Below are 56211 nucleotides of genomic sequence, written 5' to 3'. Positions count from 1 at the left end.
CTGATCCAGAAGAAGCAGCAGAAGCACGAACCCACAGCGGCACACCGTGCGCGTGGGTAGTCAGTCGGTCACCCTCGGGTGGCCGCACCTGACCACGTCATTCCACTCTCAAGGAGCAACGCGATGAAAACTCTTCACACTGCACTCATTGGCGGCATCATGGCTCTCGCACTGGCAGGTTGCAACACCACCGACACCATGGGCACCAGCAGCAGCGGCTCATCCTCGATGGGCACCACGGCTGCCGGCTCGACCGGCAACGCCACGGTCGATGCACAAATGGGCATCACCCCAACCGATGGCACCAATAACGGTGCGCCAATGGCCACTGGCACTGCCAACACGCCAACCAACACTGGTCACACGACGACCAGCTCGGACACCAGGAAGTAATTTCATTCACGCATGGCCGGGTCGCCGATCGTGTATCGGGCTGGCGCGGTAGAATCGCTCCATGCCCACACTTTTCCCGATGTCCTCTCCATGAAGCGCTGGCTCGCTCGCCTGTTTGGTGCCGCGCCCGCAGGGCCTGTGGCCCATCCTCCCGCCCCGTCTACCTTGCCGCCGCCCGATGCGGCAATCACGCCAATCGCCGACGATTCGACTGCACTCGATCTGGACCTCGCCTTTTTTCACTGGTTGGCCGGTCCACACGTGACGGGCGCAGCGGGCGACGAAGCCCTGGTGCTCGACGAACTGGCGCGGCTCGTACGCGATCCGCACACCGCAAGCACCCTCGTCCCGCGCGTCCCGGCCGTGATCCCGCAAGTGCTGCGCAGCCTGCGGAGTGATTCCGCCTCGTCGGCTGACCTTGCACGCCAGGTGGCGCAGGATACCGTCCTGGTTGCGGAAGTTATCCGCGAGGTCAACAGCCCTTATTACCAGCCCGGCACGCCGGTGCGTAATCTGGAGGGTGCGTTGCTGCTGCTTGGCCAGAACGGCTTGCGCATGCTGCTGGCGCGCGTGGCGTTTCGCCGGATTATCAGCCTGCAGACCAGCCGCCTGGCACGCCTCGTCGCACCGCAATTGTGGAACCAGTCCGAGAAATGCGCGCAGGCGGCGAGCCTGCTGGCACCTGGCCATGGCGCCGATCCGTTCGAAGCTTACCTGGCAGGGCTGATGCACAATGTCGGCCTGGTCGTCGCCCTGCGCGTGATCGATGGCCTGCTGCCGGCCGGGGGCCTGCCCGACAGCGATGCTTTCGGCCTGCGCCTGGTGCACGCCGCGCGCCTGATCTCGGCCGGGATTGCCGGCCAGTGGGAACTGCCACCGGCCATCGGCCACGCCATCGCGCATTTGGGCGACGCCGCGACCGTGTCCACCAGTCTGCCCGCCGCGCTGGGCGAGGCCGACCGCCTGGCCAAGCTGCACATGCTGGCCGGGGGCGGCCAGCCGGCATTCGTGGCCGCCGTGGCTGCCTTGCCTGAGGACCTGCGGCAGGTCTACGATACCTTCAACGACACCGACAACGCCGACCAGCAGGACGCCTGAATGCCCTTTCCCATCGAAGAAAAACTCGTGATCGGCGTTGCCTCCAGCGCGCTGTTCGACCTGTCCGACTCGCACCAGGTCTATCTGGACGAAGGGCCGGAAGCCTACCGCAACCACCAGGCGTGCCAGCGCGACGTGATCCTGGCGCGCGGGGTCGCATTCCCGTTCATCCGGCGCTTCCTGAGCATCAACCGGTGCTTCCCGCACCAGGCGCCCGTTGAAGTGGTGCTGTTCTCGCGCAATTCGCCAGAAACGGGTCTGCGCGTGATGCGCTCGATCGCCCACTATGGGCTGGACATCTCGCGCGCCGTGTTCATGAGCGGCAAATCGCCCTACCCGTATCTGCCGGCATTCAACACGGCCCTGTTCCTGTCCGCGAACGAAGAGGACGTCAAGAGCGCCATTGCCGTCGATTACCCCGCTGGTCTGGTGCTGCCATCGGCGATCGCCGACGAGGAAGACGACATCGAGCTGCGGGTGGCGTTCGACTTCGACGGCGTCATCGCCGACGATGAGTCCGAAACAGTCTACAAGCGCAACAACGACCTGGGCGAATTCCACGCCCACGAAACCCTGCACATGGCGCGCCCGCACCAGCCTGGCCCACTGGCCGGCATGTTTCGCAAGCTGGCCATGCTGCAGCAGCTCGAGCACGATGCCCAGCAGGCCGACCCGGACTACCGCCGCATCGTGCGTATCGCCATCATCACGGCGCGCAGTGCCCCGGCGCACGAGCGCGTCGTCACGACGCTGGGCAGCTGGGGCGTCTCGGCCGACGAGACGTTTTTCCTGGGCGGGATGGACAAGGCGCGCGTGCTGTCGGTGTTCAAGCCGCACATCTTTTTTGATGACCAGCTCACGCATCTCAAATCCGGCCCGGGCGGCACGATCCCGATGGTGCACGTGCCGTTTGGCGTCGCGAACCGGCGTGTTGTTGAGGGCTCCTAGAGCCGCGGCAGCGCCATCAGGCGGTCGAGTTCAGGCTGCATCGCCTTCGCCCAGATCGCGTAGCCTGCTTCGTTCGGATGCAGCAAGTCGGGCATGATGGTTTTGCTCAAGGTGCCGTCCGGCGTGAGGAAGGCGCGGTTCACGTCCAGGAACACGATGCGGTTGCCATCGGCCAGCGATGGCAATCGCGCATTGATCGACTCGTTGATGCGCCGGAGCGGGCTCTCGGGCGTCGCGTCGCGCGGGAAGATCGCCACCAGCAGGATGCGCGTGCGCGGCAGCCGTTGGCGAAGCTCGTCGAGATTGCGGCGGATGCCCGCCACGGTACTGGCCGGGAAATCGCCGCGCAGTCCCGTGTTGTTGGTGCCGATCATCAGCACCGCCACCTTCGGATCGAGCCCGTCGACGGCGCCATTCTGCAATCGCCACAAGACGTTTTCGGTGCGATCGCCCCCAAAACCGAGGTCCAGCGCATCGTAGCGCGCATAGTGCGTCTGCCAGATCGGCGCCCCTTCCTTCTCCCAGCCCTGTGTGATCGAGTCGCCGATGAAGACCAGTTGCGGGCTGCGCGCTGCGCGCACCATCTGCTGCGCCTCGTCCAGTTTCTGGCGATGGCGGGGCAGCCACCAGTCGATCGACCAGGCTTCGTCGAGTTTGGCGGGCGTGACGGCGACCGTGCGCCAGTCCGCACACGCCGTGTTCGGCGTGCCGCCCGGTGCGATGGCCACATTGGCGATGCTGACCTGGCCGCTACCGGTGCCTTCCAGCGCAAACGGCCGGGCCACCTGCGAGAAATCGTCGCCATCGCGCGCGAAGCACGACAGTGCGAGTACGACACGCTGCCAGCCCTTGCCCTGGACGGCGCGCCCCGGCAGCACGTACGGCACCTGGCGCTCGCACGACGGCCCGCACCCGACCTTGACCATGAGGCCACCGGCGTCGAGCGCATCGACCTTCAGGTCGAATGCCAGCGTGCCGCGCGCGATAAATGGCCGCAGGTCCTGTGGGGCCGTCTGCAAGGCCACGCCGCTTTTCCAGATCTTGCGCCATTGCAGCGTGAGCGCCGCACCGCCGTCGGTCCGCTTGCTGCGCGCGAGTTCGATGGCGCTGTCGGGGAAGGTCGTGCGCAACGCGGCGTCGGCGGTGACCATCTCGCCTTCCAGCGGGTGCGTGGTATCGGGTGCCAGCGCCACGATCTCGACACCGGGTCGCGGCGCATCGCCCAGCAGGACCACCGACGCTGGCGGCGCCGCGCTGACTGCTGCACTCAACAGGTATGAAACAATCAGGGGCAAGGCAGCAAAGGTTGGGCGCATCGTGTCTCCATCATTTTTATGTTAGCGCAATCATGCCCGTGATCCGGCGTCAGGACAAGCTGTCGATCTCCACTCGGCCCGGCGGGTAAGCACGCGTTCGACTATAATTGGCCACCACTTTCCAGCGCATTTTTCACGGATATCTCAAGCACGCGGCATGCCTTTCGACCTCGAGAAACACCTCCCCAAAGCAGGCCATCGTTTCGTCCTGCCGCTCCTTCACGGTTCGTCCGACGCCTACGCGCTGGCGGTTGCCGCCCTTGCTCTCAAGGCCCAGGGCCAGATGCTCACCGTCGTCGTGGCCAATGCCAGCGACGGCCAGCGGCTGCTCGATGAAATCCCGTGGTTCGCCGATGGCAAGCTGGCCTGCCACCTGCTGCCGGACTGGGAAACGCTGCCGTACGATGCGTTCTCGCCGCACCAGGACCTGGTGTCCGAACGCCTGGCCACGCTGCACGAAATCCGCAATGGCCAGTGCGACGTGCTGATGGTGCCGGCGACCACGGCGCTGGTGCGCCTGGCGCCGCCGTCGTTCCTGGCGGCCTACACCTTCTTCTTCCGCCAGGGCGAGCGCCTCGACGAAGCACGTCTGAAGGCGCAGCTGACGCTGGCCGGTTATACGCACGTGTCGCAGGTGATGTCGCCGGGCGAGTACTCAGTGCGCGGCGGCCTGATCGACCTGTTCCCGATGGGCTCCGCCCTGCCCTACCGGCTTGACCTGTTTGGCGACGAGATCGAATCGATCCGCACGTTCGATGCCGATACCCAGCGCTCGCTGTACCCGGTACGCGAAGTGCGCCTGCTGCCAGGCCGCGAATTCCCGATGGACGAAGCGGCAAGAACCGGCTTTCGCGGCCGCTGGCGCGAGCGCTTCGAGGGCGACCCGTCACGCTCGCCGATTTATCGCGACATCGGCAACGGCATCGCCGCGGCCGGTATCGAGTACTACCTGCCGCTGTTCTTCGACACCACGTCGACGCTGCTGGATTACCTGCCCGACGGCGCGTCGCTGGCACTGGTCGGCGATATCGAGGGCGCCATCAACCGCTTCTGGATGGACACCGAGTCGCGCTACCGCTTCCTGAAAAGCGACCGTGAGCGTCCGATCCTGGAGCCGACCGAACTGTTCCTGAGCGCCGAGCAGTTCTTCACCTGTATCAAGCCGCATGGCCGCTGGAATATCGCGCGCGACCCGCTGGCACCGGCCTCCGAACTGTCGGCGCCGATTCCCGACGTCGCCGTCAATCGCCGCCTGGACGATCCGCTGGCCAGCCTGCGCACGTACCTGGAGCGCAGCGACACGCGCGTGATGATCTGCGCCGATTCGGCCGGCCGGCGCGAAACGCTGCAGCAGTACTTCAGCGAATACCGGCTCGATCTGGTGCCGGTCGAAGGCTTCGAGGGCTTCCGCGCCAGCGATGCCCGCCTGGCGCTGGGCGTGGCGCCACTGCAGGCCGGCTTCGAGCTGCTCGATGCGGGCGCCGGCCACCTTGTCTTCATCACCGAGACCGAGCTGTATGCCGGTTCGGGCCGGCGCGCCGGCAAGAAGAAGCAGGAAGCGACGAGCCAGGTCGAATCGATGGTGCGCGACCTGTCCGAGCTCAAGATCGGCGACCCGGTCGTGCACATCAACCACGGCATCGGGCGCTACATGGGCCTGACCAGTATGGACCTGGGCGAAGGCGAGACCGAATTCCTGCACCTGGAATACGCGAAGGACACGAAGCTGTACGTGCCGGTCTCGCAGCTGCACGTGATCGCGCGCTACTCGGGCACGGCGGCCGAAGACGCGCCGCTGCATTCGCTCGGCTCGGGCCAGTGGGAAAAAGCCAAGCGCAAGGCCGCCGAGCAGGTGCGCGACACCGCCGCCGAACTCCTGAACCTGTACGCGCGCCGCGCGCTGCGCCAGGGCCACGCATTCGAGTATTCGAATGTCGACTACGAAAACTTCTCGCAAAGCTTCGGCTTCGAAGAGACGCCCGACCAGGCCGAGGCGATCCACAACGTCATCAAGGACATGACGTCGGGCCGCCCGATGGACCGCCTGGTGTGCGGCGACGTCGGCTTCGGCAAGACCGAGGTTGCATTGCGCGCGGCCTTCATCGCCGTCATGGGTGGCAAGCAGGTCGCGATCCTGGCGCCGACGACGCTGCTGGCCGAGCAGCACGCACAGACCTTCGCCGACCGCTTTGCCGACTGGCCTGTGAAGATCGCCGAGCTGTCGCGCTTCCGGACCGGCAAAGAGATCAACAACGCGATCAAGGGCATGGCCGACGGCACGCTCGACATCGTCATCGGCACCCACAAGCTGCTCTCGCCCGACGTGAAGTTCACACGTCTGGGCCTGGTGATCATCGACGAAGAACACCGCTTTGGCGTGCGCCAGAAGGAAGCGCTGAAATCGCTGCGCGCCGAAGTCGACGTGCTGACGCTGACCGCCACGCCGATCCCACGCACGCTGGGCATGGCGCTGGAAGGCCTGCGCGACTTTTCGATCATCGCCACCGCGCCGCAAAAGCGCCTGGCGATCAAAACCTTCGTACGGAGCGAAGACGGCTCGATCATCCGCGAGGCCTGCCTGCGTGAACTCAAGCGCGGCGGCCAGATCTACTTCCTGCACAACGAAGTGGACACCATCGAGAACCGTCGTGCGATGCTGCAGGAACTGCTGCCCGAGGCCCGCATCGGCGTGGCCCACGGCCAGATGCACGAGCGCAACCTGGAAAAAGTCATGCGCGACTTCGTGGCGCAGCGCTTCAACATCCTGCTGTGCACGACCATCATCGAGACCGGCATCGACGTGCCGACCGCGAACACGATCATCATGCACCGCGCCGACAAGTTCGGCCTGGCGCAGCTGCACCAGCTGCGCGGGCGCGTGGGCCGCTCGCACCACCAGGCATATGCGTACCTGCTGGTGAGCGATGTGCAGAACCTGACCAAGCAATCGCAGCGCCGCCTGGACGCCATCCAGCAGATGGAAGAACTGGGCAGCGGCTTTTACCTGGCGATGCACGACCTGGAAATCCGGGGCGCGGGCGAAGTCCTGGGCGAGAACCAGTCCGGCGAGATGCTGGAGATCGGCTTCCAGCTGTATTCGGACATGCTCAACGAGGCGGTGCGCTCGCTCAAGGCCGGCAAGGAACCCGACCTGGCCGCGCCGCTGTCGTCCACCACCGAGATCAATCTGCACGTGCCCGCCCTGCTCCCGGCCGATTACTGCGGCGACGTGCACGAGCGCTTGTCGATCTACAAGCGCCTGGCCAACTGCGAAAGCGCGGACCGTATCGACAGCATGCAGGAGGAGCTGATCGACCGCTTCGGCAAGCTGCCCGAGCCCGTGAAGGCGCTGGTCGAGACGCACCGGTTGCGCATCGCCGCCAAGGCCGTGGGCATCGTCAAGATCGACGCCCACGGCGAAGCGGCCAGTCTGCAGTTCATGGAAAAGCCGCCGATCGATCCGATCAGGATCATCACGCTGATCCAGAAGAACCGCCACGTCAAGCTGGCCGGCCAGGACAAGCTGCGCATCACGGCCAGCATGCCTGACCTATCGGCGCGCGTGAACCAGATCAAACAGACCATCAAACAACTACTCGCATGAACACGACGATGAATCTGGTGCTGCAAGGCCCGCAGGCCGATCCCGCCACGCTGGCGCGCCTGGCGCAACTGGCCAGTCCGCAGCGCACCACGGACCTGGGCGCACATGCGTTGCGCTGTGACGGCGTGGCGTTCAGCGCTGACCTGAAAGCCCGTGTCGACGCTGCTGCGTTCGAGGCGGGCGTGGACGCCACCTTCATCGCCGCTGGCCGCTCGCTGGCCGACGTGCGTCTGGTGGCGATGGACATGGATTCGACGCTGATCACGATCGAGTGCATCGACGAAATCGCCGACATGCAGGGCCTCAAGCCGCAAGTGTCCGAGATCACCGAGGCGGCGATGCGCGGCGAGCTCGATTTCTCGGAAAGCCTCAGGCGCCGCGTGGCCCTGCTGGCGGGGCTGGACGCGGGCGCGCTGCAGCGGGTGTATGACGAGCGCCTGCGCATCTCGCCGGGTGGCGAGGCGATGCTCAGGGCCGTGCAGGCGGCCGGCATCAAGACGCTGCTGGTGTCGGGTGGGTTCACGTTCTTCACCGAGCGTCTCGGCGCGCGCCTGGGGCTGGACTACACACACGCGAATGTGCTCGAGATTGCGGATGGCAAGCTGACCGGCCGCGTCGTCGGCGGGATCGTCGATGCGGAAGAAAAGAAACGTACCGTCGAGCGCGTGTGTGCTGAACTGGGTATCTCGCCGTCGCAGGCGGTCGTGATGGGAGACGGCGCCAACGACCTCAGCATGATGGGCATTGCCGGGCTGTCAGTGGCGTTTCGCGCCAAGCCGGTCGTGCGCACGCAGGCCGATGTGGCGTTGAATTTTTCCGGGCTGGACGGGTTGCTGACGATCCTGGCTTGATGCGCAGCTAGGCACGTGTAGCGGTCGTTTGCGCGCTGTAACAGGGTGTAAAGCCGTGCGCCGCCTCGGCCGCAAGCTCGTATGATGGTTAAATCAGGAGTAACGCCATGAAAAATCTTGCCATCATTATCGTGTCTCTGGGCGCGCTGGCCGGTTGCGCCGCGCCAGGCCCCTACTACAGCAATCAAGGCTACGCCCAACCGGGAGATCCGAGCCAGTGGCGTGTCGTGTCCGTGACACCCGTGCCAATCGGTACCGGTGCGCGCGTGGCATCGTCGGGAGGCAGCACCGTCACCTCGACGCCCGTGCCTGCGACGAGCTATTCGACGCCTTACTACACGCCGCAGCAACCGGTGTATGTCCAACAGCAACCAGTGTATATCCAGCAACAGCCGGTGTACGTGCCACAGCCGGTGTATGTCGAGCAGCCAAACTACTGGTATCCGCCGATCTCGATCGGACTGGGTTTCGACTTCGGCCGCAGCAGCTGGCGCGGCCATCGTGGTCGTGGCTGGGGCGGCCATATAGGATCGCATTTCCCATACCGCAGGTAATCCCCAACAAAGCCGGCCGATGCCGGTTTTTTTCATGCAGAAAAGCGGGGGTCAGGTCTGACATTCGGACACGATCTCGACAATGAGGTAAGCGGAACCAGCTGGCAACGGGCTATGCTGATACTTGTCATGACGCCGGTCGATTAGCCTAAGGCTGAGGTCGTGTCCGAATGTCAGACCTGACCCCGGCTGTGGCACGGCGCTGCGCTTAGGACAGATCGTGCAACTCTTTCTGCAGTGCGGGTTGTACCGAGAACTTTCTGAACAGTACCTCCAAGCCACCACGTTGCGGAGTGCAGCACATGGGGCCGACGACGTAACGATCCGCGACGGGAAACGGTGCCAGGCGTAGCATTGGCCACACGATCCCATCGACCGAATACTGTGCCCTGACAGTGCCGGCACTAACCGTCACACGGATCCAGAAGCCATCGCTGATGGACGGTGCAGGCATCACCGCCCAGTCTGACTTTTCATCGGTCAGCACGGTGCTGAGCATCAGCTGATCATCCGAGTACTCCACACCGATCTTGATCCAGCGGGTGTCGTCGATTCTCACCATCAAACCGGCCTGGTCGTACAAGGACTGGAAGTCCGCGCGCACATGTAGTTGGGCGGTAAATGCATGATCGACGGGCCTGCCAAAGAAGTGGCCGTTATCATGAATGAAATCGTATTGGGTGATGCGCCAGAAGTCCGTGTTCTCGCCGGTGATGACCTTTAACGTGTCCTGGTCGATCCGGCATTCGGGTGGCGTGTGAAGCCAGGTGCATTCGTCGAACATGTCATCTCTCTTTCGTACTGTCTCGCCGCGATCAGCGATTAACTGCCAAACAGGTCGTGCGAATCGAGAATTGCCCAGGCAATCTCGGGCCGCGTGGTCAGGCACCTCCGCACCGCTGCCGGCACGGATTGCCGCACCTTCTTGCACAGACCGGGCCGGTCTTCGAGCACGATCACGATGCCGCGCACGCTGCGCACTTCGTTTGGCCCCGGTGCGATGTGCAGCGTTGCGCCGATGTTCTTGTGGATCAGCCCCTGCACATGCTGCAGATCAGCCAGACTGTCGACGCGTTCGATCCGCTCGATCAGCTTGAGTTCTTGCTGGCGCGTGATCGTCAACGGGCGCTGATCGAGATGCGGATCGGCCAGCACGCGCGCCCGGTCGCAGACGCAGGCGCCTGGCGGGCACTCGACCCGCATAGGCACGGCAGCAGGCTGCGGGCCTGCAATCGTGCCTGGCTCTGACTGGACGGCGGTGGATGAGTTCACTCGGATAGCGCGGTGACGTTTGGATTCGCTGATTCTACCCTGCCCCGGTCACCCGATGGACCCACTTCGTGCCCCATCAGTTCGAGCGCATTGGGCACGGCCGCGCCCTCGGCTGTATTGTCGAAGATACACCACACCGTGCGTCCCGCCTCGACATCGCGATCGAGGCGGTGACGCCAGCGGACGATCTCGTCGCCCGGATAGGCCGAATAATAGATGCGCGGCGCGCCGTGCAGGCGCACGTAGACGTGGGCGTCGCTTGTCGGCTCGTGCTCCCCTGGCTGGCCGGCGGCAGGATCTGCGATGACGCGCACTACCCCGCACTCGCGCAGCGTCGCCGTGGCAGCCTCCGAAAACCAGCTCGCGTGCCGCGCTTCGAACGCAATGCTGCACCCGAAACGCTCACGCACTTGCCCGAAGAACGCATGTGCCAGCACGTCATCGAAACCGAAGCGTGGCGGCAGCTGGACCAGCAGGCAGCCCAGCTTGTCGCCCAGCATGCCGACTTCGCCCTGGAACTGGTCGAGCAATGCATCGACATCCCGCAGACGGGCGTCATGCGTGATCGCGCGCGGCACCTTGACCGCGAAGCGAAAGTGTTCGGGCACGCTGGCGGCCCAGCGCGCATACGTCTCGGGTTTGTGCGGCCGGTAGAACGACGAATTGATTTCCACCGCCGGAAACACGGCGGCATAGCGCTCAAGGTGGCTGCCCTCTGCCGGAAACGCGGCGAAGTCCTTGCTCCCAAGGCTCCAGCCAGCGCAGCCGACCAGCAGGTTGCCGGGCGTATTCTGCTCAGGCATACGATCGTCTCATTTATATTATTGCAATCATTCTAGCGAGCGAAGGCGGCAAGCGGCGCATGGCAGCGCTGGCAACGTCCGGGCGACGTCAAGGCCGGGCCCCGCTTACAATAACGGCATCATATCGACCGGAGGACGCCAGCATGACCGAACCAACCCACATCGTTTGCCCGCACTGCGACGCCGTCAACCGCATGCCGCAGTCGCGCCTGCAGGACGCGCCAACCTGCGGCAAATGCGCGCAGCCCCTCTTCACGGGACGTCCGCTGGACGTCGACAGCGCGCGCTTCGAGCGTCATATCGGCCGTAACGATATTCCCGTGCTGGTGGACTTCTGGGCCGAATGGTGCGGCCCGTGCAAGATGATGGCGCCGGCGTATGCCCAGGCGGCCGGGCAACTCGAGCCGGCCGTGCGCCTGCTGAAAGTGGACACCGAGCGTGCACAGGATCTGTCGGCGCGCTTCGCGATCCGCAGCATCCCTACACTGGCGCTGTTCAAAGGTGGCCGCGAGATCGCGCGCCAGTCCGGCGCGATGGATGCGGTGCGCCTGACTGCGTGGGTGCGCCAGCACACTGGGTAAGGCGGCGCCAGCGACCGCAGGTGGTGCTGCTACAATGGCAACAAAGGGGGATGTCCCCACACGAGGAGACGGTATGTCGCAAGAACTGATTCTGGAACGAGGCGTTGAAGACAACAAGCACTGGGCGCGCATCCTGTATGTGATCCACGCGCTGACGTTCTTCTTTTCGCTAGGCATGCTGTCGATCGTGCCGGTGATCGTCAACTACGTGAAGCGCCCGGATACAGCCGGTACGATGGTCTATACCCACCACACGTGGATGATCCGCTCGTTCTGGTGGTACGTGGTCTGGATGGCGGTTGGCGCAGTGCTGTTCGCCACCATCATCGGCATTCCTGCCGCGTGGGTGGTGTGGCCCGTGGCGTGGATCTGGAAAGCGTATCGGCTGATCCGCGGCTTCATCGATTTGAACAACAACCGCGCAATGCCGGTGTAAAGAAATGGGGCCAGCGGCCCCATTTTTCATGTCATAACGCGTCAAAAGCCTGGGCCAGATCGGCGATCAGGTCGGCCGGGTCTTCCAGGCCCACATTGAAGCGCACCAGTACCCCGCCATCCCACTGATCCCGCAAGCTGCTGATCCGGTATGGCATCACGAGGCTGTTGGGTCCGCCCCAGCTGTAGCCGATGCCGAACAGCGTCAGCGCATCGACCATGCGATCGACCTGCGCTTCGTCGAAGCGTGCGTCGAAGACCACCGAGAACAAGCCGCCCGCCCCCGTGAAATCGCGCTGCCAGAACGCGTGGCCCGGGCAATCCTCGAACGCCGGATGCAGCACCTTCGCGATCTCGGGCCGCCCCTTGAACCAGGCGGCCAGTTCGCGTGCGCTGGCGTCGTGCCGCTCGAAGCGCATCTTCATCGTCGGCAAGCCGCGCTGCACGAGATACGCATCGTCGGGGCTCACGCCCAGGCCCAGGCGCATGTGCGCCAGCGCCAGCCGGTCGTTGAGCGCCCGGTCGCGCGTGATCACGGCGCCCATCAACAGGTCGGCGCCGCCCGACTGGTACTTGGTCAGCGCATGCATGACGATGTCGGCGCCAAGATGGAACCCGCGCAGCGCCAGGCCTGCCGACCACGTGTTATCAAGCGCCACCAGCACGCCCCGCGCGTGCGCCGCATGGCACAGCGCCGGCAGATCCGGCACTTCCATCGACACCGAGCCCGGCGCCTCGGCCCACAACAGTTTGGTGTTTGGCTGGATCAGCGCGGCGATGCCGGCGCCGATCATCGGATCGTAGTAGCGCGCGGTGACGCCGAAATCGGCGCTGAGCCAGCGGCCCAGCTCACGGTTCGGGTTGTAGACATTCTCGGGCAGCAGCACATCGTCGCCGCTTTTGAGCAGTGCAAAGTCGACCATCGCGATGGCGGCCAGGCCCGACGGCGTGAGCAGGCAGTGATTGCCGCCCTCGATCTCGGCCAGCTTGCCTTCCAGCGTGAACGTGGTCGGCGTGCCGTGCAAGCCGTAGGTATAGGCGCTCTTGTCTTTCCACTGACTCGCGCGCATCGCCGCCGTGTTCGCAAACAGCACGGTCGACGCGCGGTGCGTGGCCGGCGGGAAAGCATCGAACCCCGCCGGTGCGACATAGTCGCTATGCACCAGCGTGGTCTGGATCGACTTGGCGCTCATGAGCTCAGCCGCTTAGACTGGATTGGCCCACAAATCGTGCGCATCGGCCTTCGTGATGACGACATCGGCGAACTGGCCAACGACCAGTTTGCTCTTGCCCGGCACGAGTGGCCGCTTGATGTGCACGACGCCGTCGATTTCCGGCGCATCGGCGCTCGAACGGCCGATCGCTTCGCGGGCGCCGACTTCGTCGATCAGCACGCGCAGCGTCTTGCCGACCTTGGCCTGCAGGCGCTTGGCCGAGATCTCTTCTTGCAGCAGCATGACGCGCGCGCGGCGCTCTTCACGCACTTCTTCCGGCACTGGATTGTCGAGCAGGTTCGCGGTCGCGCCTTCGACCGGCGAATAGGCAAAGCAACCCAGACGGTCGATCTGCGCTTCTTTCAGGAAGTCGAGCAGATACTCGAATTCGGGCTCGGTCTCGCCCGGGAAGCCGGCGATGAAGGTCGAGCGGATCGTCAGGTCCGGATTCATCGAACGCCATTTCAGGATGCGCTCGAGGTTGCGCTCGCCGCTGGCCGGCCGTTTCATGCGTTTGAGGACGTCCGGGTGCGCGTGCTGCATCGGGATGTCGAGGTACGGCAGCACGTGGCCATCGCCCATGAACGGGATCGCGTGGTCGACGTGCGGGTACGGGTAGACGTAGTGCAGGCGCACCCACGCGTCGTACTGGCGCGCGAGCTGGCCCAGCGCTTCGACCAGCTGCGTCATGTGCGTCTTGATCGGGCGGCCATTCCAGAAGCCGGTGCGGAACTTGACGTCCACGCCGTAGGCACTGGTGTCCTGCGAGATCACGAGCAGTTCCTTGACGCCCGACTTGAACAGGTTCTCGGCTTCGACCAGCACTTCGTCGATGCGGCGCGACACCAGATCGCCGCGCATCGACGGGATGATGCAGAAGCTGCAGCGGTGGTTGCAGCCTTCGGAAATCTTCAGGTAGGCATAGTGCTTCGGCGTGAGCTTCACGCCGTGGTCCGGCACCAGGTCGATGAACGGATCGTGCGGTTTCGGCAGGTGCAGGTGGACCGAGTCCATCACCTCGGCCAGTGCATGCGGGCCGGTCACGGCCAGCACCTTCGGGTGCACCTTGGTGATGATGTCGTCGCCGGCAGCATCCTTCTTGGCGCCCAGGCAGCCGGTGACGATCACCTTGCCGTTTTCGGCCAGCGCTTCGCCGATGGCATCGAGTGACTCCTGCACGGCAGCGTCGATGAAGCCACAGGTATTGACGATCACGAGATCCGCACCGTCGTACGAGTTGGCGGTCTGGTAGCCTTCGGCGCGCAACTGGGTCAGGATCTGCTCGGAATCGACCAGCGCTTTCGGGCAGCCAAGCGAGACAAAGCCGACCTTCGGCGCGATCACGCCGGGCATGGGCGCCGGAATGATGACGCCAGGCGCCTTGGCTGCGGCAGCCAGGCTGCTAGAGTTGGCGGAAGGACTACGACGAAGTTCAGTCATGGGCAGCGGAAAAGTGTTTGGGCAATCCGCGATTGTACCTGAACCGGGCCTCGAAGGTGAGACCCTGCTGCCCCAATACCAGGTGGTTTATTTCTTGTCGGTCGGCGGGGGCGTCATGCCAGGGAATGGAAACACACCGAACATCGCCTTGCTCTGGCTCTGCATCTGTTCCTGCATCTGGATGAACAGGTTCTTGCTCTGGTCGATGTAGTTGTTCATCATGCCCTGCATCATCGGACCCTGGACGTTCATGAACTGGGTCCACATCTCGGGACTGAACGGCTTGCCCTCAATGGCGCCGGCGGCATTGCTGGTGAATTTGTGCTGGATGTCGGTGAACGCCTGGACGTTCTTTTCCAGGTACGAACCCATCATGCCCTGCATCGCGTGGCCGTAGTAGCGGATGATTTGCGAAAGTACCGAGCTCGAGAACATCGGCACGCCGTTCGCTTCTTCTTCGAGAATGATCTGGAGCAGGATCGCGCGGGTCAGATCTTCGCTGCTCTTGGCATCGACCACCGTGAAATCGTCAGCGTCGAGCACCAATTGCTTGACGTCCGACAGCGTGATGTAGGAACTGGTCTGCGTGTCGTACAGACGACGGTTCGGGTATTTCTTGATCAGGCGTTCTGCACTCTTCTTCACACTGCTCATCTCTGGTTCCATGGTTTGCGGCGCCGCTTCGTAAGCCGCGCACTTATGATTATTCTGGCCAGCGTGGCCGGCCCGTCTCCACCCGACCCACGGCCGGATCGACAGTGGGGGATAACAGACACCTTACCATGCAATTGTGGCGGTTGCAGCAATTACCAGATGCATCACAAGTATGGCTTTTATGTCAATACGCGCCACTGACGGTCAGTCACCCCTGACCTGCACATAGCGCCCCGGCGCAGGCTCGGACGGTGGATAGTCGCTGCTGCCAGCGACGCCTGGGGCCGGCACTTGCGCGCCGCCGTTCTCCGCCAGAAATTTTGCCCACTCCGGCCACCAACTGCCTTTGTGCTCTGCAGCACTCTCGAACCACGCGCCATCCGTCTTTGGTCGCGACTTGCCGCCCTTGTCGTTGGCCCAGTAACTGCGCTTGTTTTTCGAGGCCGGGTTGATGACACCGGCGATATGGCCCGACGCCCCCAGCACGAAGCGATTCGCCTTCGGGTTGCCGGGATTAAGCAGCTGCATCGAGGCAAATGCCGCCGTCCACGGCACGATATGGTCTTCCTTCGAGCCGTAGACGAACACCGGCGCATCGATGGCGCCCAGATTGACCGGCACACCACACACCGTCAGCGCGCCCGGCTGCTTGAGCTTGTTCTCCAGGTACATATTGCGCAAGTACCAGCAGAACATCGGCCCCGGCAGATTGGTGCTGTCGGCGTTCCAGTACAACAGATCGAATGCCGGCGGCTCCTTGCCCTTCAGATAGTTTTGCTGAACATAGTTCCAGACCAGGTCGTTCGGGCGCAGCGACGAGAACGTCGTCGCCAGGTCGCGGCCAGGCATCAGGCCGCCGGCAGCGAGCTTCTGCTCGCGCAGCGCCACCTGGGTTTCGTCGATGAACACCTCGAGCACGCCAGCGTCCGAAAAATCCAGCAGCGTGGTCAGCAGCGACAGGCTGGCGGCCGGCTGGCGGCCGCGTGCGGCCAGCACGGCCAGCGCCGTGGCGGCGATGGTGCCGCCGACACAGAAGCCGAACACGTGCGCTTTTTCTTGCCCGGTGATCTCGGCGACAACGTCAAGCGCGCGGATCGCGCCGTCTTCGACGTAATCGTCCCAGCGCAGGTGCGACTGGCTGCGGTCTGGATTACGCCAGGACACCATGAACACGGTATGGCCCTGCTCCACCACGTAGCGCACCAGTGAATTTTCGGGCTGCAGGTCGAGGATGTAGAACTTGTTGATGCACGGCGGGATCATGACCAGCGGCACGCTGTGCACGTTCGCCGTGGTCGGCGTGTACTGGATCAGCTGGAACAAGTCGTTTTCAAACACGACCTGGCCAGCCGTGTTGCCGACATTGCGACCCACTTCGAAGGCTGTTTCGTCCGATTGCGAAATACGGCCCTTCTGCATGTCGGTCAGCATATTGGTCAGGCCCTTGGTCAGGCTTTCGCCCTGGGTCTCGATCATCTGCTGCTGCGCTTCCGGATTCGTGGCCAGGAAGTTGGCCGGCGACATCGCGTCGATCATTTGCTGGACCGAGAAGCGCAGCTTCTGGCGCTCGCGCGGGCCAACTTCGACCGCATCGGCCATGGCCATCATGCATTCGGAATTCAGCAGGTACGAAGCGGCCGAGAACGCCGACAGCGGATTATTGCGCCATTCGGCTGCAGCGAAGCGCCGGTCGCTCAGTTCGGGCGTCTTGCCCAACATGACGTCTTGCCACAGCTGCGTTGCTTTCTTGAGATAATCGTCTCGGATCGCTTCCATGCGGGCCGTGTCGATGCCGGCGCCGGCATCTTTCAGGAAGCCGGCCAGCGGACTGGCGCCGCCCGGCGCGGGCATCGTTGGCATGGCCGGCATGGCTGGCATGGTGGACATCATCGTCATCCAGGGCTGCCAGGCGGCAGGATCGGACCATTGGGACAACCAGGCAGCGGCAAGCGCTTGTGGATCAGGCATGTTCATGTGGGCATCCGTTGTTAGAATTGCGTCTCTTCAACCAAGTACGACAACCGGGAACTACAGCATGTGGATCGTTGCCATTGCCTGGATCTATGTCGTGGTGCTCATGGCAGCAACTGAGCCGACCGTCGTGGGCGGCATCATGACCTTCGTGTTTTATTGCGCACTGCCATTATCCATACTTTTTTACATCACTGGCGCGAGACGCCGCCGCGTATGCAGGCAAACGCCGCAGTCACGGCGTAACGTCGGTACGCGGCGTGAATCGCCTTCGGACGACATGGATGACGGCGGCGGTGACGGCGACTGAGCCGTACCGCATCGCGCGCCGGATCTATTTGAGCCAGATGAGGCTAGCCTGGCGGCCGGTCACGCCATCGCGGCGATAGGAATAAAAGCGCTCCGGCGCACTGGCCGTACACAGCCCGCCACCATGCACGCGTTCGACACCGTCACGCGCCAGCGTCAAGCGGGCCAACGTGAACATGTCAGCAAGGTATTTACCGGGACGACCCGGGTAGGCCGTGAAGCAAGCCCGCGTTGCTTCGCCCGGCAGCGCCGCGGCAAATGCCGCCACTACGTCGTCGCCAACCTCGAACGCGGCGGGACCGATTGCCGGCCCCATCCACGCCGTGATGTAGCCCGCACCGGCCGCACGCATCGCGCGCACGGTGGCGCCCAGCACGCCACCAGCCAGCCCGCGCCAGCCGGCGTGCGCCGCGCCCGCCACCTTGCCGTCCAGATCGGCAAACAACACCGGCAGACAATCGGCAGTCAGGATTGCGCAGACGACGCCAGGCATCGTTGCGATGCTGGCGTCGCCCGTGCGCACGGGCTGGCCTGGACCCACGGTGCCGGCGTCAACGACGTCGGCGCCATGCACCTGGGCGATCCAGGCCGGGCGGCCCGGCAGCCAGTCTTGCAGCAAGGCGCGGTTGGCGGCGACCGCCTCGGGCGCATCGTTCACATGCAAGCCGAGATTTAAGCCCCCACCGCCCTTGCCGTCATCGTACGGACCGACGGAGACGCCGCCATCGCGGCTGGTCGCCAGCGCGCCGACGGTTGCCGGCAAGTCAGGCCAATCGGGCCAGACCAGCGCTGACCGGTCCAGCGTGCTCATGCGCGGTAGGTGACGACGCCGTTGTCGTCGTCGGCGGCATCCTCGATCGCCGTGCCGAACTCACCCAGTTCCGGCTCTTCGATGCCCGCACGCGCGATCAGCTCGGCGAAATCGTCGGCCAGCGGCACGGTCCATTCGCATTGCTCACCGGTGGCCGGATGCACGAGACCCAGGCGGCGCGCCTGCAGCGCCTGGCGCGGGAACACGGGCGTCAGGTGCCGCTTGCCATACACCGCGTCGCCGACGAGCGAAAAGCCCAGCGACTGCATGTGCACGCGAATCTGGTGGGTGCGACCTGTTTCCAGGCGGCAGCGCACCAGCGTGACGGGACGCCGATCGAGCTCGCCCGAAATGACGCGCTCGTAATGGGTGATCGCCGGCTTGGCGAACGGGCTGCTCGAGACCGCCATCTTGACGCGGTCCTTGGCATCGCGCCCCATCGGGCTGTCGATCGTGCCCGACAGGCGCGGCGTGCCCCACACCAGCGCGAAGTATTCGCGCTTGACGGTGCGTGCCTGCAGCTGGCGCACGAGGTCGGTTTGCGCGGCGAGCGTTTTACCGACGACCATCAGGCCACTGGTATCCTTGTCGAGACGGTGGACGATGCCGGCGCGCGGCACGCCGACCAGTTGCGGGCAGTGGTGCAGCAAGCCGTTGAGCAGCGTGCCGGTCCAGTTGCCCGAACCCGGGTGCACGACGAGGCCCGCCGGCTTGTTGACGACCATGATGTCGTCGTCTTCGTACACGATGGTGAGATCCATCGCTTCCGGCGCGAACGCCGTGTCTTCAGGCGCAGCTTGTGGCACGACGACAATGGCTTCATCGCCATAGGCCGTGTCCTTGCCCCGGGCCGGTTTACCGTCAACCGTGATGTGGCCGCTTTCAAACCATTGCTGCAGGCGGCTGCGCGAGAACTGGGGCACGAGGCCGGCCACTACCTTGTCGAGGCGCTGGCCGCAGTGTTCCTCTTGCAGCGCCAGGGTAATGGGCGACAGATCGGTGCCTGGCAACGGGACGAACCCGATCTCCAGTTCATCGTCAAAATCAGGGTCAATCGGTAAATCCGCCGGATTCGGCGCAGGAGTTAATATCACGTGAGTCCCATCGGCTATAATCAGCCGTTCGTTGAATCTAGGTAAAACATTTCTTGCAAAAAGCTATGCAAAAAAAATTGTCTGTGTTGGTCGCTACTTGCGCCCTCGTCGGTCTGTCGGCATGCAGTATGCTGCCTAAGGCCAAGGACGAGTCCAAAAACTGGTCGGCGGAGAAATTATACGCTGAGGCGCGCGAAGAGATGGCAGGTGGGCACTACGAAGCCGCAATCCCGTTGTTCCAGCGGCTCGAAACCAACTTCCCATTCGGCGTGTACGCAACACAAGCGCAAATGGAAGTGGCGTACGCCCACTACAAGTCGGCTGACCAGGCGCAAGCGCTGGCGGCGGTCGAGCGCTTCATCAAGCTGCACCCGAACCACCCCCAGGTCGACTACATGTACTACCTGCGTGGCCTGATCAATTTCAACGATCAGCTCGGGTTCTTCAGCTTCGTGTACTCGCAGGACCCGACCGAGCGCGATCCGCGTGCAACGCGTGAAGCGTTCGCGGCGTTCAAGGCGCTGGTCGACAAGTACCCGAACAGCAAGTACGCGGCCGACGCAACCGAGCGCATGAGCTACTTGATCAATGCGATGGCCCAGTACGAAGTGCACGTGGCGAATTATTACTACCGCCGCGGCTCGTATCTGGCGGCGCTCAATCGTGCCCAGGATGCGGTGACCAATTACACCGACGCTCCGGCGCGTGAAGAAGCGCTGTTCATCATGATCCGCTCGTACGACAAGCTCGGCATGCCGCTGCTGCGCGACGATACGCAGCGTGTGTTCGCGCTGAACTATCCGGACAGCTACTTCCTGAACCCGAACGCACGCGGCGATGCGCCGTGGTGGAAGTTCTGGTCCAAAGGTGGTGCCAAGGCGGCGCCGAAGGATGCGGTGCAGTAAGCGCCGGGTCCGTCAAGGAACAAAGGCGCCACGCGGCGCCTTTGTCGTGTCTGCTCTACACTGCGATGCGGCGCCGGAACACCCACGCGCGCTCGCTTGACGCCGCCGGCTCGAAGGCATAGCCGTCGACATCGAAGTCCTTGAGCCCCTCCGGATCGGTGATGCCGTTCTCGGTGGCATAGCGCGCCATCATCCCGCGCACGCGCTTGGCGTAGAACGAGATGATCTTGTAGTTGCCATTTTTCCAGTCCTGGAACACGGGCTCGATGACGGGCGCGGCCAGCAGCCTGGGCTTGACCGACTTGAAGTACTCGGTCGAGGCCAGATTCACCAGCGCCGTCGAGCCGTTTTCGGCCAGTTGCTGATTCAGGGCGGTGGTGATCGTCTCGCCCCAGAACGCATACAGGTCCTTGCCGCGCGGGGTGGCCAGCCGGGTACCCATTTCCAGGCGATACGGATGCATCTGGTCCAATGGCCGCAGCACGCCGTACAGGCCCGACAGGATGCGCACGTGGCGCTGGGCAAATGTCAGCGCCTCGGTGTTCAGCGTGCGCGCATCGAAGCCCGTGTACACGTCGCCATTGAACGACATGATCGCGGGCCGCGCTTGTCCATGATCGGCATCCCAGTGGGCGTAGCGCCCGACGTTGAGCATCGACAGCGCGTCGGACAGGTCCATCAGTTCGCTGATCGAGGCAGGCGAATGGCCGCGCAGGACCTCGATCAGTTCGCCCGCGTGGGCAATGAAGTCGGGGGTGGACTGGTGCGGCGTGGTCAGGGGCGATTCGAGATCGAGGGACTTGGCGGGAGACAGGACAATCAGCATGGCCGTACGAAACTTTTCCATAAATAAACAACCGACATGATAACCGCTCCAGCCCCAACCATCGTCATCGACACCAATGTGCTGCTCGACCTGTTCGTGTTCCACGATCCGCGCTGGGCCGACCTGCTTGCCGCCATCGAATCGAAGGAGATCGACGCCATCACACGCGCCGACTGCCGCGCCGAATACCTGGCCGTGCTGCACTACCAGCACCTGCCGCTGAACGACGACAGCCGCCTGGCCGCCGCCGCCCGCTTCGACGCGCTGCTGCGCCTCGTTGACGTCGATTCGAAAGCGATCCGCCTGCCCGTGTGCACCGACCGCGACGACCAGAAATTCATGGAGCTCGCGCGCGACGCCGGCGCGTCGATCCTGATCAGCAAGGACAAGGCGCTGCTCAAGCTGGGACGCAAGACGGCGCAGGCGGGCCTGTTTCGCATCATGCTCCCCGAGGTGTGGGTCACCACGTGGCGCCAGGCCAGGGCAGAAGGCACGCTAGAATAAGGCTTTATCCCATTTGCTTTCGATCAGGATGCATTCATGAGCCTTCCACCGCTGGTCTCCCGCCTGCCGCACGTCGGCACCACCGTGTTCACCCGCATGTCGCAGCTGGCCATCGACCATGGCGCCGTCAACCTGGGCCAGGGCTTCCCCGATTTTGCGTGCGACCCGGCCCTGGTCGACCTGGTGACCGACGCGATGCGGGCCGGGCATAACCAGTACCCGCCAATGACCGGCCTGCCGGCACTGCGCCAGGCGATTTCGGCCAAAATCGAAACCACCTACGGCCAGCGCTACGACGCCAACAGCGAGATCACCGTCACCGCCGGCGCCAGCCAGGCCATCCAGTCGGCGATCCTGGCCGTCGTGCACCCGGGCGACGAGGTGATCGTCATCGAGCCGGCCTACGATTGCTATGCGCCGGCCATTGCGCTGGCGGGCGGCGTCGTGGTGCCGGTGACGATGCGGCTGGACACCGATGGCTACCGCGTTGAATGGAACGACGTGCGGGCAGCGGTCACGCCGCGCACACGCATGGTCGTCATCAACACGCCGCACAACCCGACCGGCACGATCCTGCGCCAGGCCGATCTCGACGCGCTGGTGGCGATCGTGCAGGACACGCAGATCCTGGTGCTGTCGGACGAAGTGTATGAACACATGGTGTTCGACGGCGAGCCGCATGCGTCGGTGGCGCGCCATCCGGCGCTGGCCGAACGCGCATTCGTCGTCTCGAGTTTCGGCAAGACCTTCCATGTGACCGGCTGGAAGATCGGCTACGTGGCCGCACCGGCTGCGTTGATGGTCGAGTTTCGCAAGGTCCACCAGTACAACGTCTTTTGCGTCAACGCGCCGATGCAGCACGCGATTGCCGCCTACCTGCAGGACCCGGCGCCGTGGCGCGACCTGCCGGCGTTCTACCAGGCCAAGCGCGACCTGTTCCGCGCCGGGTTGGCGGCGTCGCGCTTCACGCTGCTGCCATCGGACGGCACCTACTTCCAGTGCGTGCGCTACGACGCGATCTCGGATTTGAGCGAAGCGGACTTCGCCGAATGGCTGACCCGTGAAATCAAGGTCGCCGCCATTCCCGTCTCGGCGTTCTACAGCCAGCCGAAGGAATCGCACGTGGTGCGTTTCTGCTTCGCGAAAAAAGACGAGACGCTGCAGCTTGCGCTGGAGCGTCTCGCACGGTTGTAGGCGCAGTCGTAAGCGCAGTTTCGCCGATACCTAGTGGGCGGCAGGCGTCGCCGCCCCGAGCGCCTTCTGCCCCGGGTCAAGGCGCTTGACCAGTATCTGGTCGATGCGGTGATGGTCGACGTCGAGTACCTCGAAACGCATGCCTTCGTACTCGACGCTGTCGGTCTGCTTGGGCACCTTGCGCAGCATGAACATCATGAAGCCGGCCGCCGTTTCGTAGCGCTCTTCTTCGGGCAGAGACTGCAGGTCGATCACGCGCTTCATCTCCGCCACCGGCGTGCTGCCGTCGATCAGCCATGAACCGTCTTCGCGCTGCATCGTTTGCTGGTCCGCTTCCAGCGGGCTGCCCCAGCGCCCCATCACCGTCACCATGATGTCCGACAGCGTGATCACGCCGACGACAAATGCATACTCGTTGATCACGACCGCGAAGGTCTCCTTGCTGGAGCGGAAGCGGTCCAGCAGCTCGGACAGCGTCAGGCTGTCGGGGATGATCAGGACCGTGCGGATCGTCGATTCGCTCAGGTGGAAGTGCGACTGGTTGTTCAAGAGGCGCACCAGGATGTCGCGGGTGTCGACATAGCCGACCACGCGGTCGATCACACCATCGCAGACAGGGAATTTCGACAACGAATGCGCAGCGATCTTCTGGCGCACGCTTTCTTCGGGCTCGGTCAGGTCGAAGAACACGATGTTCTCGCGCGTCGTCATCGTCGACGTCACGGCGCGCGACTCGAGTTCGAACACGTTTTCGATGAAGTGCTGCTCCTGCTTTTGCAGCACGCCGGCCTGCGCGCCCGCTTCGACAACGGCCGAAATTTCATCGAACGTGATGCGGTCTTCGCGCGTCATGTTGATGCCGAAGAGCTTGAACAAGCCGTTGGCGATCACGTTCAGCGTCCACGAAAACGGCTTGAACAGGCGGATGACGAACAGCACCGGGCGGATCACCGCCATCGCCGTCGTCTCGGGCGAGATCAGCGCGAGGCGTTTGGGCATCAGGTCCGAGAACAGCACGAACAGCGTGGTGACGAACACGAACGACAGCGTGAAGGCGATGTTTTCGCGGCCCGGGCCCGTGTAGACCACGGACAGCCACTCGAGGAAGAACGGGCGCAGCGCCCCTTCGCCCAGAATACCGCCGAGGATGGCAATGGCGTTCAGGCCAAGCTGCGAGGCCGCGAAGAAGTCGGCCGAATGCGCCTGCAGCGCCATGACCTTGCGGGCACGGTCGTCGCCCGCCTCGGCCAGCAATTTGAGTTTGATTTTGCGGGCGCCTGCCAGCGAGATCTCGGTGAGCGACAGGAAGCCCGCCGCAAGCACCAGCACGGCCAGCAAGGCCAAATGTTCGAACAAGTTCATGGGACACCCGGGGTACTGTTATTGGGTCACGCTCGTTGACCGGGGAGCTGCGCAGGGGTACCTGCGCAGGCATGACACTTTACCATGCCCGCCCTCCCCGGCGGCGGCCTCAACGACCGAGTTGGCCCAGGCGACGCTCGACGAAGGCCTGCAGTTCAGGCGACAGCGTCCCGCTGGCCTGGGCCTGCGTGAAGGCGGCGCGGCTTTCGGCGTCGCGCTTGTCGGCCTGCAGCGCGATGCCCAGGCCCATCCACCAGACGCCATTGCCGGGCGAGCGCTTGAGCGCGGCCTGGTAATGGTCGGCCGCTTCATGGACACGACCTTCGCGCTGCAGCACACCGGCCAGGAATGCGTGGTACTCGCCATTGCCCGCCGCATAGGGCAGCGTGCGCATCAGGGTATCGATGGCCGGCCCGCCCCGTTCGAGCTGCAGGCGTGCCAGCAGCATCGCCAGCGCCGGCTGGCGCGCGTCGAGCGCGAGCGCGGCCTGCAACTGGCGCATCGCATCGTCCGGACGGCCAGCCTCGATCAGCAGGCCGACCAGCGTCTGGCGCGCTGCTTCGTGGCGCGGATCGATCTGCAGGCCCGCCTGCAGCGTGGCGATCGCCTCGGTCACGCGGCCGTCTTCGAGCACAGCGAGCGCGCGCCGGTAGGCGTTTTCGGCCCGTTGCGATGGCGTGTCGGTGCGACCGGCTGCCGGCGCAGCCGGTGCAGCCGGTGCATTCTGCACCACGGAGACCGTGCGTGGCGCGGGCCTGGCGGTTGGCGCCGCAGCGACCGGCGTGACTCGCCTGGCTGCCGGTGCCGGTGCCGGTGCTGGTTCCGGTGCCGGCTCTGGTTCCGGTGTCGGCACCGGCGCAGCTGGCGCCACATCGACCACCTGCACCGGCGCTGCCGCCGGCATGTCCACCACCACCGCCGTGCGTGCCGGGGCCTGCGCAGCCGCCAGCACGGCAGGCGCCGGTGTCGGCGTGGGCGCCGTCTGCATCGTCTTCCAGCCGGCGACACCGGCGCCGACCGCCAGCAGCGCGCCACCGACCAGCGCCGCACGCAGCACCGGTCCGCGCCGCTCCGGTGCAGCCACGGGCCGCACGTCGGCCGGCAGCGGCGCCGCGCCAGGCTGGCCGGCGCGCGCGTCGAGGTCCTTGAGCATCTTGTTAATCAGGCTCATGGCGCCACCACCCAGGCAAACACGCCGAGGGCGCCCATGATGATCGCGCCGCCCGTCAGCCACTGGCGGATCGCGCGCCCCACGCCCACCGTGTCACGCGCGGCGATGGCGACATGGCCTCCCGCGACCTGCTGCTTACCCTGGCCGTAACTGAGCATCATCGCCTTGTGCGCCATGATGTTGACCAGGCGCGGTACGCCCCCGCTGGCCCTGTACAGGCTGCGGATCGCGGCGCTCGAAAACAGCCGCGCGCCGGTGAAGCCGGCCACGCGCAGCCGGTGCGCCACGTAGAAATCGATGTCGTCGCGATTCAATGGTCCCAGGTGGTAGTGGAACGTGATGCGCTGTGCCAGCTGGCGGATCGAGTCCAGTTGCAGCTTGCGATTGAGTTCGGGCTGCCCGAACAGGACGATCTGCAGCAGCTTGCGCTTTTCCGTTTCCAGGTTCGTCAGCAGCCGCAGGGCTTCCAGGCTGTCGACAGGGATGGCTTGCGCTTCGTCCAGACACAGTACGACGCGCAGGTCCTGCGCGGCCAGTTGCAGCAGGCGCAGGTTGATTGCCTTGAGCAGCTGGTGCTGGTCGACATCGCGCTCGAGCACGATCTCCAGTTCGTCGGCCAGCGCCAGCATCAAGGTGCGCGGTTCGAGATACGGGTTCGGGATGTAGGCCGTGACGAACCCTTCCCCCAGCGTCGCCATGAACTTGCGGCACAACAGCGTCTTGCCGGTGCCGACTTCACCCGTGATCTTGATGAAGCCTTCGCCGCTGCGCGCTGCGACCAGGAGCGTGTTAAGCGCTTCCTGCGAGCGCGGGCTGCCGAAGAAAAAGCTGGTGTCCGGCGTGATCCCGAACGGCAGCTCGCGCAGGCCAAAGTGCGCCGCGTACATCAGTCAACGCCCCAGCCGGAAGCACGGCTGCGTGGATCGAGCTGCTCGATGCGGCGGCTCGCGTCCATCATGTCTTCGCTCCAGTCGCTGGCGCCTTCGACGATGGTCGGCTTGATCAGCACGACCAGCTCGCGCTTCTGGTTGGTCCGGTTCTTGTTGCGGAACAGGTTACCGAGCAGCGGGATCTTGTCGGCGCCCGGCAGCTGGTCGGTGTCGCCGGTGGATGCCTGGCGCATCAAGCCACCGATGGCAACCACCTGCCCGTTGCGGCCGCGCACGATGCTGTCGAGTTCCGACGTGCTCGATGCCGCCAGCGGCAGGCGCAGCGTGCCACCCGAGCCCAGGTCGACATCCTTGTTGACGGTGGTCACCTGGCTGACCGACGGGTGCACGTGGAGCAGGATGTTGCCGTTGGCGTCGATCTGCGGTGTCACGTCGAGCACGACGCCGGAGAAGAACGGCTGCACCGTCACGCTCGGGCTCACGATGCTGCCGTTGTCGCCGGTCGTGATGTTGTTGGTCACGCCGGTGACGAAGAATTCATCGGTGCCGATCTTGAGCACGGCCTTCTGGTTGTTGACCGCCGCAATGCGGGGACTCGACAGCACGTGCACGCTGCCCTGCGACTCGAGGAACGTGATCAGCGCCGCGAAGTTATTCGTCTGGAAGGCGAAGCCGAACAACGAACCGGCCGCCGTGGCAGCATTCGACAGCGAGAAGCCGGTGCTGGCCGCGAGGCCCTGGCCGCTGTTGATGACAGGCGGCTGGCCGCCCGTGTACGGCAGTGGCGCCAGGTTGGCGCCGGGCGAGATCAGGCCACCGGAAACGCGGTTCGGGTGCGAGCCGCGGAACGATGCGAACGAGGCCCAGTTGATGCCGCTCTGGAAGCTGTCGTTGAGTTCCACCTCGAGGATCTTGGCTTCCAGGATCACCTGGCGGTCGACCGACAGCTGGGTGGCCTTCAGGTAGGCGTCGACGTTGCGCAATTCGTCCGGCATCGCGCGGATCACGAGGACGCCCGATTGCGGGCTGACGACGACGCTGCGACCGCCTTCGGTCGAGCCGACGATGGCGGCAATCGACAGCTTCAGGTCGCCCCAGAAATCGTTGTCCGAGCGCGTGCGCACATCGGTGCTGTTGGTCTGGGTCTGGCCGTTGCTGTTGTTGCCGTTGTTACCGTTGTTGTTGCCGTTATTGCCGTTATTGCCGTTGTTGTTGCCGTTGTTGCCGCCACCATTGTTATTGTTGTTGCCATTGCCGGCGTCGGCTACCGACGTGGACGACACGCGCAGGTTGGACGTGCCGCTGCGCTGCGCCGTCAGGTAGTTCACATGGAACATCCGGGTCTGCATCGTCAGCGGACGGATCGCGATGCGGGCGCCGTCGATCTTGTAGTCGTAGCCATACATGTCACGCACCGCTTCCAGCGTTTCGACCAGCGTCACGTCCTTCAGATTGGCGCTGATATTGCCTGTCACGTCCGGGTGCACCAGCATGTTGTAGCGGGTGCCGGCCACGATCGAGCGGAAGAACTGCTGCGCCGGGACATTGTTGAAGGCGACGTTGAAGCGCTCTTCCAACGCCGGGCGCGCCTTGGGCAACTGGCTGGCCAGCGTCGCTGCCGGTGGCAGCAGCGCATTGGCCACCGCATCGTCCACCGCAGGGCGGGCGCCCTGCTGGGTGCTGGCTTTCGTCAGCTCTTTCGTGATCGCGTCATAGGTGGCGTTCTGTGGCGCGCTCTGGCAGCCGCCAAGGAGTACAGTGACGGCAAGCGCCACGGCCAGCGCGCGCGGCGCCATTACAAACTTGGGTGTCATGGTGGGTACGTACTTCATCGGTTAGCGGGCAACCGGCGTCATGCCGGACAGCGGTGCATCCATGCGCAGCACCTGGCGCGCGTTGCCGCGCATGAGGATGACTTCGCCAGGCTTGATACTCGTGATCCGTGCGCCCTTGTAAAACTCGCCCAGGCGCAGCGTCTCGCCGTCGATGACGGCGACGTGGCGCCCGCCCGCATGCGGCGCGATCAGCACCGATTGCAGGCGCGGGACGTCGCGCTGCACGGCCGGATCGAGCGCGATCCGGTCCATGCCGGCCGGCGGGCGGGTCGGGTCCTGCAACGGCTGCGCGACGGCAGGCAGCTGGCACAGCGCGAGGCAGGTCAGCACGGTCTTGGTCAGGTTCTTCACAGCTTCATCCATTGTCGGTCCAGGCTGAGCGTATGCAGCGTGAGCGTCAGGCGCGCGGTCGGATAGGTTTCGACGTCGAGCTGGGCGCGGCCCCAGAACATCCGCGTCGGGATCGCGTCGAGTGTGCTCATGTAGTCGACCATGTCGAGGTAGTTGCCGCGCACCGTGACTTCGACGCCGTGCCGGTACAGCAACGGCACGTCGCCCCCCGCTGCAGGCGCAGCGCCTGCTGCGGCAGCCGGGGCGGTAGTAGCGCCCGGTGCGGCCAGCGGTTCGGCAGGCAACGTCCGCATCGAGACGAGCTTGAGGCGGCCGTTGGCGCGCAGAATGCTTTCGACCAGTGGTCCCATGCGCTCGGGCGGCACCAGGCCGTGTTCGAGCGCCAGCAGCTCGCTGCCCAGTTGCCCCATCTCTTGCTGCATCGTGTTCAGGCGCGTGCGTGCCTGGGCGTCGGGGTCGATCCGGGAACCCTCCACACGCGCCGTGATCTCGCCATCGATGGCGGCGCTCGCTGCCTGCTGCTGCTCGATCTGCGTGCGCAGCGCTGCCTGTTTTGCGTCCTGCGGCGCCAGCACGAACGTGTGCCCGGCAAATGCCAGCACGGCGATGGTGGCGCCGAACACCATGCCGCGCTCGCGCAGCGACAGGGCGTCGATCCGAGCCGCAAGTTGGCGCACGCGCTGCTTGATCGACGCGCTCATGGCCGTGGCTCCTCGGCGACCGACTGCAGGCTGAATTCGACATACGGTGCGGCGCGGGTGACGGGCTGGCCGTCCGCACCGGGCACGGCTGCTGGCACTGGCAGCGCCGCTGCTTCGCCAATTTGCAGGCTGGCGAACGACTTGCCCTGCATCAGGGGCTCGCTCGTCAGGCGATTCAGGTAGCCAGGCACCATGGCCGGGTCCATGGCACGGCCGCGGATGCCGATCTGGGCGCCGCCCGCGTCGACTGTCACGCCGGTCAGCCACAGACCCGGCATGCTCTGGCGCGCGAGCGCCTTGAAGTAGCCGCCGAAGCCGTTCGTGTCACCCAGTTCGCCCCGTGCCAGAGCGCCCGATACATGGCGCATGGCGGCCAGCTTGCGGTCGGCGCCAAGGAGCTGGTCCGCCATCGTCGCGTCTTTCGCGCGCGGCACGAATTCGGTGTTGACCGAGGCCAGGCGTGCTTGCCGCTTGTCGAGCTGCACCGCACCGGCATCCGCCTGCTGCTGCAGTTCGGCCGTGCGCATGCTCCCCATGAACGCCAGGCCGGCGATGCCGACGACGACCACGCCGGCGGCCAGCGCCAGCTGCGCCGCTGACAGCACGTGCTTTTGCGGCTGGAACGCCGGATTGAACAGATTGATTTGCTGGGTCATGCGCCCTCCCCATCCCGCAGCGCGGCGCCGATGGCCAGGAAGAAGCGCTGCTGCTGGGCCAGGTCAGCCAGCTCGGGCGTGCGCGACAGGTCGAACAGGGTGGCCAGGTTCAGCGTTTCCACCGGCGTGTACAGATTGCTGGACAGGTATTCGTCCAGCCCCGTCACGGCCGATGGGCCAAGAATGAGCTTGGCGACGCTGATGAACGAATACTGGCGCTCGAAATGGTCGAGCGAGCGCTGCAGTTCGAGCGTGATCTTGTCGAAGCTCGCGTGCTTGCGGTCGTGGTCCGGTTCGAGCAATTGCGCCAGCGTGACATCGAAGCGGCGCGACAGGTACAGCTCGCCGCGGTACGACACCGTCAGCAGACTGCCATCATCGCCAAACGACAGCATGGCGATGCCACGGCCTTCCGGCTCGAGCATGGCCGACACATTGCGCTGGGCCATTTCCGGGATATCGATGGCGGCCAGTTCGACCTTGGCATCCAGGAACAGCTTCTGGCGCGGCGCAATGATGCTGTTTTTCGCCGCGATGACGAACACCGATTGCTGCGCGCGCGAGTTGGCGTCCAAAGCAATGTCGAGCACGTCGATGGTCGCTTCGGCGGCGGGAAAGTCGAGGACGTCTTTCAGGCGCCAGCGCATCGCCGTTTTCATTTCTTCGCGCGGCACGCTGGGCGCTTCGACGTTGAGGATCTGGTAGTCGCCGCCGGTGAGCAGCGTGGTGCAATGGCGCCCCGCTGCCTGCGCGTCGCCTGCCAGCTTGTCGATCGTATCGCGCGATACACCGGTGGCCGCCTGGACGGCGAGCACAGTCGCCTGGGCGCCAGGCGTCCTCGCCACGCTCGCAACGAACACATTGTCGCCAGCGATGGCAAAACTCAGCCAGCCAGTTTTTTTCTTGGATTTCTTAAACAAACGCATGCAGGCCGCAATCTGGTCGCACTATGGGTCGTTACCGACAATTTCTTGATTATAGACAAGAGTGATTGAGGGCAATTACAAAAAGACGCACGGTAAGTGAAGTTATTTCCGGCGTGTGGCTAGCAAGCCACCGATTTCGCCGCTCCCGCTTTCCACGCCTGGTGCCATCCAGCGCTGACGAGGGCTGCGCCATAAAAAAAGCGCTGCCGCAGCAGCGCTTTCTTGATCAGCTCACAAGGATCATTCGCACTTGGTGCTGATCACCTGGATGACCGGTGCCGGGACAGCGGCGGTCGCTTCGGTGTAGCGCACGTTGCAGGTGTTATCCAGGGCTGCCGGCATGTTCAACGGCGTGAACGTCACGGTTTGACCAGCGATTGCCGACTTGTAGTCCTTGTCGCTCAGACCCGCTGCCGCGCCAATGGTGGCCACGCTTGGGTAGCCATTGACCATCTTGATGGTCTCGCCTTCGACAACGATGTCGGTGGCATTGGTAATCAGGAATTTGCCACGCAACATCGACGACGCGGCGCTCAGGGCACCACGGGCGCCCTGCAGCGACGCTGCACGGGCATCGCCGCTCAGGCTGGCGAATTTCGGCAGCGCCGTTGCTGCCAGAATGCCCAGGATGACGATCACGACGATCAGTTCGATCAGGGTGAAACCGCCTTGCGCGCCTTTGTTGAAACCTTTGTTCATCGCTACTCTCCGTATGATTGAAAGGAAAAAATTCCTTTCGACTGGTTGATCGAGGAACGGTGCACCAAGGCACGCCGTGGACCGATCCTCCTGATATCTTCGCCCTCATCCAGGCCTGACGGCGGAGAGCGCATAAAGAATTCTACATTGGCCCTAGGAAATTTCGATATCCAGGAAGAACTTTCCACAAAGTATTTTGAGCTAGTGCGACTTTTCCGCCCGGCAAGCCTTATTTTGGTGCCATTACGCAACACTCGGCTGCGACCCTGTGTTATTTCGGATGCAATGCCGCCTGTCCCAGATCCCAGATTGGCAGGAAAATACCCAACGCCAGTATCAGCACCATGACACCCAGGAATGTGATCAGGATCGGCTCGATCTGGCTCGAGAGTGTCTTGAGCTCGTAGTCGACTTCGCGTTCGTACATCAGGGCGATCTCATCCATCAGGTCGTCGATCGAACCGGTTTCCTCGCCCACGGCGATCATCTGCAGCACGATCGGCGTAAACACGTTCGCAGCGGTCGACGTGCGCAGGATGCTCTCCCCGCGTTCAACGCCGTCGCGCATCTGGTCGATGCGCGAACTGAGGTAGGCGTTGTCCGCCGTCTGCGACACCACCGTCAATGCCTGCACGATCGGTACGCCGCTGCGCAGCGATAGCGCGAAGCTGCGCGCGAAACGCGCCATCGTCCCTTTGTGGATGATCTTGCCGGCAATGGGCAGGCGCAGCTTGACGCGGTCCCAGACCAGCCGGCCATTTACCGTGCGGGTCCATGCCTTGAAGCCGACAATGGATGCAACAGTCACGCCGGCAAGCGCCGGCCACCACGCAATGGTGAATTGCGAGGTCGTCAGCAGGACGCGCGTCATCAGGGGCAGTTCGGCACCAAACGACGCGAAGACCGAGGCAAACTTGGGGATCACGAAAACATTCACGACGACCATCGCCAGCACCATGGCGATCACGACGAAGGTCGGATAGCGCAGCGCCGTCTTGACGCGCTCGCGCATGTCGCGATCGAACTCGAGGTGGTCGAACAGACGCAGGAACACTTCTTCCAGGCGCCCCGTCATTTCACCGACCTTCACCATCGACAGGTAGAACGGCGTGAACACGAGCGGGTGACGGCCCATCGCGATGGACAGCTCGCGCCCGGCGTCGAGTGACTCGCGCAGGTCCTTGATGATGCGCGCGAACGCCGGGCTGATGGCCGACTCCTGCAGCCCGGCCAGCCCGCGCATGATCGGCACGCCGGATTTCAGCAGCGTGTAGATCTGGCGGCTGAACAGTTGCACATCCATCGACGTGACCTTTTTCTCGAACAGGCGCTCGCGCCAGCCCACGCTGCTGCTCCCGGCGCCACCACTGGTCGCGCGGCGCTTGGTCACGCTGATCTCGAGCGGCGTCACGCCGCTGCCGAACAGCTGGTCGGCGACGGCGCCGCTGTCGGCGCCTTCGAGCACGCCCTGCAGCAACTCGCCGCGTCCGTCGCGGCCTTTATAGGCGAAAAATGGCATCGTTTATCGGTCCCCGGCTCAATCGTCGAACTGGTTACTGACCCGCATCGCCTCGGAGATCGTCGAGCGCCCCTGCACGGCCAGGCTGACCGCATGGCGGCGCAGCGTGTCGCCGCGCATCTCGGCCTGGGCCACTTTCAGGAAGTGCCCCGGATCGGGATGGTTGACGGCCTCGGTCACGGCGCGTGTCATTTCCAGCAATTCGTAGACGCCGGTACGGCCCCGGTAACCGGTGCCATTGCAATGCGAGCAGCCCTTGCCGTGGAAAAAGCGCGTGGTCGCGGCGAGCTCTTTCAGTTCGGAGCGCAGCCACTCGACTTCGTTTGCGGCCGGCTGGTAGTCGACCGTGCAGCTCTCGCAGATCACGCGCACCAGGCGCTGGGCCAGCACGGCTTGCAGCGAGCCGCCGACCATGTAGCGCGGCACGCCCATGTCCATCAGGCGCAGCGGCGTGCTGGCGGCATCGTTCGTGTGCAGCGTCGAGAGCACCAGGTGACCCGTCATTGCGGCGCGCAGGCCGATCTGCGCCGTTTCCTGGTCGCGCATCTCGCCCACCAGCACGATGTCCGGGTCTTGCCGCAGTGCCGAGCGCAGCACGCGTGCAAAGGACAGTTCGATCTTGTCGTTGACCTGCACCTGGTTGATGCCCGACAGGCGGTACTCGACCGGGTCCTCGACCGTGATCAGTTTTTTCTCGACCGAATTGAGTTCGGCCAGCGCGCTGTAGAGCGTCGTCGTCTTGCCGCTACCGGTCGGCCCGGTCACCAGCACCAGCCCGTTCGGGCGCGCGACAATCGCGCGGAAACGCTCCACCAGGCGCGCCGGCATGCCGATCGCGTCCAGGCGCAGATTGGTGCCGCCCTGGTTCAGCAGACGCATGACGACCGATTCGCCGTACTGCGTCGGCATCGTCGAAATACGCACGTCGATACGCTGGTTGCGCACCTTGACGGCAAAGCGGCCATCCTGCGGCAAACGTTTTTCGGAAATGTCCAGGTCGGCCATCAGCTTGAGGCGCAGCGCCAGCGGCGTGGCCACCTTCAGGTCGGCCTCGGTCTGCAGATGCAGCACGCCGTCGATGCGGAAGCGAATTTGCAGGCGCCCGTCCTGCGGTTCGATGTGGATGTCCGATGCACGCACCTGGGCGGCATCGTCGAACACCGATTGCAGCAGCTTGACGATCGGCGCTTCTTCGAGGCCCGGGTTGGCCGCCAGCGCGCCGAAGTCAATGGACACGTCACCCAGGTCAGCCTCGACTTCGCGCGCCAGACCGGTGATCTCGCCGGTGCGGCGGTAGATGCGGTCGATCGCGCCCAGCACTTCGGTCTCGTTGACCACGGCCAGCTCGACGCCCTTCTTGATCAGGCGCGCAATCTCATCGTAGGCAAACAGGTCGGTGGGGTCGGATACGCCCACCAGCATGGCGTCGCCACGGTCTTCCAGCACCAGTGCGCGAAAACGACGCGCGGCCGTCTCGGGCAACAGCCGCACCAGGTCGGCATTGATGTTGTAGAACTTGAGATTGATGTACGGGATGTCGAGCTGGCGCGCCAGTGCGCCTGAAATCTGATCCTCGGTGACAAAGCCGCTCTCGACGAACACGCGCCCGAGTTTGCGACCGGTGCGCTTCTGATCCGCGAGGGCTTGCTGGAGTTGTTCTTCACTCAACAGCTTTTGCTGCATCAATACTTCGCCGAGACGCACTTTCTCTGGCCGTGCCATACCGTTCCTTGGTCTAATTCTTGCAGCGTAGATTCTATGCCAGAAAGAATAAAAATTGACTCAAGGAATTAAAATGTGTCGGCTTTTGGCGTCAGTCCTGCTGCTGGACCATGCCGAAACCATATCAAAACATCGGTTCCGAGCATTCCAGGCTGACAAACCTGGCACCACGTCGAAGGCACCAGTATGCAAATGGCGCCAGACGAGGCTGGCGCCATGGTGATCGAGCAGCCATCAACACTGCCCTGCATGCAACATCAAGAGACTTATTTGGCCTTGCGACGGCGACCGATCATGCCCACGCCAGCCAGACCGGCCAGCATCAACGCGATCGTACCTGGCTCAGGCACTTCGTTGATCTCATTTGGCAGGATCAGGCTCGGATCGGCGGCGACCGGCACCGCTGCAACCGGCTCCGTCACTGGCTGGTTCGCATTGCTATCACCGGTCTCGTCCGTGACAGGCGGCAGGCTGATGTCGACGCTGCCGCTACCACCGGCAACTGGCGCGCTACCACCGCTCGCACCGCCACCGCTTGCCGGGGCGCTGCCATCGCTGGCGCCAACGCCAGCCGAACCGCCGCCAGTCGAGACCCCGCCAGTCGAGCCGCCTGCGGAACCGGTACTGGCGCCGCTACCGCCGCCAACTGCCGCGCCGCCGCCGGCCGCGCCGCCAGCCACTGGCGACGTTGCGCCGCTGCTGCTCTGACCGGTCTGCCCTTGCACGATCTTGACGCCGTCGCCATCGTTGATGACTGCTGCGGAGTTACCGAAGCGTGCTGCCAGCAAGCCGTTACCGGCGCTCAGCACGTAGCTGGCGTCGATGCCTTGCTGTACAAACAGTTTCTGGGCATCCGATTGCGACAGGCTGGCGCTTGCTTTGCCGACCAGAACTGATGTCAGATCCGTATTGGCATTGTGTGCAATGCCGCCAACCAGGCTGACACCGCTACCGAATACGCCGGAGCCAATGACACTGGAACCATTACCCGTAGTCCAGCCGTTCTGGAACGCAGGTTGCGAAGTCGACGACACGACATCGGCCTGGGCCGCGCCGGCGGAGATCAGAAGCGAAGCAACAACAAGGTGGCGAATTGACATGAAAGTAACTCCTAGGAAATTAAAGATTATTCTTTTTACAAGCACGAAGTCATCCTAGCATGCGTTACGGAAAGTCAACTGTCGGTTGAAATCAAATCGTGCATGCCAAATCTACATCATCTGACGGCTTATTCATCCCAACGAATCAAAATTTTATAGGATGAACAACACAGATTTCATTCCTCAAACAAAATAGGCACGCTGGCCACGCATAAAGCAATGTTGATATTTTTATGACAATTCTCATATTATTTTGTCACTACCTGACTGGGCCATCTGTAGTGCAAATAAAAAAGGCTGCATCCGAAAGAATGCAGCCTTGTTTGCGTGGCGCGACGTTGTCGCGCTGATTGTGACGCTTACTTGACGGTGGCGCTGACAGCCCCGCCGGCCGGCGCGACGACCATGTACGGCATCACGCGCGACGCCATCCGCATGTCCGTCTTGAGCATGCCCACTTCATCGGTGAGGATGTTGGCAGCCTCTTGCAGCATGACGTCCTTGGCATCCTTGGCCGCCTTTTCTGCTGCCAGCTCGGATTGCAGATTGCGCTCATCGGCCTGCAGACCGTCATCCTGGCGCGGCGTACCGCGCACGGCGACCACCGACTTCTTGGCCTTGGTTGGATCCGGCGCTTCGGCGCGCTTTTCCTTGCTGCCCGGACCGCTGACAGGCTCGTCCGGCGTCGCCGACGTGCCGCCCAGGCGGGCTTCACGCAGCTTCGAGCGGGCATCCTGCGTATCGCGCTCCTTGCGGCGGATGGTCTCGTTCAGCGAAATCACGTTTTCCTTGCGCAGCTTGAGCACTTCAGCGATGTCTTCTTGCAGGAACTGGAAGTCCTTGTCCTTGGCAATACGCGCTTCATGTCGTTGCTGCAGCGGCGCCACCAGTTCTTTCAGGTCGCCCGCCGGCATGTAGGTGGCCGGCTTGATCGCCACCCATGGCAGCGCATTGTCGTACGACGATTCGCCAAAGCTGTCGAGGTCGGTCATGACGGGCAACTTGATGTCCGGCGTCACGCCGCGCAGCTGCGTGGTGCCGCCATTGATACGGAAGAACTGGGCGATCGTCATCTTCAGCTCGCCGTAGCGGGCTTTTTCACCCGGTGCGAAGCGGTCGAGGTCGATCAGCGTCTGGACCGTGCCCTTGCCGAAGCTCGGCTCGCCAATGACGAGACCGCGACCGTAATCCTGGATCGCCGCCGCGAAAATCTCGGACGCCGAGGCTGAACCACGGTTGATCAGCACGCCCATCGGGCCATCCCACGCCAGCCCGGCCTTGACGTCGCTTTCGACTTCGACGCGGCCTTCTGCCGTGCGCTGCATGACGACCGGGCCCTTGTCGATGAACAGGCCCGTCAGTTCGACCGCCTCGGTCAGCGAACCGCCGCCGTTGTTGCGCAAGTCGATCAGGACATTGTCGACCTTGTCTTTCTTGAGCTCGACCAGGATGCGCTCGACGTCGCGCGTGGCGCTGCGGAAGTCTTTTTCACCCTTGCGACGGCCTTCGAAGTCTTGATAGAAGGTCGGCAGCGCGATCACGCCGATGCGGCGCTCGACGCCGTTTTCCTTGACCTTGATGATCGACTTCTTGGCAGCCTGCTCTTCCATGCTGATCTTGTTGCGCACCATCGACACGCTGACGTGCTTGGCGTCGACGCCGCCGTCACCCGGAATCACGTCCAGACGGACCGTGGTGCCCTTTTCGCCGCGTACCAGCGCGACGACGTCGTCCAGACGCCAGCCGAGCACGTCGGTGAACGGTGCATTGCCCTGTGCGACGCCGACGATGCGGTCGCCCACCTTGAGCTTGCCGGACTTTTCGGCCGGGCTGCCAGGCACGACTTCGCGGATGATCGTGTAGTCATCGCGCGACTGCAGCACGCAGCCGATGCCTTCGAGCGACAGGCGCATCGCGATATCGAAGTTGTCGGCCGAGCGCGGGCCAAGATAGTTGGTGTGCGGCTCGATGGCGGTGGCGTACGCGTTCATGAACATCTGGAACACGTCTTCGTTGTTCAGCTTGCCAATGCGGTTGACGTAGTTCTCGTAGCGCTTGTCGAGCGTTTCGCGGATCGATTTATCGTCCTTGCCGGCAAGCTTGAGGCGCAGCCAGTCGTTCTTGACGCGCTTGCGCCACAGATCGTGGATTTCATCTTCGCTCTTGGCCCACGATGCTTTTTCGCGGTCCAGCTGCATCGTTTCTTCGGTCGAGAAGTCGAAGTTGCCCTTGAGCAGACTACGCGCGTACGCCATGCGTTCGCCGAAGCGCTTCTGATACATGTTGTAGATCGAGAATGGCGCGCTCAGGTCTTCGTTGTTGATGGCGTCGTCCATCTTCGTGCGCAGGGCGCCGAAGTTGTCGAGGTCAGCCTGCACGAAGTACAGTTTTTCGCTGTCGAGGCCTTCGAAGTATTTATCGAAAATCTTGGCCGACATGGCATCGTCGAGCGGGACCGGGCTGTAGTGGTAGCGGCCCAGCACGCGCGAGGCCCACAGCGCGGCCTGGGTCTGGGCGGCGATCGGCTTCATGTCGGCTGGAATGGCCGGGGTGGCGGATTTGCCGGCGGGCTTGGCAGCAGACTTCGCCGAATCGGCGGGCTTGGCCGGAGCCGGTGGCGTTGCGACGGCAGCGGATTTCTCGGGCTGCGCGGTCACCACATGGGCGGACATGGCAAACGCCATGGCGGCGAGGAGCACGTGCTTCTTCATTCTGCGATTCTCCGAACGGGATTCCTGTTGCGGTTGCGGCATGGCGCAAGGCAAACCTGCCATACCGCGCTTTTCGTTTCATTCTACAGGTAGATCGGCGCGCAAGCGGCAGCCTGACCCGTTTGCGGCACCGCAAATACTGACAATTAAGGTTGCCGTAAGCCTGCCCATGCTCCCTGTATTTACCCTTTGACAAGCATCAATAGCGTGTCGCCGTAATACCAGAGCAAACCGACCAGGACCAGCAGCGGCGCCCATGGCCACGACCGCGCAGCAAGCTTCCAGTCGACAGGCGACGGCCAGAACGACAGGAACTGTGGAGCAAGAAACACCATCAACGCCAGGTCGACCGGCTCGAAGGCCAGCCCATGACGCGTGCGCCACCAGGCCACGCCCAGCGGCACGAACAGCACCAGGAGCGGCGCCAGCGCTGCCGGCGCTGCGTTGTACCAGCGCAGGTTGGCAAACGTGACCGAGCCCAGTTCCCAGTTGTGCCCACCTGCCTTGCTGCCCTTGGCCCGCTTGATGCGGCGCGGCAGCACGCTCATCCCGACCGGTTCGGCATTGGTGAGCAGGCCCACGGAGAAATGGGCCAGTTCGTGGCACAGTGTGCCGGCGGCGGTGAACACGAAAAAGACAGGGTGCGCGGCCGAGGCGATCCACAGCAGGAACGCCAGTGCGGCCGACGGCATCAGATAGATGAGGATGTCGAGCGATGATGCCGCCATGGCGCAGGCGGCGGCGGGAAGCCAGGCGCTGCAGCCGCCGAGCATCGTGTCAGCGTGCGTAGAAGCAGCGCCCGCACGCCTGGCGGTAGCTTTCGTTGCCGCCGATACTGACCTGCTCGCCTTCGCGGATACGGCGGCCCTGCTCGTCGACGCGGATATTCATCGTCGCCTTCTTGCCGCAGGTGCAGATGTTCTTGATTTCCTCGATATCGTCGGCCAGCGCCAGCAGATAGGCCGAGCCGGGGAATGGCTCGCCGCGAAAGTCGCTGCGCAGGCCGTAGCAGATCACGGGCACGCCGCGCAGCTGGGCCAGCTGGTGCAGCTGGCTGACCTGGGCCGCTGTCAAAAATTGTGACTCGTCCACCAGCAGGCAGGCCACGTTCTCTACCTGGTCAAGAAAGTTGGTGTCTGCGTGAAAGACTTCGGCCGGCCGCTGCGCGCCCAGGCGCGACGTGATCACGCCAACGCCGTAGCGGTTGTCGATGGCTGCCGTGTAGAGCTTGACCTGCTGGCCCTGCTCTTCGTAGTTGTGCGCGACCTGTAACAGGGCCGTCGATTTGCCGGCGTTCATCGCCGAGTACCTGAAATAAAGTTTGGCCACTGCCCTGTCCTGCCTGTCTATCCAATGCGACGAAGGCTGCGATTATAGCGTGCCGGCAACGTACGCCGCCAGCCAATCGCGGCCCGATCGTCACTTGCCCGGATGGTATTTCCGCTCGAGATTGCGCTCGATATCTTCCTTGTAGAACAGCACGTCCTTGAACTCGCCGCGCGCATACATGGCGGCCTGATCGTTGAAGTGCGGCGAACGGGGATCGCTGCTCTGGCCGCCGGCCAGGATGCTCTTGGCGCGCACCTTCGGCCCGAACTCGACGGCAGCGACAAAGCTGTTGCCGCGGTCACCATAGATGCGCTTTGTCGTCTGTTTGGCCGTCATGCCGAACGAGGCCAGCGAACCCCAGTTGGCCGATGTGAACGGCACGGGAATGCTGGGCTTGCTGTCGTCGTATTGCTGGTCGACCGCGCCCGACAGGCGCTGGAAGCGGTTGATCTCGCCCCATGGCGTGCGCCAGTCGCCGAAGTCGGCCGTCAGTTTCTCCGACGCGCGCAGCAAGCCGTCGAGCCGGTCCGCAGGGGTCAAGCGCTGGGCGATGTAATCGACCGGCGGAATCGTCTCGAGTTTTGCGCGTGCGCCGTGCTGCGCCACCAGGTCCTGGCCCCAATACACGGCCAGCGACGTGGGGACCGAGTCGATGGCGTAGCGCATGTTCCAGCTGCGCAGCGCGTCAATCTGTTCGGCCAGCGCCGCCTTGCGCGGGTCTTCCGGCGGCAAGGCGTCGTAGTCCGCAATGACGGCCGGCACGAGCGGCTCGAACGCCTGCAGGCGCGTGTCGTACGAGGCCGCGATCAGGCTGTCGATGTCGAGTCCCTTGGCCTCCTTGAACACGCGCGCGGCATTGCGGCCACGCGCATTCTCGGGCAGCGACCACATATACGACGGGTAGCTCGCACACTTTGGACTGCTCACGCCAGCTGCCGTGCAGGGCCAGTTGTTGGTATTGAAGATGTAGCCGCTGGCCGGGTTGAACAGCGTGATGGTTTCGTCGATCTCGTGCAGGCGCTGCCATTCGTTGGCGGGATTGCTGCCGTCCACCGGGCGGGTCCAGTCCACGCGCGGGTCGCGTTTCGGGATGAAGTTGCCGTGGAAGTAAGCGATATTGCCCTTCGCATCGGCATACACGGTGTTGTTGGACGAATTGGTGCGCAGCTCCATGGCCTTGTAGAACGCGCTGTAGTCGCGCGCCTTGGTGCGGGTGTACGACTGGGTCAGCGCATTGAGCGGGTCGTCCATCAGCTTGACCGACACCCACTTGCCGCCCTCGGCGCGCACGACCGGGCCGTGGTGCGTGAAGTAGGCAGTGACACTGCGGCTGGCCATCGTCCCATCCGGCATCTTGTACGGCAGCGCAATCGCGACCTTGCGCATCGGCGCTTCGTGCTTGCCGTATTTATAGAAGTACTCGCCGTTACGGTCGACGACCGTTTCCAGGTATTCGTCGATGACGTCGCCACCGCCGGACGTGTGCATCCAGCCGAGTTTGTCGTTGAAACCCTGGTAGATGAAGAACTGGCCCCAGGTCACGGCGCCATAGGCATTCAGGCCCTCTTCGCTGACCATGTGCACTTCGGGGCGGAAGTAGAACGATGTGTGCGGGTTGATCATCAACAGCGCGCGGCCGTTGGCGCTCAGTTTCGGCGCGATGGCAAAGCCGTTCGAGCCGCGCGGTTCGGGGGCGAAGCCGCGCGGGTCATGGCGTTTGAGATCCAATTGCGCATTCAGTTGCGCCACTGCCGGGCGCTTGCCATAGAACGCGGCCAGGTCGGCCAGCTCGATCGATTCGATGTCGCCACCGATGCTGCCTTCGCTGAACGTGAGCGCCATCCACGGCTCGAAATGGGTCAGGAGCTTCGGCTTGACCTCGGGATGCGTGTACAGGTAGTAGTTCAGGCCATCGGCAAACGCCTTCATCAGGTTCTGCAGCCAGGCGGGACTGGCGGCATATTGCGCCTGCATGGCGGCCGGCTGCACGTACAGCTTCATGCGCAGATCGCGCCAGATCTCGGCCTCGCCCTCGACTTCGGCCAGGCGCCCCATCGCATTGATGTAGTTGAGCTCGATGCGGTTGAAGTCGTCCTCGGCCTGTGCGTACAGCGTGCCGAATACGGTATCGGCATCGGTGCGGCCAAACACGTGCGGAATGCCCCACTTGTCGCGCATGATCGTCACGCGCTCGGCCGTCGCCTTCCAGCGCGCGACCGTGGCCGCGCTCGGCGCAGCTTGCGCGCTGGTAGCGACGATCGGTGTCTTCTTGGGCGCAACGGCAAACGATGGCGCAGCGGCGCCGATCAGGAGCAAGCCGAGCAATGCCGGCGTGAACGAACGTGACGTGGGCATACGGGCGGACTCCTTCAGGGCGTGGCGAGGTTCAGTCGGCGCCGAGACCGGCGTTGACGAGGCGTTGTTTGAGGCGTTCGTTTTCGGTCAGCAGCGTGGCCAGGCGATCTTTCATCGCCGCGCGCTCGCTGCGCAGCGTGGCCAGCTCGTCGGCCGGATCGATCACTTCTTTCTCTTTGCGCGGGCGGGCCGCACTTTTCTGTTCGCGCACCTGGCGCGCGGCCTGCTGCAATTCCTTGCGTCCGCCGGCCACGGCGGCCAGTTGCGCTGATTCGGGCAGCTGCGCCACATTGGCGGCGGCATTGATCGAGATGGTGCCGGTGCGCACCGCTTCTCGCAGCTCGGGGGTGGCGGCTTTCTGGATGCGCTCGATCTGGCTGATCGTATTGCTCGACACACGCGCCGCACGCGCGACATCTTCGCGCGTATTCCATGGCGGCGAGGCAGGGTCAAGCGCCGCGTCGGCATCGCTACCCTCATCGGCGGGACGCTCGGCCACGCGGGCCGAGACGATCTCTTTCTTCTTCAGCGCCAGCACGCCGCGCTGGAAGTCCGATACGCTGCGGCGCGCCAGGTGGTTATCGATCATCCACAGCATGACGTCTTCGATCGATTCGAACGTGTTGTTGTGGACGGTGCGGAACGGGATGCCGTGCTTCTGGCACAGTTCATAGCGATTGTGGCCGTCGATCAGCGTATCGCGCCAGAGTACCAATGCATCGCGGCAACCTTCGGCCAAGAGGCTGCGCTCGAGCGCGGCTTGTTCGATCGGGCTGAGTGGATCGACGAAAGAGCGCAATTCGTCGTTGATCGTGATATTCAATTCGGGTCCTTGCATGTCGTGCTGGGGAGTGTCGTGGTGCGGCGGCGGCATTGAGGTGCCGCATGGCATGCTACACCATACAGACGAGACCGCTGAGCTGCGCTTGCCCTGCCTGGATGGTTGGGGGTTGCGCGCCAGGGTTCGTGCATCGGCGCTGTGGAGCGCCGGGATCATTCGTGGTGCGGGCAGCCGGAATCGAACCGGCACGCCTCACGGCGGCAGATTTTAAGTCTGATGCGTCTACCAATTTCGCCATGCCCGCGCCGCCCGGATTGTACTACGTGGAGCAACCCGGGTGTTAGTGGCTGAGCTACGCCGCCGGATATAAACACGTACTCTCAACATGGCTATTACACCAAAGTGCTTCAGGTTTCAAGGGAGCGCGGCCTTCACGCGAGCTGACATAAAATCAACGCATTATCTTGTCATTTCTTTTCGCCTGGGCGGCGCCCTCGTATCGACGCCAACGCCACGGTGAACAACGTACTGTATAGAAGGAACTTCCAAACATGGAACAATTCAGGGAAATCAAGCTGTCTCGGCGCGATGTATTGATCGCCGGCGCGGTATCGGCCTCGGCCGTGGCAATGCCGGGCGCAAACGCGCAAACGGCCGCCAACGCCCCGGCCGCCAACCCGGAGCCGGTCAAGGTCGGCGTCTCCTTCAACGTCAACGGCAAGGACGTCACGCTCGAACTCGACACGCGCACGACGCTGCTCGACGCGCTGCGTGAGCATCTGCACCTGACCGGCTCGAAAAAAGGCTGCGACCAGGGCCAGTGCGGCGCCTGCACCATCATCATGGATGGCCGCCGCATCAACTCGTGCCTGTCGCTGGCGATCATGCACGACGGCGCCAAGATCACGACGATCGAAGGTCTCGGCACGCCGGACAAACTGCACCCGATGCAGGCTGCCTTCGTCAAGCACGACGGCTACCAGTGCGGGTACTGTACCCCGGGCCAGATCTGTGCCAGCGTGTCGGTGATCGAAGAAATTCGCGCCGGCATGCCGAGCCACGTCACGGCCGACCTCAACGCCAAACCACAGATGACCGTGGAAGAAATCCGTGAGCGCATGAGCGGCAATATCTGCCGATGTGGCGCCTACTCCAACATCATCGATGCCATCAAGGAAGTGGGAGGGGTCAAAGCATGAAGGTCTTTACTTACCAACGCGCCACCACGCCTGCACAGGCAGCGCAGACCGTGGCCCGCACACCAGGCGCACGTTTCATCGCCGGCGGCACCAACCTGCTCGACCTGATGAAGCTCGAGATCGAAACGCCGGGCGCCCTGGTCGACGTCAATAAACTGGGCTTCGACAAGATCGAGCCCACTGCCAACGGCGGCCTGCGCATCGGCGCCTTCGTGCGCAACACCGATCTGGCATCCGACCCGCGCGTGCGCAAGGACTACGCCGTGCTGTCGCGCGCCCTGCTGTCGGGCGCGTCGACCCAGTTGCGCAACAAGGCAACGACGTCGGGCAACCTGCTGCAGCGCACCCGCTGCTCGTACTTCTACGACACCGCGCAAAAGTGCAACAAGCGCCAGCCGGGCAGCGGTTGCGCCGCCATCGGCGGCTTCACGCGCAACCTGGCCGTGGTCGGCACGAGCGATGCCTGCATCGCCACGCACCCGAGCGACATGGCGGTGGCCATGCGCCTGCTGGATGCCGAGGTCGAAACCGTGCGCGCCGATGGCAGCAAGCGCACGATCCCGATCGCCGATTTCCACCGCCTGCCGGGCAACACCCCGCACATCGAAACCGTGCTCGAACCAGGTGAGCTGATCACGTATGTGACGCTGCCGAAGCCGCTGGGTGGCGTGCACGCGTACAAGAAAGTACGTGACCGCGCATCGTATGCGTTCGCGCTGGTGTCGGTTGCCACCGTGATCCTCCCGGACGGCAGCGGCCGCGTGGCTGTTGGCGGCGTGGCCCACAAGCCATGGCGCGTCGAAGCCGCCGAGCAGCAGATGGGCGCGGGCGCCAAGGCCGTGGCCGACCGCCTGATGGCCGGCGCCAAGACCACCGAAGAGAATGCCTTCAAGGTTCCTTTGGTTCACCGTATTTTGGCCGCAGCAATGCAAGACGCAAAGAAAGCCTAAGCCATGAAATTCCTGACTCCAGCAACCACCAATCCGATTGACCGCATGCGCTATGTCGGTCAGCCGACCAACCGCATCGACGGCAAACTCAAGACCACCGGCACCGCGCCCTACGCGTACGAGCATCACAAGGAAGTACCGAACGCCGCCCAAGGCTTCGTCGTGGGCTCCGGTATCGCTAAAGGCCGCATCGCATCGATCGACATCGAGGCGGCGCGCCGCGCACCGGGCGTACTGGCTGTTGTCACGGCCGAGAACGCCGGCAAACTGGGCAAGGGCGACATGAACACCGCCCACCTGCTGGCCGGCCCGAACATCCAGCACTATCACCAGGCCGTCGCGCTGGTGGTGGCGGAAACGTTCGAGCAGGCGCGCGCCGCCGCCGGCCTGGTCAAGGTCAACTACACGGTCCAGAAGGGTCGCTTCGACCTGGACGCCGAAAAAGGCAACGCCGTCAAACCGACCGGCGAACAGGATCCGCCGGATACCAAGACGGGCAACTTCGCGCGCGGTTTCGAGACCTCGCCTGTCAAGCTCGACGCCACCTACCATACGCCGGACCAGTCGCACGCGATGATGGAGCCGCATGCCTCGACCGCCTTCTGGGAAGGCGACAAGGTCACGGTCTACACGTCGAACCAGATGATCGCCTGGTGCCGCAGCGACCTGGCAAAGACGCTGGCCATCCCGAAAGAAAAAGTGCGCGTGGTCTCGCCGTATGTCGGCGGCGGCTTCGGCTCGAAGCTGTTCCTGCGCGCCGATGCACTGCTGGCAGCCCTGGGCGCGCGCGCGGCCAAACGGCCAGTCAAGGTCTCGCTGCATCGTCACCTGATCTTCAACAACACCACGCACCGCCCGGCAACGATCCAGCGCATCCGCATCGGTGCCGGTCGTGACGGCCGCATCATGGCCATCGGCCACGAAACCTGGAACGGCAACCTGCCAAAAGGCAGCGCCGAAGTGGCGACCGCGCAAACGCGTCTGCTGTACGCCGGCGCCGATCGCATGACCACCACCCGCGTGGCCGAGCTCGATCTGCCCGAAGGCAATGCGATGCGCGCACCGGGCGAAGCGCCGGGCATGATGGCGCTCGAAGTGGCGATGGACGAGATGGCCGAAAAGCTGAACATGGACCCGGTCCAGTTCCGCATCCTGAACGACACCAAGGTCGATCCGGAAAAGCCGATCCGCAAGTTTTCGGAGCGCCGCTACATCGAGTGCATGCGCATGGGCGCCGACAAGTTCGGCTGGGCCAAGCGCAACGCCAAGCCGGGCCAGGTCCGTGAAGGCCGCTGGCTGATCGGCCATGGCGTGGCATCTGCCTTCCGTAACAGTCCGGTGATGAAATCGGGCGCGCGCGTCAAACTGGGCACGGATGGCCGCGTGACGGTGGAAACCGACATGACCGATATCGGTACCGGCAGCTACACGATCATTGCGCAGACCACGGCCGAAATGCTGGGCGTGCCGCTTGATCGCATCGATGTGCGTCTGGGCGACTCAGACTTCCCGGCATCGTCGGGTTCGGGTGGCCAGTGGGGCGCCAATAGCGCGACCTCGGGCGTGTACGCAGCCTGCGTCAAGCTGCGCGAGCAGGTCGCGGCCAAGCTGGGCGTGAAGGAAGCCGACGCCGAATTCGTCGACGGCACCGTGCGCGTGGGCGGCAACAGCCAGCCACTGATCAAGGCGGCGGCGGGTGGTGAGCTGGTCGGCGAAGACACGATCGAATTCACCGGCGGCCTGGACAAGAAAAACCAGCTGTCGACGTTCGGCGCGCACTTCGTCGAAGTCGCGGTCGATTCGGTCACGGGCGAAACGCGCGTGCGCCGCATGCTGGCCGTGTGCGCAGCAGGCCGTATCCTGAACCCGATGCAGGCACGCAGCCAGGTCATCGGCGGCATGACGATGGGTATCGGCGGCGCGCTGATGGAGCACCTGGTGGTCGACAAGCGCCTGGGCTTCTTCGCCAACCATGACATGGCGACCTACGAGGTGCCGGTGCACGCCGACGTGCCGCATCAGGAAGTCATCTTCCTGAAGGAAGAAGATGAAATCTCATCGCCAATGAAGGCCAAGGGTATCGGCGAGCTAGGTCTGTGCGGTGTTGCTGCGGCCGTTGCCAACGCAATCTACAACGCGACCGGCGTGCGTGTGCGCGAGTATCCGATCACGCTCGACAAGCTGATCGAAAAGATGCCACTGTCGGTTTGATGGTCTTTTGAAGTGCCCGTGGCGGCGGCATGATGCCGTTCGCCACCTTGCCCTCGTGGCCCCGTCCCTGGCGGCCACGAGGCGCTCCCCTCTTTTTTCCGGTGCACCGAACCCCTCCCCCGCGCCATGCGGCGGCGAACAAAGGCCGAGCCCATGAAATTTACTACCCCCGCTACTACCAATCCCATCGACACGCTGCGCCACGTCGGCAAGCCATACGACCGTGTCGATGGCCCGCTCAAGTGCACTGGCCAGGCACCGTATGCCTATGAACACCACGCCGCCGTACCGGACGCCGCCCACGGCGTGATGGTCGGCGCCACGATCGCCAAGGGCACGATCGTGAGTATTGACGATGCAGCCGCCCGCCGCGCGCCCGGTGTGCTGGCGGTGGTTACCGCAGCCAACGCCGGCACACTGGGCAAGGGCCAGAAGAACACCGCCCTGCTCCTGGGCGGGCCCGAGGTCATGCACTACCATCAGGCCGTCGCCCTCGTGGTGGCCGAGACGTTCGAGCAGGCGCGCGCCGCCGCCCATCTGGTCAGGATCAGCTACCGCGAGGCCAAGGGCAGCTTCGATCTGGCCAGCGTCAAGGACACGGGCGTGCCGCCCAAGCCCGAGCGCGACTATCCGCCCGACACCCGCGTTGGCGACTTCGAACGCATGTTCGACAGTGCCCCCGTCAAGCTCGACGCCACCTACACGACGCCCGACCAGGCGCACGCGATGATGGAACCGCATGCGACCACCGCGCGCTGGGACGGCGACAAGCTCACGGTCTGGACGTCGACCCAGATGGTCGACTGGTGCCGCACCGATCTGGCCAAGACGCTCAACATCACGAAGGACAAGGTGCGCGTCGTCTCGCCTTACATTGGCGGCGGCTTCGGCGGCAAGCTGTTCCTGCGCACCGACGCGGTGCTGGCCGCGCTGGGTGCCCGCGCCGCCGGCCGCCCAGTCAAGGTGGCCTTGCAGCGCCACCAGATCTTCAACAACACGACGCACCGGCCGAAGACGATCCAGCGGCTGCGCATCGGCGTGGGCCGCGATGGCCGCATCCAGGCCATCGGCCATGAAACATGGAACGGCAACCTCCCGGGTGGCCGGCCCGAGGTCGCCACGCAGCAAACGCGCCTGCTGTACGCGGGTGCGCACCGGATGACGACGACCCGCCTGGCCGTGCTGGATCTGCCGGAGAGCAATTCGATGCGCGCACCAGGCGAGGCGCCGGGCCTGATGGCCCTGGAAATCGCGATGGATGAACTGGCCGAGAAGCTCGGGATGGACCCGGTGCAGCTGCGCATCCTGAACGACACGAAGGTCGACCCTGAAAAGCCGAACCGTCCGTTTTCCGAGCGGCGTCTGGTCGACTGCCTGCGCACCGGGGCCGAACGCTTCGGCTGGAAGGCGCGCAATGCCAGACCGGCCCAGGTCCGTGAGGGCCAGTGGCTGATCGGCCACGGCGTCGCGGCTGCCTTTCGCAACAGCCCCGTGGTGAAGTCGGCCGCCCGCGTGCGCCTTGGTACGGATGGCATCCTGACCGTCGAAACGGACATGACCGACATCGGTACCGGCAGCTACACGATCATCGCGCAGACGGCCGCCGAAATGCTGGGCTTGCCGCTCGAGCGCGTGAAGGTGAAGCTGGGCGACTCGGACTTTCCCGTGTCCGCCGGCTCGGGCGGCCAGTTCGGCGCGAACAGTGCAACGGCCGGCGTGTACGCGGCCTGCGTCAAGCTGCGCGAACAGATTGCCGCCAGGTTGAATATGACGGACCCGGTGTTTGCCGACGGCACCGTGCGCGCTGGCGGCGCCAGCCAGCCGCTGGCCAAGGCGGCCGAGGGCGGCGAACTGGTGGCCGAAGATGTCATCGAGTTCGGCGAGCTGGCAAAAAAGAACCAGCTATCCACCTTCGGCGCGCATTTCGTCGAAGTCGCGGTCGATTCAGTCACGGGCGAGACGCGCGTGCGGCGCATGCTGGCCGTCTGCGCGGCAGGCCGCATCTTGAATCCAAAGTCGGCGCGCAGCCAGGTCATTGGCTCGATGACGATGGGTGTGGGCGGCGCGCTGATGGAGCACCTGGTGGTCGACAAGCGCCTGGGCTTCTTTGCCAACCACGACATGGCGACCTACGAGGTGCCCGTGCATGCGGACATCCCGCATCAGGACGTGATTTTCCTTGATGAAGAAGACGAGTATTCGTCGCCGATGAAGGCCAAGGGTGTGGGTGAACTGGGGCTGTGCGGCGTGGCGGCAGCGATTGCCAATGCGGTCTACAACGCCACTGGCGTGCGGGTGCGCGAGTATCCGGTCACGCTGGACAAGCTGCTGGAGAAGATGCCGCTGCCGGTCTAGTGTCGCCATCGGCCACGACGCAGTTGCGGCCGCCATCCTTGGCGGCATACAGCGCCGCGTCCGCAGCGTCGATCAGCGTGGCTTCGTCAGTCTGGTTGCCGGGCCCGAACGCGGCCACACCCACGCTGACCGTCACGTGGCGGTAGACAGCGGCCGGGGCGTGCGGCAGGTTCAACGCAGCGATGCGGGCGCGAATGCGCTCGGCCATCGCCCGCGCCTGTTCAAGCGTGGTGTCGGGCAGGATCGCCGCGAATTCTTCGCCACCATAGCGCGCGGCCAGATCGGCGGGCCGCTTCAGGATGTCTGCAATCTCCTGTGCCACGCGGATCAGGCACGTGTCGCCATCCTGGTGACCGAAATGGTCGTTATAGGCCTTGAACGTATCGATATCGAACATCAGCAGCGCGAGTGGGGTGTCGGCACGCCGGGCGCGCCGCAGCTCGCGCGCCAGCGTGGCGTCGAACTGGCGGCGGTTGGCGATGCCGGTCAGGCCGTCGATGAACGAGCGCGCCCGCATGGCCTCGGCGTGCTCCAGCAGACGACGCTCGCGCTCGGCGGTGTCGCTGATGTCGCGGATTTCAACAAGGCAAAACCGTTGGCCCACGTCGTCGAACGGCGTGACTGCCACCGCCTGGTCGATCAGGTCGCCGTCGAAGCTGCCGGCCGGCCGTAGAGGAAAAGGGTTGCGGTTGCCGGCATCGGGTACATGGGTGGTGACCGTACCGTCGGTCAGCGCCGCCTGCACGGCGGCTTCGACGCGCGAGCCGCGCAGAACGGGAAACACCTCGATCAGGGGATGGCCCACGACGCGTGCCGCGCCGCGCCCGCAGCGCTGCACCAGCCAGCCATTCCAGTGGACGATACGGGCCTGCGCGTCGAGCACGATCACGCCGCAATCGACGAGATCGAGCACGCGCGATACGAGTCCGATTGCCAAACCCGGCGTTGGCGTCGTCACCCTGTCAGGCTTGCTGGCCGAGCATGTGCCAGGCCATGGCGCAGCAGAGAATCACGACGCAGCACAGCAGGCCGTAGACGAAGATGCGCATCGACGTGGCCAGGCCGGTCACGGCGCGGTTGGCGTTATCGCCGAGCTTGCCGCGCTTGCGCGCGCTGTTCATCAGCATCGAGAAGAAGATGAACAGCGTTGCGCAAATCAGGACGACTTTCATGACAGCCTTTGTCGACTAGGTACGCACGGCCACGAGCACGAGCGCCACGACCGACAGCAGGCCGGACAGCGCTGCGGTCGCGCCCATCCACGTCATCTTCTGGCGCTGGGCATCCATCTTGGCGATGAGTTGCGCATTCTGGTCGGCCAGGTTGGCGATGATCTCGGAGGCCGAACGCATCTGGTTACGCAGATCGGTGATTTCGGCATCATTGCGCTCGACGCTGCGGATCAGGATATCGAACACGTCTTCTTCTTGCCCCGCCATCCCGGGCGCTACGCCCATTGGCTCGTCGGGCATGCCCTGCCGGTTGCGGTTGACCGTGTCCCACAGCCGCCGCGCGCCATTTGCCACCTGCGGCGCTGCGCTGATTACGTCGCTCCAGGGAACCGTTCTCAATACTGTCCACCAACCTGCTGCCATACCTGCTCCTCATCAATCGTTGTATTCCTGAGCATACCATTGCGGCGTGCTGCGGCCAAATGCCACACGCGTCGCGCGTCGGCAAACGCAGTGCGACGCGCCCGGCCGCGTTGCGCTACCATGATTCCCATGTGTGGACGACTTGACCAAAGCCAAACGGCCCGTTACTACGCCAGCGTCATCGGCTGGCTCGACGCCGTGTATGACAGCGAATCCGAACCGGCCTATAACGTGCCACCGGGCACCTATCGCCCTGTGCTGCATCTGCAGGACGGTGAACGACGCGTGGATGACGTGTACTGGAGCTACCAGGCGCGCTGGGCCAAGGGCAAGGTCCCGGTGACCATCAACGCGCGCATGGACAAGCTCGACAACCGCTACTGGCGCGGCCTGCTCAAATCAGGGCGCGCGCTCGTACCTGCTTCGGGCTGGTACGAGTGGACGGGCGAAAAAGGCAGCAAGCAGCCGTGGCATATCCACCGCAAGGATGGTGCGCCGCTGTTCATGCTGGCGCTTGCGAACTTTGGCAGTTTCACCGAAAACCGCGCCGAGGCCGGCTTTGTCATCGTGACCGACGATGCCTCCGGCGGCATGCTCGATATCCACGACCGGCGGCCGGTGGTGCTGGACGCGCAGGACGCCGAGCGCTGGCTCGATCCGGCGCTGTCGAGCGAAGAGGCATTGGCGCTGGCCCGCTCGGCCGCCCTGCCCCCGGACGCGTTTGCCTGGCACGAAGTCAGCACGCAGGTCAATCACGCCGGCGCCGGTGGACCTGAGGTGGCGCAACCCATCGACAGCGACGCCTGAGCCATCCCGCCGCACAGTCCGGCGGTATGAATATCCTGGAACCCGTCAGTTGTCTGATCTGGATCGAACCCGGGATGCAACCAAACGTCGTGTTCGCCAGTCTTACCGGATTGCTACCACACGTGAGGTGAATCCATGGGCGAATACATGCAAATCCGGGGCCTGCTGCAAGAGGGTGAAGAATACGCTGGTCTCATCCTGGGCAAAGACGACCCCGACTACCACCTGGTCTTGCTGCCAGGCGACAGCGCCGACGTCAGCTGGCCCACGGCCGCCGACTGGGCCGCCAGCCAGGACGGCGCTCTGCCCACGCGGCGCGAGCTGGCGCTGCTGTTTGCCAACCTGCGCGAATCGTTCCAGCGCGACTGGTACTGGTCCAGCGAGCCGCATGCCACGCGCGCCCAGCTGGTCTGGGGCCAGAATTTCGCCAGTGGCATCCAGACCATCTATGGCCGGCCGTACCGCGGGCATGCGCGCGCGGTACGCCGGATCAGTACGGCGGCCTGAACCGCGGGCTGACCTGCAACCTGACCCGCGTCACGGCGCCGGCACGCTGGAGCGGCCGATTGGCTGCTCCATATTAGCCAGATACCAGGCCGTGGCCGCCATCAGCGCGACGTTGCGGCGCAGGCTGTCAGGATCGACCTTGTCCAGCGTATCGGCCGGCGTGTGGTGGATGTCGAAATAGTTCGCCGTGTCGACGATCGGCGCGAAGCTTGGCACGCCTGCGCGTTCCAGGCCGGCCAGGTCGCCCGTCGCCAGCACGTCCTGGCGCTGGAACACGCCGGCGCCGATTGGCTGCAAGGCTGCTTGCAGGGGCGCGAACAGCTTGACCGACTGCGGCGTGACGCTGGCACGCAGGCCGAACGGGCGGCCAACGCCATTGTCGCTTTCTATCGCGCCGAAGTGCCTGGCGGCGTTTGCCTGTTCGGCGGCAAGGTAGGTGCTCGCGCCGCGCATGCCGTTTTCTTCGTTCATCCACGCGATGAAGCGGATCGTGCGGCGCGGCCGGTAATCGAGTTTTTTCAGGACGTCGAACACAGCCATCGCGCTGGCCACGGCGGCCGCGTCATCGTGCGCACCGGGCGACAAGTCCCACGAATCGAGGTGGCCCGAAACGATGACGATTTCTTCCGGCTTTTCCGTGCCCGGCAGATCGGCGATCACATTAAAGCTGTCGGCGTCGGGCAGGTTTTTCGGCGTCAGCACGAGTTTGAGCTTGACCGGGCCGCGCTTGGCCAGGCGCGCCATCAGCATGGCGTCTTCCGCCGTCACGGCCGCTGCCGGGATGCGCGCGTCGTCCGACAGGCCGGACGAACCCGTGTGCGGCAAACGGTAAGCTGCGCCACCGACCGAACGCACCAGTGCGCCGACAGCACCCAGCTCGGCCGCCAGGCGCGGACCGTTGCGGCGGTAGTTCGAGCCCGCACCATAGGCCGGGCCGGCCAGGCCGCGGTCGGCCATGTGCTGGTCGAAGGCGACATCGAACAGCACGATCTTGCCCTTGACCTCGGCGGAGCGCGCCTTGAGTTCCTCGAAACTATTGAGCACGAGCACCGGCGCGACGAGGCCTTCGACCGGCGTGGCGCCCGAGCCGCCCAGCGCGGTCAGCACGATGCGCTGCGTGATGCCTGCCGGGCGGCCCGTGTAATCGACCAGTTCGCCCGTCTCGATCCCGCGCACCCAGTGCGGCACCTTCACCGGCTGCAGCGTCACCTTCGCGCCCAGTTTGCGCATGGCTTCAGCAACCTGGGTCACCGCCGCCGCCGCGCCAGGCGAACCTGACAGGCGCGGGCCGATCAGGTCGGTCATGTCTTCCGTGCGTTGCCAGGCGTAGTCGCTCGTCATCGCCGCGTCGCGGATCTTGACCAGCGCAGCAGGATCGTTGCCGGGACTGGCGGCCAGGGCCGCGGGGACGATCAGCGCGCCAGCGATGGCGCCCAGGATGGGAAGACGGCGAAGATGGCGACCGGGGAAGTTCATGCGTGAATCCTTGCGGTATTGAAAGGATTCAAACAATAGCGCATCCGGCAAGGTTTTGCCCCGACTTTCCTGATGGAGAGGCCGGGGCCAAGTTCGACTGTCAGGCCGTCACCAGGCGCACCAACGTGATTTCCGACGGCGCCCCGAAGCGCTTCGGCGGGCCCCAGTAGCCCGTGCCACGGCTCGTGTACACCCACATCTCGCGCACCCGGTTCAAGCCAGCCACGAACGGTTGCTGTAGCGGCACGAACAGGTTCCACGGGAAGAACTGACCGCCGTGCGTATGACCCGACAGTTGCAGATCGAACCCTGCCGCGGCCGCCGCGGTCGCGCTGCGCGGCTGGTGCGCGAGCAGCACGCGCGCACCGACGCCGGCCGGCGCACCGGCCGCGGCGCGTTGCGGATCGCTCTTGTGCTCGGGGTGGAAATGGTGGGCGTGATAGTCGGCCACGCCTGCAATCATCAGGCGCGCGTCGCCCTTGTGCACGATCACGTGCTGGTTCATCAGCACATTCAACCCCAGGCGCCGCACTTCGGCAATCCACTCGAGCGCGCCCGAGTAGTACTCGTGGTTGCCGGTCACGAAATACACGCCATCGCCTGCGCGCAGGCGACCCAAGGGTTGCGTGTGCGGCGCCAGCCGCTGCACGCTGCCGTCGACCAGGTCGCCCGTAACGGCAATTGCATCGGCTTCCAGCGCGTTGACTTTATCGACGATGGCGTTCAGGTAGGCACGTTTGATGGTCGGGCCCACGTGCACGTCAGAAATCTGCGCAATCGTGTAGCCGTGCAGCGCTTCCGGCAAGTCACGGATCGGCACATCGACTTTCACGATGCGCGCGACGCGGCGCGCGTTGGCGTAACCGATCAGCGTCACCACCAGCGCGACCAGCGGCACCGCCAGCGCGCTGATGTACAGCACCGGGGCCGTTGCTGCGCCAATGACGATCAGCGCCAGCAGCACCAGGTCGCGCAGCACCGTCGCCACCAGCAGCGACGAGAACAGACCCATCGACAGCAAGCCGACCCATGCCACAGCATCGGACCAGCGGCGCCGGCGCATCGAGGCCGACATCAGCCCGACCGGCACCAGGATCCCCAGCAGGCATAGCAGTAGTCCTGAAACAAGGTTGCCGACCATGCCAAAGGCCAGGTCGGGCAACAGGCGCACGCCGATATACACCAGCAGCATGACCATCAAAAAGAGAACGACGAGAAAGCTTCGGCTTGGACGCATGAGGGAAATAGATGAAAAGCAATAGAAGCTACATGGGGCACATGGGCCGAGATGCAAGCGAGGATGTTACAGACCGAGCATCACTTGTAAAAATCTGTATTAGCAGATGGCACTATTCAAAACCAAGAATATAGTGATTCTTACCCGGTGAGCGAGAACATCATTCCGATCTCCGCTGGGGCAAAAAGGAAAAAGCCATGTTCAAATCGAAGACCTTTGGTGCTGTGCTGCTGGCCGCCGTCGCCGTATCGCCGGCGGCAATGGCCGGCGATCGTGGTACCAATACGGCCATCGGCGCCGTGCTCGGTGCAGTTGTTGGCCACACAGTCGGCGGTACCGGCGGCGCGGTGGCCGGCGGTGTGATCGGCGCGGCAGTGGGCAACTCGGTCCACTCGCGCGATGACCGTCGCCACTACGGCGATCGCGGTAACTATTACGACAATCGCGGCGGGTATTACCAGTCGCAACCGGCATACGTCCAGCAGCGTCCGGTCTACGTCCAGCAGCGCCCTGTGTATGTCCAGCCACGCCCGGTGTACGTGGAATCGCGTCCTGTGTACGTGCAACCACGTCCGGTCTACGTCGAATACCGTGACGGTGGCCGCGGCTGGGACCGTCATGACCGCCGCGACCGTTACGATCGCCACGACCGCTGGGACCGCGATGACCGTCGCGGCTACGGCCGCTAACCCCGAAAGCCGCGCACCGCGCGGCTTTTTCTTTGCCCACAGACGGCACAGCCGGGGTCAGGTCTGACATTCAGACACGACCTCAGCCTTATCCACTTCCAACGGTGTCTTGTCCAGCATTAGCGTGGCCTTTTTTCCAGCCAGGCCCGATGTCCGACTACGCGACTGTCGAGATCGTGTCCGAATGTCAGACCTCGTATATTGAAGATACCAGCGCACCAGTAGATAATATTGTTGATGTGGCCGGTCGGGGTGACACTGTTCAGACTGAGTGCCATTGAGCACGTGGGTCAGATTGGT

At 64.1% G+C, this 56211-nt stretch carries 53 protein-coding genes and 1 tRNA gene (1 of these 54 only partly in view); 20 read left to right on the top strand and 34 right to left on the bottom strand.

All coding sequences use genetic code 11. The features are described from left to right. The 4 genes from AC56LW_RS19180 to AC56LW_RS19165 form a co-directional block, all read left to right on the top strand. On the top strand, positions 1-4 hold the end of the coding sequence (locus AC56LW_RS19180; protein ID WP_183551816.1) for a hypothetical protein. It extends 257 nt beyond the left edge of the window; only the last 4 of its 261 coding nucleotides appear in the window; its start codon lies beyond the left edge, outside the window; the stop codon is at positions 2-4. A gap of 119 nt (positions 5-123) precedes the next feature. After that, positions 124-393, top strand: coding sequence for a hypothetical protein (locus tag AC56LW_RS19175; RefSeq protein ID WP_499636828.1), 270 nt, complete (start codon positions 124-126; stop codon positions 391-393). 138 nt (positions 394-531) lie between these two features. Continuing rightward, positions 532-1491 (top strand): HDOD domain-containing protein, encoded by a 960-nt coding sequence (locus AC56LW_RS19170; protein WP_499636826.1) that lies wholly within the window; start codon positions 532-534, stop codon positions 1489-1491. After that, positions 1492-2439 (top strand): 5'-nucleotidase, encoded by a 948-nt coding sequence (locus AC56LW_RS19165; RefSeq protein WP_499636824.1) that lies wholly within the window; start codon positions 1492-1494, stop codon positions 2437-2439. Here AC56LW_RS19165 and AC56LW_RS19160 read toward each other — a convergent pair. Further along, positions 2436-3755 carry a GDSL-type esterase/lipase family protein gene (locus AC56LW_RS19160; RefSeq protein WP_499636822.1) on the bottom strand — a complete coding sequence of 440 codons (1320 nt, stop codon included), beginning with the start codon at positions 3753-3755 and terminating at the stop codon, positions 2436-2438. The genes AC56LW_RS19165 and AC56LW_RS19160 overlap by 4 nt on opposite strands. A gap of 157 nt (positions 3756-3912) precedes the next feature. Between AC56LW_RS19160 and mfd the strand changes: the two genes are divergently transcribed. The 3 genes from mfd to AC56LW_RS19145 all read left to right on the top strand — a co-directional run bounded on the left by mfd (position 3913) and on the right by AC56LW_RS19145 (position 8764). After that, a complete protein-coding gene (gene mfd, locus AC56LW_RS19155; RefSeq protein WP_499636820.1) occupies positions 3913-7359 on the top strand; it encodes a transcription-repair coupling factor in 3447 nt (1148 codons plus the stop codon). Between the two features lie 8 nt (positions 7360-7367). Next, positions 7368-8210: a phosphoserine phosphatase SerB gene (gene serB / locus AC56LW_RS19150; protein ID WP_499637112.1), complete on the top strand. Its 843-nt coding sequence runs from the start codon at positions 7368-7370 to the stop codon at positions 8208-8210. Between the two features lie 107 nt (positions 8211-8317). Then, the gene (locus AC56LW_RS19145) at positions 8318-8764 is read left to right on the top strand and encodes a hypothetical protein (RefSeq protein WP_332532886.1); all 447 of its coding nucleotides are present in this window, start codon (positions 8318-8320) and stop codon (positions 8762-8764) included. A 208-nt stretch (positions 8765-8972) separates the two neighbouring features. On the opposite strand, the gene AC56LW_RS19140 is transcribed toward AC56LW_RS19145, so the two are convergent. The 3 genes from AC56LW_RS19140 to AC56LW_RS19130 all read right to left on the bottom strand — a co-directional run bounded on the left by AC56LW_RS19140 (position 8973) and on the right by AC56LW_RS19130 (position 10839). After that, positions 8973-9548, bottom strand: a complete 576-nt coding sequence (locus tag AC56LW_RS19140) for a DUF1349 domain-containing protein (protein WP_499636818.1) — start codon at positions 9546-9548, stop codon at positions 8973-8975. Between the two features lie 38 nt (positions 9549-9586). Next, positions 9587-9967, bottom strand: coding sequence for a hypothetical protein (locus AC56LW_RS19135; protein ID WP_499637110.1), 381 nt, complete (start codon positions 9965-9967; stop codon positions 9587-9589). Positions 9968-10032: 65 nt separating this feature from the next. Then, positions 10033-10839 carry a DUF72 domain-containing protein gene (locus tag AC56LW_RS19130; RefSeq protein WP_499636816.1) on the bottom strand — a complete coding sequence of 269 codons (807 nt, stop codon included), beginning with the start codon at positions 10837-10839 and terminating at the stop codon, positions 10033-10035. A gap of 143 nt (positions 10840-10982) precedes the next feature. Between AC56LW_RS19130 and trxC the strand changes: the two genes are divergently transcribed. Then, positions 10983-11420 (top strand): thioredoxin TrxC, encoded by a 438-nt coding sequence (gene trxC / locus AC56LW_RS19125; protein WP_332532889.1) that lies wholly within the window; start codon positions 10983-10985, stop codon positions 11418-11420. Between the two features lie 73 nt (positions 11421-11493). Further along, entirely contained in the window at positions 11494-11856 is a 363-nt protein-coding gene (locus AC56LW_RS19120) for a DUF4870 family protein (RefSeq protein WP_183551787.1), read from the top strand. Between the two features lie 31 nt (positions 11857-11887). Here AC56LW_RS19120 and AC56LW_RS19115 read toward each other — a convergent pair whose 3' ends face one another. The 4 genes from AC56LW_RS19115 to phaC all read right to left on the bottom strand — a co-directional run bounded on the left by AC56LW_RS19115 (position 11888) and on the right by phaC (position 17137). Next, on the bottom strand, positions 11888-13048 hold the full coding sequence (locus AC56LW_RS19115; protein WP_499636814.1) for a cystathionine beta-lyase: 1161 nt from the start codon (positions 13046-13048) through the stop codon (positions 11888-11890). Between the two features lie 12 nt (positions 13049-13060). Next, entirely contained in the window at positions 13061-14422 is a 1362-nt protein-coding gene (rimO, locus tag AC56LW_RS19110) for a 30S ribosomal protein S12 methylthiotransferase RimO (RefSeq protein ID WP_499637108.1), read from the bottom strand. Between the two features lie 174 nt (positions 14423-14596). Beyond that, positions 14597-15163 (bottom strand): polyhydroxyalkanoate synthesis repressor PhaR, encoded by a 567-nt coding sequence (gene phaR / locus AC56LW_RS19105; RefSeq protein WP_183551781.1) that lies wholly within the window; start codon positions 15161-15163, stop codon positions 14597-14599. 204 nt (positions 15164-15367) lie between these two features. Further along, positions 15368-17137 carry a class I poly(R)-hydroxyalkanoic acid synthase gene (gene phaC / locus AC56LW_RS19100; RefSeq protein ID WP_499636812.1) on the bottom strand — a complete coding sequence of 590 codons (1770 nt, stop codon included), beginning with the start codon at positions 17135-17137 and terminating at the stop codon, positions 15368-15370. A 61-nt stretch (positions 17138-17198) separates the two neighbouring features. Between phaC and AC56LW_RS19095 the strand changes: the two genes are divergently transcribed. Next, on the top strand, positions 17199-17444 hold the full coding sequence (locus tag AC56LW_RS19095) for a hypothetical protein (protein ID WP_499636811.1): 246 nt from the start codon (positions 17199-17201) through the stop codon (positions 17442-17444). A 24-nt stretch (positions 17445-17468) separates the two neighbouring features. On the opposite strand, the gene pgeF is transcribed toward AC56LW_RS19095, so the two are convergent. Together pgeF and AC56LW_RS19085 are read right to left on the bottom strand one after the other, a co-directional pair. After that, positions 17469-18254 (bottom strand): peptidoglycan editing factor PgeF, encoded by a 786-nt coding sequence (gene pgeF, locus AC56LW_RS19090; RefSeq protein ID WP_499636809.1) that lies wholly within the window; start codon positions 18252-18254, stop codon positions 17469-17471. After that, positions 18251-19348, bottom strand: coding sequence for an RluA family pseudouridine synthase (locus AC56LW_RS19085; protein ID WP_183551769.1), 1098 nt, complete (start codon positions 19346-19348; stop codon positions 18251-18253). The genes pgeF and AC56LW_RS19085 overlap by 4 nt, the downstream gene beginning before the upstream one ends. Before the next feature lie 65 nt (positions 19349-19413). On the opposite strand from AC56LW_RS19085, the gene AC56LW_RS19080 reads away from it, so the two are divergent. After that, positions 19414-20253 carry an outer membrane protein assembly factor BamD gene (locus AC56LW_RS19080; RefSeq protein WP_183551766.1) on the top strand — a complete coding sequence of 280 codons (840 nt, stop codon included), beginning with the start codon at positions 19414-19416 and terminating at the stop codon, positions 20251-20253. Positions 20254-20308: 55 nt separating this feature from the next. Here the strand turns inward: AC56LW_RS19080 and yaaA are convergent, their stop codons facing one another. Further along, positions 20309-21079 (bottom strand): peroxide stress protein YaaA, encoded by a 771-nt coding sequence (gene yaaA / locus AC56LW_RS19075; RefSeq protein WP_499637106.1) that lies wholly within the window; start codon positions 21077-21079, stop codon positions 20309-20311. Between the two features lie 36 nt (positions 21080-21115). On the opposite strand from yaaA, the gene AC56LW_RS19070 reads away from it, so the two are divergent. Together AC56LW_RS19070 and AC56LW_RS19065 are read left to right on the top strand one after the other, a co-directional pair. Then, the gene (locus AC56LW_RS19070) at positions 21116-21583 is read left to right on the top strand and encodes a putative toxin-antitoxin system toxin component, PIN family (RefSeq protein ID WP_499636807.1); all 468 of its coding nucleotides are present in this window, start codon (positions 21116-21118) and stop codon (positions 21581-21583) included. A 36-nt stretch (positions 21584-21619) separates the two neighbouring features. After that, a complete protein-coding gene (locus AC56LW_RS19065) occupies positions 21620-22777 on the top strand; it encodes a pyridoxal phosphate-dependent aminotransferase (RefSeq protein ID WP_499636805.1) in 1158 nt (385 codons plus the stop codon). A gap of 30 nt (positions 22778-22807) precedes the next feature. Here AC56LW_RS19065 and paeA read toward each other — a convergent pair whose 3' ends face one another. The 18 genes from paeA to AC56LW_RS18975 all read right to left on the bottom strand — a co-directional run bounded on the left by paeA (position 22808) and on the right by AC56LW_RS18975 (position 43189). Continuing rightward, the gene (gene paeA, locus AC56LW_RS19060; RefSeq protein ID WP_332532897.1) at positions 22808-24139 is read right to left on the bottom strand and encodes a polyamine export protein PaeA; all 1332 of its coding nucleotides are present in this window, start codon (positions 24137-24139) and stop codon (positions 22808-22810) included. A 109-nt stretch (positions 24140-24248) separates the two neighbouring features. Further along, positions 24249-25310: a tetratricopeptide repeat protein gene (locus AC56LW_RS19055; RefSeq protein ID WP_499636803.1), complete on the bottom strand. Its 1062-nt coding sequence runs from the start codon at positions 25308-25310 to the stop codon at positions 24249-24251. Then, positions 25307-26197, bottom strand: a complete 891-nt coding sequence (locus tag AC56LW_RS19050) for an ExeA family protein (RefSeq protein ID WP_332532899.1) — start codon at positions 26195-26197, stop codon at positions 25307-25309. Before AC56LW_RS19050 ends, AC56LW_RS19055 begins: the two co-directional genes overlap by 4 nt. Next, the gene (gene mshL / locus AC56LW_RS19045; protein ID WP_499636801.1) at positions 26197-28014 is read right to left on the bottom strand and encodes a pilus (MSHA type) biogenesis protein MshL; all 1818 of its coding nucleotides are present in this window, start codon (positions 28012-28014) and stop codon (positions 26197-26199) included. Before mshL ends, AC56LW_RS19050 begins: the two co-directional genes overlap by 1 nt. Positions 28015-28035: 21 nt before the next feature. Next, on the bottom strand, positions 28036-28398 hold the full coding sequence (locus tag AC56LW_RS19040; protein ID WP_332532901.1) for a hypothetical protein: 363 nt from the start codon (positions 28396-28398) through the stop codon (positions 28036-28038). Beyond that, entirely contained in the window at positions 28383-29087 is a 705-nt protein-coding gene (locus tag AC56LW_RS19035; protein WP_499636799.1) for a hypothetical protein, read from the bottom strand. Before AC56LW_RS19035 ends, AC56LW_RS19040 begins: the two co-directional genes overlap by 16 nt. After that, positions 29084-29743: a PilN domain-containing protein gene (locus tag AC56LW_RS19030; RefSeq protein ID WP_499636797.1), complete on the bottom strand. Its 660-nt coding sequence runs from the start codon at positions 29741-29743 to the stop codon at positions 29084-29086. The genes AC56LW_RS19035 and AC56LW_RS19030 overlap by 4 nt, the downstream gene beginning before the upstream one ends. Beyond that, a complete protein-coding gene (locus tag AC56LW_RS19025; protein WP_499636795.1) occupies positions 29740-30669 on the bottom strand; it encodes an agglutinin biogenesis protein MshI in 930 nt (309 codons plus the stop codon). The genes AC56LW_RS19030 and AC56LW_RS19025 overlap by 4 nt, the downstream gene beginning before the upstream one ends. A gap of 240 nt (positions 30670-30909) precedes the next feature. Further along, complete coding sequence (locus AC56LW_RS19020; RefSeq protein WP_499453443.1) at positions 30910-31368, bottom strand: type II secretion system protein; 459 nt, start codon at positions 31366-31368, stop codon at positions 30910-30912. Between the two features lie 271 nt (positions 31369-31639). Next, the gene (locus AC56LW_RS19015) at positions 31640-32887 is read right to left on the bottom strand and encodes a type II secretion system F family protein (RefSeq protein WP_499636793.1); all 1248 of its coding nucleotides are present in this window, start codon (positions 32885-32887) and stop codon (positions 31640-31642) included. An 18-nt stretch (positions 32888-32905) separates the two neighbouring features. After that, complete coding sequence (locus tag AC56LW_RS19010) at positions 32906-34609, bottom strand: GspE/PulE family protein (RefSeq protein ID WP_499636791.1); 1704 nt, start codon at positions 34607-34609, stop codon at positions 32906-32908. A 266-nt stretch (positions 34610-34875) separates the two neighbouring features. Continuing rightward, positions 34876-35709: a PEP-CTERM sorting domain-containing protein gene (locus AC56LW_RS19005; protein WP_499636789.1), complete on the bottom strand. Its 834-nt coding sequence runs from the start codon at positions 35707-35709 to the stop codon at positions 34876-34878. A gap of 359 nt (positions 35710-36068) precedes the next feature. Continuing rightward, the gene (locus AC56LW_RS19000) at positions 36069-38420 is read right to left on the bottom strand and encodes a carboxy terminal-processing peptidase (RefSeq protein WP_499636787.1); all 2352 of its coding nucleotides are present in this window, start codon (positions 38418-38420) and stop codon (positions 36069-36071) included. Between the two features lie 182 nt (positions 38421-38602). After that, the gene (locus tag AC56LW_RS18995) at positions 38603-39193 is read right to left on the bottom strand and encodes a hypothetical protein (RefSeq protein ID WP_499636785.1); all 591 of its coding nucleotides are present in this window, start codon (positions 39191-39193) and stop codon (positions 38603-38605) included. Between the two features lie 4 nt (positions 39194-39197). Then, positions 39198-39749 carry a thymidine kinase gene (locus tag AC56LW_RS18990; protein WP_183551718.1) on the bottom strand — a complete coding sequence of 184 codons (552 nt, stop codon included), beginning with the start codon at positions 39747-39749 and terminating at the stop codon, positions 39198-39200. 90 nt (positions 39750-39839) lie between these two features. Then, on the bottom strand, positions 39840-42104 hold the full coding sequence (locus tag AC56LW_RS18985) for a penicillin acylase family protein (RefSeq protein WP_499636783.1): 2265 nt from the start codon (positions 42102-42104) through the stop codon (positions 39840-39842). A 31-nt stretch (positions 42105-42135) separates the two neighbouring features. Beyond that, complete coding sequence (locus tag AC56LW_RS18980) at positions 42136-42927, bottom strand: ParB N-terminal domain-containing protein (RefSeq protein ID WP_499636781.1); 792 nt, start codon at positions 42925-42927, stop codon at positions 42136-42138. 177 nt (positions 42928-43104) lie between these two features. Then, positions 43105-43189, bottom strand: a tRNA-Leu gene (locus AC56LW_RS18975). 247 nt (positions 43190-43436) lie between these two features. Here AC56LW_RS18975 and paoA point away from each other — a divergent pair. The 4 genes from paoA (at position 43437) to paoC (AC56LW_RS18955) (ending at position 49600) form a co-directional block, all read left to right on the top strand. After that, complete coding sequence (gene paoA, locus AC56LW_RS18970; RefSeq protein ID WP_183551712.1) at positions 43437-44084, top strand: aldehyde dehydrogenase iron-sulfur subunit PaoA; 648 nt, start codon at positions 43437-43439, stop codon at positions 44082-44084. Further along, positions 44081-45034: an FAD binding domain-containing protein gene (locus tag AC56LW_RS18965; protein WP_183551707.1), complete on the top strand. Its 954-nt coding sequence runs from the start codon at positions 44081-44083 to the stop codon at positions 45032-45034. The genes paoA and AC56LW_RS18965 overlap by 4 nt, the downstream gene beginning before the upstream one ends. 3 nt (positions 45035-45037) lie before the next feature. After that, positions 45038-47245 carry an aldehyde oxidoreductase molybdenum-binding subunit PaoC gene (gene paoC / locus AC56LW_RS18960; RefSeq protein ID WP_499636778.1) on the top strand — a complete coding sequence of 736 codons (2208 nt, stop codon included), beginning with the start codon at positions 45038-45040 and terminating at the stop codon, positions 47243-47245. A 153-nt stretch (positions 47246-47398) separates the two neighbouring features. Then, the gene (paoC, locus tag AC56LW_RS18955) at positions 47399-49600 is read left to right on the top strand and encodes an aldehyde oxidoreductase molybdenum-binding subunit PaoC (RefSeq protein WP_499636776.1); all 2202 of its coding nucleotides are present in this window, start codon (positions 47399-47401) and stop codon (positions 49598-49600) included. On the opposite strand, the gene AC56LW_RS18950 is transcribed toward paoC (AC56LW_RS18955), so the two are convergent. The 3 genes from AC56LW_RS18950 to AC56LW_RS18940 are packed head-to-tail and all read right to left on the bottom strand — an operon-like array spanning position 49557 to position 51195. Next, complete coding sequence (locus AC56LW_RS18950) at positions 49557-50537, bottom strand: diguanylate cyclase (protein ID WP_499636774.1); 981 nt, start codon at positions 50535-50537, stop codon at positions 49557-49559. The genes paoC (AC56LW_RS18955) and AC56LW_RS18950 overlap by 44 nt on opposite strands. 25 nt (positions 50538-50562) lie before the next feature. After that, complete coding sequence (locus AC56LW_RS18945; RefSeq protein WP_258837803.1) at positions 50563-50772, bottom strand: hypothetical protein; 210 nt, start codon at positions 50770-50772, stop codon at positions 50563-50565. Positions 50773-50787: 15 nt separating this feature from the next. Further along, positions 50788-51195, bottom strand: a complete 408-nt coding sequence (locus tag AC56LW_RS18940) for a hypothetical protein (protein ID WP_183551696.1) — start codon at positions 51193-51195, stop codon at positions 50788-50790. A gap of 129 nt (positions 51196-51324) precedes the next feature. On the opposite strand from AC56LW_RS18940, the gene AC56LW_RS18935 reads away from it, so the two are divergent. Both AC56LW_RS18935 and AC56LW_RS18930 read left to right on the top strand, forming a co-directional pair. After that, positions 51325-52002: an SOS response-associated peptidase gene (locus AC56LW_RS18935; RefSeq protein WP_499636772.1), complete on the top strand. Its 678-nt coding sequence runs from the start codon at positions 51325-51327 to the stop codon at positions 52000-52002. Between the two features lie 135 nt (positions 52003-52137). Next, complete coding sequence (locus tag AC56LW_RS18930) at positions 52138-52509, top strand: Lcl C-terminal domain-containing protein (RefSeq protein WP_332532917.1); 372 nt, start codon at positions 52138-52140, stop codon at positions 52507-52509. A 30-nt stretch (positions 52510-52539) separates the two neighbouring features. Here AC56LW_RS18930 and AC56LW_RS18925 read toward each other — a convergent pair whose 3' ends face one another. Together AC56LW_RS18925 and AC56LW_RS18920 are read right to left on the bottom strand one after the other, a co-directional pair. Next, positions 52540-53985 carry a M20/M25/M40 family metallo-hydrolase gene (locus tag AC56LW_RS18925; protein ID WP_499636770.1) on the bottom strand — a complete coding sequence of 482 codons (1446 nt, stop codon included), beginning with the start codon at positions 53983-53985 and terminating at the stop codon, positions 52540-52542. A 100-nt stretch (positions 53986-54085) separates the two neighbouring features. Continuing rightward, positions 54086-55222, bottom strand: coding sequence for a metallophosphoesterase (locus AC56LW_RS18920; protein ID WP_499636768.1), 1137 nt, complete (start codon positions 55220-55222; stop codon positions 54086-54088). Between the two features lie 197 nt (positions 55223-55419). Here AC56LW_RS18920 and AC56LW_RS18915 point away from each other — a divergent pair, with 197 nt between their 5' ends. Beyond that, entirely contained in the window at positions 55420-55911 is a 492-nt protein-coding gene (locus AC56LW_RS18915; protein ID WP_499636766.1) for a glycine zipper 2TM domain-containing protein, read from the top strand. Positions 55912-56211: the final 300 nt, after the last annotated feature.

Source organism: Telluria sp. LT2P80, assembly GCF_059685955.1.
Note: the sequence above shows the minus strand (reverse complement) of the source record. Positions and strands in the feature narration are given on the sequence as shown.

Excerpts from the sequence above, each read along its gene's own strand:
- AC56LW_RS19175 (WP_499636828.1), top strand. The coding sequence starts at position 124 with ATGAAAACTCTTCACACTGCACTCATTGGCGGCATCATGGCTCTCGCA.
- AC56LW_RS19165 (WP_499636824.1), top strand. The coding sequence starts at position 1,492 with ATGCCCTTTCCCATCGAAGAAAAACTCGTGATCGGCGTTGCCTCCAGC.
- AC56LW_RS19160 (WP_499636822.1), bottom strand. The coding sequence starts at position 3,755 with ATGCGCCCAACCTTTGCTGCCTTGCCCCTGATTGTTTCATACCTGTTG.
- mfd (WP_499636820.1), top strand. The coding sequence starts at position 3,913 with ATGCCTTTCGACCTCGAGAAACACCTCCCCAAAGCAGGCCATCGTTTC.
- serB (WP_499637112.1), top strand. The coding sequence starts at position 7,368 with ATGAATCTGGTGCTGCAAGGCCCGCAGGCCGATCCCGCCACGCTGGCG.
- AC56LW_RS19145 (WP_332532886.1), top strand. The coding sequence starts at position 8,318 with ATGAAAAATCTTGCCATCATTATCGTGTCTCTGGGCGCGCTGGCCGGT.
- AC56LW_RS19140 (WP_499636818.1), bottom strand. The coding sequence starts at position 9,548 with ATGTTCGACGAATGCACCTGGCTTCACACGCCACCCGAATGCCGGATC.
- AC56LW_RS19135 (WP_499637110.1), bottom strand. The coding sequence starts at position 9,967 with ATGCGGGTCGAGTGCCCGCCAGGCGCCTGCGTCTGCGACCGGGCGCGC.
- AC56LW_RS19130 (WP_499636816.1), bottom strand. The coding sequence starts at position 10,839 with ATGCCTGAGCAGAATACGCCCGGCAACCTGCTGGTCGGCTGCGCTGGC.
- trxC (WP_332532889.1), top strand. The coding sequence starts at position 10,983 with ATGACCGAACCAACCCACATCGTTTGCCCGCACTGCGACGCCGTCAAC.
- AC56LW_RS19120 (WP_183551787.1), top strand. The coding sequence starts at position 11,494 with ATGTCGCAAGAACTGATTCTGGAACGAGGCGTTGAAGACAACAAGCAC.
- AC56LW_RS19115 (WP_499636814.1), bottom strand. The coding sequence starts at position 13,048 with ATGAGCGCCAAGTCGATCCAGACCACGCTGGTGCATAGCGACTATGTC.
- rimO (WP_499637108.1), bottom strand. The coding sequence starts at position 14,422 with ATGCCCGGCGTGATCGCGCCGAAGGTCGGCTTTGTCTCGCTTGGCTGC.
- phaR (WP_183551781.1), bottom strand. The coding sequence starts at position 15,163 with ATGAGCAGTGTGAAGAAGAGTGCAGAACGCCTGATCAAGAAATACCCG.
- phaC (WP_499636812.1), bottom strand. The coding sequence starts at position 17,137 with ATGAACATGCCTGATCCACAAGCGCTTGCCGCTGCCTGGTTGTCCCAA.
- AC56LW_RS19095 (WP_499636811.1), top strand. The coding sequence starts at position 17,199 with ATGTGGATCGTTGCCATTGCCTGGATCTATGTCGTGGTGCTCATGGCA.
- pgeF (WP_499636809.1), bottom strand. The coding sequence starts at position 18,254 with ATGAGCACGCTGGACCGGTCAGCGCTGGTCTGGCCCGATTGGCCTGAC.
- AC56LW_RS19080 (WP_183551766.1), top strand. The coding sequence starts at position 19,414 with ATGCAAAAAAAATTGTCTGTGTTGGTCGCTACTTGCGCCCTCGTCGGT.
- yaaA (WP_499637106.1), bottom strand. The coding sequence starts at position 21,079 with ATGCTGATTGTCCTGTCTCCCGCCAAGTCCCTCGATCTCGAATCGCCC.
- AC56LW_RS19070 (WP_499636807.1), top strand. The coding sequence starts at position 21,116 with ATGATAACCGCTCCAGCCCCAACCATCGTCATCGACACCAATGTGCTG.
- AC56LW_RS19065 (WP_499636805.1), top strand. The coding sequence starts at position 21,620 with ATGAGCCTTCCACCGCTGGTCTCCCGCCTGCCGCACGTCGGCACCACC.
- paeA (WP_332532897.1), bottom strand. The coding sequence starts at position 24,139 with ATGAACTTGTTCGAACATTTGGCCTTGCTGGCCGTGCTGGTGCTTGCG.
- AC56LW_RS19055 (WP_499636803.1), bottom strand. The coding sequence starts at position 25,310 with ATGAGCCTGATTAACAAGATGCTCAAGGACCTCGACGCGCGCGCCGGC.
- AC56LW_RS19050 (WP_332532899.1), bottom strand. The coding sequence starts at position 26,197 with ATGTACGCGGCGCACTTTGGCCTGCGCGAGCTGCCGTTCGGGATCACG.
- mshL (WP_499636801.1), bottom strand. The coding sequence starts at position 28,014 with ATGACACCCAAGTTTGTAATGGCGCCGCGCGCGCTGGCCGTGGCGCTT.
- AC56LW_RS19040 (WP_332532901.1), bottom strand. The coding sequence starts at position 28,398 with ATGGATGAAGCTGTGAAGAACCTGACCAAGACCGTGCTGACCTGCCTC.
- AC56LW_RS19035 (WP_499636799.1), bottom strand. The coding sequence starts at position 29,087 with ATGAGCGCGTCGATCAAGCAGCGCGTGCGCCAACTTGCGGCTCGGATC.
- AC56LW_RS19030 (WP_499636797.1), bottom strand. The coding sequence starts at position 29,743 with ATGACCCAGCAAATCAATCTGTTCAATCCGGCGTTCCAGCCGCAAAAG.
- AC56LW_RS19025 (WP_499636795.1), bottom strand. The coding sequence starts at position 30,669 with ATGCGTTTGTTTAAGAAATCCAAGAAAAAAACTGGCTGGCTGAGTTTT.
- AC56LW_RS19020 (WP_499453443.1), bottom strand. The coding sequence starts at position 31,368 with ATGAACAAAGGTTTCAACAAAGGCGCGCAAGGCGGTTTCACCCTGATC.
- AC56LW_RS19015 (WP_499636793.1), bottom strand. The coding sequence starts at position 32,887 with ATGCCATTTTTCGCCTATAAAGGCCGCGACGGACGCGGCGAGTTGCTG.
- AC56LW_RS19010 (WP_499636791.1), bottom strand. The coding sequence starts at position 34,609 with ATGGCACGGCCAGAGAAAGTGCGTCTCGGCGAAGTATTGATGCAGCAA.
- AC56LW_RS19005 (WP_499636789.1), bottom strand. The coding sequence starts at position 35,709 with ATGTCAATTCGCCACCTTGTTGTTGCTTCGCTTCTGATCTCCGCCGGC.
- AC56LW_RS19000 (WP_499636787.1), bottom strand. The coding sequence starts at position 38,420 with ATGAAGAAGCACGTGCTCCTCGCCGCCATGGCGTTTGCCATGTCCGCC.
- AC56LW_RS18995 (WP_499636785.1), bottom strand. The coding sequence starts at position 39,193 with ATGCTCGGCGGCTGCAGCGCCTGGCTTCCCGCCGCCGCCTGCGCCATG.
- AC56LW_RS18985 (WP_499636783.1), bottom strand. The coding sequence starts at position 42,104 with ATGCCCACGTCACGTTCGTTCACGCCGGCATTGCTCGGCTTGCTCCTG.
- paoA (WP_183551712.1), top strand. The coding sequence starts at position 43,437 with ATGGAACAATTCAGGGAAATCAAGCTGTCTCGGCGCGATGTATTGATC.
- AC56LW_RS18965 (WP_183551707.1), top strand. The coding sequence starts at position 44,081 with ATGAAGGTCTTTACTTACCAACGCGCCACCACGCCTGCACAGGCAGCG.
- paoC (WP_499636778.1), top strand. The coding sequence starts at position 45,038 with ATGAAATTCCTGACTCCAGCAACCACCAATCCGATTGACCGCATGCGC.
- paoC (WP_499636776.1), top strand. The coding sequence starts at position 47,399 with ATGAAATTTACTACCCCCGCTACTACCAATCCCATCGACACGCTGCGC.
- AC56LW_RS18945 (WP_258837803.1), bottom strand. The coding sequence starts at position 50,772 with ATGAAAGTCGTCCTGATTTGCGCAACGCTGTTCATCTTCTTCTCGATG.
- AC56LW_RS18940 (WP_183551696.1), bottom strand. The coding sequence starts at position 51,195 with ATGGCAGCAGGTTGGTGGACAGTATTGAGAACGGTTCCCTGGAGCGAC.
- AC56LW_RS18935 (WP_499636772.1), top strand. The coding sequence starts at position 51,325 with ATGTGTGGACGACTTGACCAAAGCCAAACGGCCCGTTACTACGCCAGC.
- AC56LW_RS18930 (WP_332532917.1), top strand. The coding sequence starts at position 52,138 with ATGGGCGAATACATGCAAATCCGGGGCCTGCTGCAAGAGGGTGAAGAA.
- AC56LW_RS18925 (WP_499636770.1), bottom strand. The coding sequence starts at position 53,985 with ATGAACTTCCCCGGTCGCCATCTTCGCCGTCTTCCCATCCTGGGCGCC.
- AC56LW_RS18920 (WP_499636768.1), bottom strand. The coding sequence starts at position 55,222 with ATGCGTCCAAGCCGAAGCTTTCTCGTCGTTCTCTTTTTGATGGTCATG.
- AC56LW_RS18915 (WP_499636766.1), top strand. The coding sequence starts at position 55,420 with ATGTTCAAATCGAAGACCTTTGGTGCTGTGCTGCTGGCCGCCGTCGCC.